Origin of the sequence: Burkholderia sp. DN3021 (assembly GCF_049805555.1) — a bacterium.
Lineage (GTDB): Bacteria > Pseudomonadota > Gammaproteobacteria > Burkholderiales > Burkholderiaceae > Burkholderia > Burkholderia pyrrocinia_C.
This window is the reverse complement of sequence record NZ_JBNCAB010000051.1, coordinates 1-52,307: the sequence shown is the minus strand read 5'-3', so window position 1 is coordinate 52,307 and position 52,307 is coordinate 1. Positions and strand designations below refer to the sequence as shown.

General features: G+C 68.7%; 49 protein-coding genes, 1 pseudogene and 1 riboswitch. Of the genes and pseudogenes, 27 read left to right on the top strand and 23 right to left on the bottom strand.

Annotated features, from left to right (window positions below; genetic code table 11):
- Together ACPUER_RS23525 and arfB are read left to right on the top strand one after the other, a co-directional pair.
- On the top strand, positions 1-2,134 hold a 2,134-nt coding region (locus ACPUER_RS23525; RefSeq protein WP_425132254.1), incomplete at its 5' end, for an AAA family ATPase.
- Positions 2,131-2,535 carry an alternative ribosome rescue aminoacyl-tRNA hydrolase ArfB gene (gene arfB, locus ACPUER_RS23520; protein ID WP_072435927.1) on the top strand — a complete coding sequence of 135 codons (405 nt, stop codon included), beginning with the start codon at positions 2,131-2,133 and terminating at the stop codon, positions 2,533-2,535. The genes ACPUER_RS23525 and arfB, both read left to right, overlap by 4 nt.
- Before the next feature lie 70 nt (positions 2,536-2,605).
- On the opposite strand, the gene ACPUER_RS23515 is transcribed toward arfB, so the two are convergent.
- The 5 genes from ACPUER_RS23515 to thiC all read right to left on the bottom strand — a co-directional run bounded on the left by ACPUER_RS23515 (position 2,606) and on the right by thiC (position 8,317).
- Positions 2,606-3,886, bottom strand: a complete 1,281-nt coding sequence (locus tag ACPUER_RS23515; RefSeq protein ID WP_175962380.1) for a sensor domain-containing phosphodiesterase — start codon at positions 3,884-3,886, stop codon at positions 2,606-2,608.
- Between the two features lie 481 nt (positions 3,887-4,367).
- Positions 4,368-5,294, bottom strand: coding sequence for a DMT family transporter (locus ACPUER_RS23510; protein WP_034183177.1), 927 nt, complete (start codon positions 5,292-5,294; stop codon positions 4,368-4,370).
- A 149-nt stretch (positions 5,295-5,443) separates the two neighbouring features.
- Complete coding sequence (locus ACPUER_RS23505; RefSeq protein ID WP_175962381.1) at positions 5,444-5,707, bottom strand: hypothetical protein; 264 nt, start codon at positions 5,705-5,707, stop codon at positions 5,444-5,446.
- 206 nt (positions 5,708-5,913) lie between these two features.
- The gene (locus tag ACPUER_RS23500; protein ID WP_034183179.1) at positions 5,914-6,126 is read right to left on the bottom strand and encodes a glycine zipper 2TM domain-containing protein; all 213 of its coding nucleotides are present in this window, start codon (positions 6,124-6,126) and stop codon (positions 5,914-5,916) included.
- A gap of 259 nt (positions 6,127-6,385) precedes the next feature.
- On the bottom strand, positions 6,386-8,317 hold the full coding sequence (gene thiC, locus ACPUER_RS23495; protein ID WP_072435924.1) for a phosphomethylpyrimidine synthase ThiC: 1,932 nt from the start codon (positions 8,315-8,317) through the stop codon (positions 6,386-6,388).
- A gap of 124 nt (positions 8,318-8,441) precedes the next feature.
- Positions 8,442-8,558, bottom strand: a riboswitch (TPP riboswitch).
- A gap of 270 nt (positions 8,559-8,828) precedes the next feature.
- Here thiC and ACPUER_RS23490 point away from each other — a divergent pair.
- The 3 genes from ACPUER_RS23490 (at position 8,829) to ACPUER_RS23480 (ending at position 10,703) form a co-directional block, all read left to right on the top strand.
- Entirely contained in the window at positions 8,829-9,098 is a 270-nt protein-coding gene (locus ACPUER_RS23490; protein WP_072435923.1) for a pentapeptide MXKDX repeat protein, read from the top strand.
- A gap of 154 nt (positions 9,099-9,252) precedes the next feature.
- Entirely contained in the window at positions 9,253-9,885 is a 633-nt protein-coding gene (locus tag ACPUER_RS23485) for a cytochrome b/b6 domain-containing protein (protein ID WP_034183182.1), read from the top strand.
- Positions 9,886-9,914: 29 nt separating this feature from the next.
- Entirely contained in the window at positions 9,915-10,703 is a 789-nt protein-coding gene (locus tag ACPUER_RS23480; protein WP_425132253.1) for a molybdopterin-dependent oxidoreductase, read from the top strand.
- 72 nt (positions 10,704-10,775) lie between these two features.
- Here ACPUER_RS23480 and ACPUER_RS23475 read toward each other — a convergent pair whose 3' ends face one another.
- On the bottom strand, positions 10,776-11,057 hold the full coding sequence (locus tag ACPUER_RS23475; RefSeq protein WP_310135058.1) for an XRE family transcriptional regulator: 282 nt from the start codon (positions 11,055-11,057) through the stop codon (positions 10,776-10,778).
- The gene (locus ACPUER_RS23470) at positions 11,054-11,407 is read right to left on the bottom strand and encodes a type II toxin-antitoxin system RelE/ParE family toxin (RefSeq protein WP_310135183.1); all 354 of its coding nucleotides are present in this window, start codon (positions 11,405-11,407) and stop codon (positions 11,054-11,056) included. Before ACPUER_RS23470 ends, ACPUER_RS23475 begins: the two co-directional genes overlap by 4 nt.
- A gap of 481 nt (positions 11,408-11,888) precedes the next feature.
- Here ACPUER_RS23470 and ACPUER_RS23465 point away from each other — a divergent pair, with 481 nt between their 5' ends.
- A complete protein-coding gene (locus ACPUER_RS23465; protein WP_425132252.1) occupies positions 11,889-13,061 on the top strand; it encodes an EamA family transporter in 1,173 nt (390 codons plus the stop codon).
- 21 nt (positions 13,062-13,082) lie between these two features.
- Here the strand turns inward: ACPUER_RS23465 and ACPUER_RS23460 are convergent, their stop codons facing one another.
- From ACPUER_RS23460 to ACPUER_RS23430, 7 genes are all read right to left on the bottom strand, one after another.
- The gene (locus ACPUER_RS23460) at positions 13,083-14,282 is read right to left on the bottom strand and encodes an MFS transporter (RefSeq protein WP_425132251.1); all 1,200 of its coding nucleotides are present in this window, start codon (positions 14,280-14,282) and stop codon (positions 13,083-13,085) included.
- Positions 14,283-14,466: 184 nt separating this feature from the next.
- Positions 14,467-15,291: a phosphodiesterase gene (locus tag ACPUER_RS23455; RefSeq protein WP_175962385.1), complete on the bottom strand. Its 825-nt coding sequence runs from the start codon at positions 15,289-15,291 to the stop codon at positions 14,467-14,469.
- Between the two features lie 86 nt (positions 15,292-15,377).
- Positions 15,378-16,409: an ABC transporter ATP-binding protein gene (locus tag ACPUER_RS23450; RefSeq protein WP_204426079.1), complete on the bottom strand. Its 1,032-nt coding sequence runs from the start codon at positions 16,407-16,409 to the stop codon at positions 15,378-15,380.
- Positions 16,410-16,438: 29 nt separating this feature from the next.
- On the bottom strand, positions 16,439-17,341 hold the full coding sequence (locus tag ACPUER_RS23445; protein ID WP_425132250.1) for an ABC transporter permease: 903 nt from the start codon (positions 17,339-17,341) through the stop codon (positions 16,439-16,441).
- Positions 17,342-17,351: 10 nt separating this feature from the next.
- Positions 17,352-18,176 carry an ABC transporter permease gene (locus ACPUER_RS23440; RefSeq protein ID WP_072435915.1) on the bottom strand — a complete coding sequence of 275 codons (825 nt, stop codon included), beginning with the start codon at positions 18,174-18,176 and terminating at the stop codon, positions 17,352-17,354.
- A 17-nt stretch (positions 18,177-18,193) separates the two neighbouring features.
- Complete coding sequence (locus ACPUER_RS23435; RefSeq protein ID WP_310135040.1) at positions 18,194-19,222, bottom strand: ABC transporter substrate-binding protein; 1,029 nt, start codon at positions 19,220-19,222, stop codon at positions 18,194-18,196.
- Between the two features lie 73 nt (positions 19,223-19,295).
- Complete coding sequence (locus tag ACPUER_RS23430; RefSeq protein WP_072435913.1) at positions 19,296-20,321, bottom strand: substrate-binding domain-containing protein; 1,026 nt, start codon at positions 20,319-20,321, stop codon at positions 19,296-19,298.
- A 1,013-nt stretch (positions 20,322-21,334) separates the two neighbouring features.
- Between ACPUER_RS23430 and ACPUER_RS23425 the strand changes: the two genes are divergently transcribed.
- The 7 genes from ACPUER_RS23425 to ACPUER_RS23395 all read left to right on the top strand — a co-directional run bounded on the left by ACPUER_RS23425 (position 21,335) and on the right by ACPUER_RS23395 (position 30,638).
- A complete protein-coding gene (locus ACPUER_RS23425; protein ID WP_425132249.1) occupies positions 21,335-22,567 on the top strand; it encodes a 3-methyl-2-oxobutanoate dehydrogenase (2-methylpropanoyl-transferring) subunit alpha in 1,233 nt (410 codons plus the stop codon).
- Entirely contained in the window at positions 22,564-23,610 is a 1,047-nt protein-coding gene (locus ACPUER_RS23420; protein WP_371286988.1) for an alpha-ketoacid dehydrogenase subunit beta, read from the top strand. Before ACPUER_RS23425 ends, ACPUER_RS23420 begins: the two co-directional genes overlap by 4 nt.
- A 1-nt stretch (position 23,611) precedes the next feature.
- Positions 23,612-24,982 carry a dihydrolipoamide acetyltransferase family protein gene (locus ACPUER_RS23415; protein ID WP_425132248.1) on the top strand — a complete coding sequence of 457 codons (1,371 nt, stop codon included), beginning with the start codon at positions 23,612-23,614 and terminating at the stop codon, positions 24,980-24,982.
- A gap of 5 nt (positions 24,983-24,987) precedes the next feature.
- A complete protein-coding gene (lpdA, locus tag ACPUER_RS23410) occupies positions 24,988-26,379 on the top strand; it encodes a dihydrolipoyl dehydrogenase (protein WP_310135031.1) in 1,392 nt (463 codons plus the stop codon).
- Between the two features lie 343 nt (positions 26,380-26,722).
- Positions 26,723-27,352 carry an NAD(P)H-binding protein gene (locus tag ACPUER_RS23405; protein ID WP_425132247.1) on the top strand — a complete coding sequence of 210 codons (630 nt, stop codon included), beginning with the start codon at positions 26,723-26,725 and terminating at the stop codon, positions 27,350-27,352.
- 623 nt (positions 27,353-27,975) lie between these two features.
- A complete protein-coding gene (locus tag ACPUER_RS23400; RefSeq protein WP_175962394.1) occupies positions 27,976-29,406 on the top strand; it encodes a purine-cytosine permease family protein in 1,431 nt (476 codons plus the stop codon).
- Between the two features lie 173 nt (positions 29,407-29,579).
- Positions 29,580-30,638, top strand: a complete 1,059-nt coding sequence (locus tag ACPUER_RS23395; RefSeq protein WP_425132246.1) for a porin — start codon at positions 29,580-29,582, stop codon at positions 30,636-30,638.
- Between the two features lie 58 nt (positions 30,639-30,696).
- Here ACPUER_RS23395 and ACPUER_RS23390 read toward each other — a convergent pair whose 3' ends face one another.
- Positions 30,697-31,653: a LysR family transcriptional regulator gene (locus tag ACPUER_RS23390; RefSeq protein WP_204426087.1), complete on the bottom strand. Its 957-nt coding sequence runs from the start codon at positions 31,651-31,653 to the stop codon at positions 30,697-30,699.
- 192 nt (positions 31,654-31,845) lie between these two features.
- On the opposite strand from ACPUER_RS23390, the gene ACPUER_RS23385 reads away from it, so the two are divergent.
- Genes ACPUER_RS23385 through ACPUER_RS23375 form a run of 3 tightly spaced genes read left to right on the top strand, consistent with a single transcriptional unit; the run spans position 31,846 to position 35,531 of the window.
- Positions 31,846-33,180 (top strand): MFS transporter, encoded by a 1,335-nt coding sequence (locus tag ACPUER_RS23385; RefSeq protein WP_425132245.1) that lies wholly within the window; start codon positions 31,846-31,848, stop codon positions 33,178-33,180.
- A gap of 31 nt (positions 33,181-33,211) precedes the next feature.
- Positions 33,212-34,483, top strand: coding sequence for a Zn-dependent hydrolase (locus ACPUER_RS23380; protein ID WP_425132244.1), 1,272 nt, complete (start codon positions 33,212-33,214; stop codon positions 34,481-34,483).
- Between the two features lie 25 nt (positions 34,484-34,508).
- Positions 34,509-35,531, top strand: coding sequence for a histone deacetylase family protein (locus tag ACPUER_RS23375; protein WP_425132243.1), 1,023 nt, complete (start codon positions 34,509-34,511; stop codon positions 35,529-35,531).
- A gap of 48 nt (positions 35,532-35,579) precedes the next feature.
- Here the strand turns inward: ACPUER_RS23375 and ACPUER_RS23370 are convergent, their stop codons facing one another.
- Both ACPUER_RS23370 and ACPUER_RS23365 read right to left on the bottom strand, forming a co-directional pair.
- The gene (locus ACPUER_RS23370; RefSeq protein WP_425132242.1) at positions 35,580-36,785 is read right to left on the bottom strand and encodes an MFS transporter; all 1,206 of its coding nucleotides are present in this window, start codon (positions 36,783-36,785) and stop codon (positions 35,580-35,582) included.
- Positions 36,786-37,542: 757 nt separating this feature from the next.
- Positions 37,543-38,454 (bottom strand): LysR family transcriptional regulator, encoded by a 912-nt coding sequence (locus ACPUER_RS23365; RefSeq protein ID WP_425132241.1) that lies wholly within the window; start codon positions 38,452-38,454, stop codon positions 37,543-37,545.
- A 157-nt stretch (positions 38,455-38,611) separates the two neighbouring features.
- Here ACPUER_RS23365 and ACPUER_RS23360 point away from each other — a divergent pair, with 157 nt between their 5' ends.
- Positions 38,612-39,532, top strand: coding sequence for a pyridoxal-phosphate dependent enzyme (locus ACPUER_RS23360; protein ID WP_425132240.1), 921 nt, complete (start codon positions 38,612-38,614; stop codon positions 39,530-39,532).
- A gap of 251 nt (positions 39,533-39,783) precedes the next feature.
- On the opposite strand, the gene ACPUER_RS23355 is transcribed toward ACPUER_RS23360, so the two are convergent.
- Together ACPUER_RS23355 and ACPUER_RS23350 are read right to left on the bottom strand one after the other, a co-directional pair.
- Complete coding sequence (locus ACPUER_RS23355; protein WP_425132239.1) at positions 39,784-40,881, bottom strand: DUF2242 domain-containing protein; 1,098 nt, start codon at positions 40,879-40,881, stop codon at positions 39,784-39,786.
- A 227-nt stretch (positions 40,882-41,108) separates the two neighbouring features.
- Complete coding sequence (locus ACPUER_RS23350) at positions 41,109-42,002, bottom strand: LysR family transcriptional regulator (RefSeq protein ID WP_175962403.1); 894 nt, start codon at positions 42,000-42,002, stop codon at positions 41,109-41,111.
- A gap of 108 nt (positions 42,003-42,110) precedes the next feature.
- Here ACPUER_RS23350 and ACPUER_RS23345 point away from each other — a divergent pair, with 108 nt between their 5' ends.
- Positions 42,111-42,866, top strand: a complete 756-nt coding sequence (locus ACPUER_RS23345) for a TerC family protein (RefSeq protein ID WP_425132238.1) — start codon at positions 42,111-42,113, stop codon at positions 42,864-42,866.
- Positions 42,867-42,957: 91 nt separating this feature from the next.
- On the top strand, positions 42,958-43,269 hold the full coding sequence (locus tag ACPUER_RS23340; RefSeq protein ID WP_425132237.1) for a zf-TFIIB domain-containing protein: 312 nt from the start codon (positions 42,958-42,960) through the stop codon (positions 43,267-43,269).
- Between the two features lie 117 nt (positions 43,270-43,386).
- Here the strand turns inward: ACPUER_RS23340 and ACPUER_RS23335 are convergent, their stop codons facing one another.
- Together ACPUER_RS23335 and ACPUER_RS23330 are read right to left on the bottom strand one after the other, a co-directional pair.
- Entirely contained in the window at positions 43,387-43,797 is a 411-nt protein-coding gene (locus tag ACPUER_RS23335; RefSeq protein WP_425132236.1) for an Hsp20/alpha crystallin family protein, read from the bottom strand.
- Positions 43,798-43,813: 16 nt separating this feature from the next.
- Positions 43,814-44,254 carry an Hsp20/alpha crystallin family protein gene (locus tag ACPUER_RS23330; RefSeq protein ID WP_175962406.1) on the bottom strand — a complete coding sequence of 147 codons (441 nt, stop codon included), beginning with the start codon at positions 44,252-44,254 and terminating at the stop codon, positions 43,814-43,816.
- Between the two features lie 245 nt (positions 44,255-44,499).
- Between ACPUER_RS23330 and ACPUER_RS23325 the strand changes: the two genes are divergently transcribed.
- On the top strand, positions 44,500-45,417 hold the full coding sequence (locus ACPUER_RS23325) for a 3-hydroxyacyl-CoA dehydrogenase NAD-binding domain-containing protein (protein WP_425132235.1): 918 nt from the start codon (positions 44,500-44,502) through the stop codon (positions 45,415-45,417).
- 38 nt (positions 45,418-45,455) lie between these two features.
- Here the strand turns inward: ACPUER_RS23325 and ACPUER_RS23320 are convergent, their stop codons facing one another.
- Both ACPUER_RS23320 and ACPUER_RS23315 read right to left on the bottom strand, forming a co-directional pair.
- Positions 45,456-45,734, bottom strand: coding sequence for a DUF4148 domain-containing protein (locus ACPUER_RS23320; protein ID WP_425132234.1), 279 nt, complete (start codon positions 45,732-45,734; stop codon positions 45,456-45,458).
- 175 nt (positions 45,735-45,909) lie between these two features.
- On the bottom strand, positions 45,910-46,758 hold the full coding sequence (locus ACPUER_RS23315; protein ID WP_072435890.1) for a LysR substrate-binding domain-containing protein: 849 nt from the start codon (positions 46,756-46,758) through the stop codon (positions 45,910-45,912).
- 329 nt (positions 46,759-47,087) lie between these two features.
- Between ACPUER_RS23315 and madL the strand changes: the two genes are divergently transcribed.
- The 7 genes and pseudogenes from madL to ACPUER_RS23280 all read left to right on the top strand — a co-directional run.
- A complete protein-coding gene (gene madL / locus ACPUER_RS23310) occupies positions 47,088-47,483 on the top strand; it encodes a malonate transporter subunit MadL (RefSeq protein WP_034183253.1) in 396 nt (131 codons plus the stop codon).
- 11 nt (positions 47,484-47,494) lie between these two features.
- Positions 47,495-48,262, top strand: coding sequence for a malonate transporter subunit MadM (gene madM, locus ACPUER_RS23305; RefSeq protein ID WP_096472941.1), 768 nt, complete (start codon positions 47,495-47,497; stop codon positions 48,260-48,262).
- Positions 48,263-48,393: 131 nt separating this feature from the next.
- On the top strand, positions 48,394-50,040 hold the full coding sequence (mdcA, locus tag ACPUER_RS23300) for a malonate decarboxylase subunit alpha (RefSeq protein WP_425132233.1): 1,647 nt from the start codon (positions 48,394-48,396) through the stop codon (positions 50,038-50,040).
- A 10-nt stretch (positions 50,041-50,050) separates the two neighbouring features.
- The gene (gene mdcC, locus ACPUER_RS23295; RefSeq protein WP_006485317.1) at positions 50,051-50,365 is read left to right on the top strand and encodes a malonate decarboxylase acyl carrier protein; all 315 of its coding nucleotides are present in this window, start codon (positions 50,051-50,053) and stop codon (positions 50,363-50,365) included.
- Complete coding sequence (locus tag ACPUER_RS23290) at positions 50,362-51,285, top strand: biotin-independent malonate decarboxylase subunit beta (RefSeq protein ID WP_425132232.1); 924 nt, start codon at positions 50,362-50,364, stop codon at positions 51,283-51,285. The genes mdcC and ACPUER_RS23290 overlap by 4 nt, the downstream gene beginning before the upstream one ends.
- Positions 51,286-51,393: 108 nt before the next feature.
- Positions 51,394-52,101 (top strand): biotin-independent malonate decarboxylase subunit gamma, encoded by a 708-nt coding sequence (gene mdcE, locus ACPUER_RS23285; RefSeq protein ID WP_425132231.1) that lies wholly within the window; start codon positions 51,394-51,396, stop codon positions 52,099-52,101.
- Positions 52,088-52,307: pseudogene (locus ACPUER_RS23280) on the top strand (malonate decarboxylase holo-[acyl-carrier-protein] synthase); the annotation flags it as partial. The gene mdcE and the pseudogene ACPUER_RS23280, both read left to right, overlap by 14 nt.

Sequence of the window (52,307 nt, the reverse complement as noted above, 5' to 3'; positions counted from 1 at the left end):
GTTCGCGACGAGCCGCGCGACCGCGGGCGGCCACGTATGCGTCGCGCTCGGCGCGCTCGCGCAGCGCTACGAAGAGCCGCTCGACGACATCCGCGCGGCGCTCGCCGCGAGCGGCGTGGTCGCGTTCGGCACGCTCGCGCGCGGCGACGAGCGGCCGCTGATCGTCGATCGGCACGACCACCTGTACCTGTCGCGCTATTTCGATTACGAACGGCGGCTGGCCGATGCGCTGGTTGCGCAGGCCGGCGTCGCGGTGCCGGACGACGGGCTGTCGCCCGAACGGTTGCGCGACAACCTCGCGCGTTACTTCGGGCCCGCGACCGGCGAAGTCGACTGGCAGCGCGTCGCGGCGATCGTCGCGCTGACGGGCCGCGTAACGATCGTCAGCGGCGGCCCCGGCACCGGCAAGACGACGACCGTCGTCGGCGTGCTGGCCTGTCTGCTCGATGCGCACCCGGGGCTGCGCATCGCGCTGGCCGCACCGACCGGCAAGGCCGCGCAGCGGATGCAGGAAGCGCTGCATGCGCGGGCCGGCGACCTGCCGCCCGAGCTCGCGGCGCGCCTGCCCGACACGTCGTACACGCTGCATCGCCTGCTGGGCGGCGGCGGGGCGGCCGGCTTCCGGCACCATCGCGACAATCCGCTGCCGTACGACCTGATCGTCGTCGACGAGGCGTCGATGATCGACGTCGCGCTTGCCGCGCACCTGCTCGACGCGCTCGCGCCGGGCGCGCGGCTCGTGCTGCTCGGCGACAAGGATCAACTGGCCGCGGTCGAGGCGGGCGCCGTGTTCGCGGAGCTGAGCGCGCGGCCGGCGTTTACCGCCGCGGCGCGCACGCGCATCGCGCAGGCGCTCGGTATCGACGAGGCGGCGTTCGTCGCGGCGTTGCCGGTGCCGGACGAAGCGGCGGCGACTGTGCCTGCTGCGAATCCGGTTTCCGCTGCTACACAGGCCCCGGCCCAGGCTTCCGCTTCGGTATCCGCCGCTGCTTCACGAAAACGCGCGTCGCGTCCGCGCGCCGATGCGCGACAGGCGTCGCTGTTCGACGACGAACCGCAGGACGACGCGGCTGCCGCGGCCGACGTCGCGCCATCTCCGTCCGCCGGTCCGGCATTGACCGATGCCGGCGATATCGGCGATGCGGGCAACGCCCCCGCATGGATCGAGGTCGACGAACTCGCGTGGCTCGATGCCGTCGAGCTGCCGCCGTTCGACGCAGGCGACGCGGCGCTTGCGTCGGTCACGTCGACATTGCCCGGCGTAGCCGCTGCGTCGCCCGCCACGTCCGCACCGGCGCCGCTCGCCGACTGCGTCGTGTGGCTCGAACGCAATTACCGCTTCGGCCTCGATTCGCCGATCGGGCGGCTGTCGCTCGCGATCCGCCGCGGCGACGTGCAGGCCGCGCTTGATGCGCTGCCCGCGGACGACGCGGCCGCCGCGTCGTTCCACGACGATGCGGGCGAGTCGCTCGCGTCGTCGACGGTCGAGCGGCTCGCACGGCGATTCGGCGCCTACCTCGATGCATTGCGCGACGCGCTGGCCGCGCCGGTGCCCGATCCGCTGCCGCTGTTCGACGCGCTCAACCGGTTCCGGATCCTGTGCGCAACCCGCAGCGGCTTGCGCGGCGCGGAGCACGTCAACGCGCTCGTGGCCGCGCACGTGCGGCATGCGGCGCGCGTGCCGCTCGCGGTCGGTGCGCACTGGTTCACCGGGCGGCCGATCATGGTGACGCGCAACGACTATGCGCTCGGGCTGTTCAACGGCGACATCGGCATCGCGCTGCCCGATGCGCACGGTGTGCTGCGCGTGTGGTTCAGGCGCGCGGACGGCACCGCGCGCGCGGTGTCGCCGGCCGCGCTGCCGCCGCACGAAACCGCGTTCGCGCTGACGGTCCACAAATCGCAGGGCTCGGAATTCGACGAAGCCGCGCTCGTGCTGCCGGCATCGTTCGGCCGCGTGCTCACGCGCGAGCTCGTTTATACCGCCGTCACGCGGGCACGCACGCGCGTGCAGGTGATCGGGCCGCGGCGCGTGCTGGCGCAGGCGGTCGCGACGCGCACGCAGCGCGATTCGGGGCTCGCGGCCCGCGTCGACGAGGCACTCGCACGGCGCCGCATGGAGGCTTCGCGATGATGATCCGCTATACGCTCGATCCGGCCGAAGTCGAGTGGACGGCCGTGCGCGCGCAGGGCGCGGGCGGGCAGAACGTGAACAAGGTATCGAGCGCGATCCACCTGCGTTTCGACATCCGCGCATCGTCGCTGCCGCCCGTCATCAAGGAGCGGCTGCTCGCGCTGTCCGACCAGCGCATCACGCGCGACGGCATCGTCGTGATCAAGTCGCAGGAATACCGCACGCAGGAGAAGAACCGCGAAGCCGCGCTCGCGCGGCTCGATACGCTGATCGCCGGCGTCGCGTTCACGCCGCGTGCGCGGGTCGCGACCCGGCCGACGCGCGCGTCGAAGGAGCGGCGGCTCGAGCACAAGTCGCGCCGCAGCGCGGTGAAGTCGGGCAGGGGGAAGGTGGTCGACTGACGAATGGATGGCCGGAGGGCCGCACGCTCGACGGGCATCGCGGGCGAACGCCCGCCGCCGCGCCGGCTGGCTAGCGCATCACGGTTCCCGCGCTGTCGAGCACGAAGTCGACGCAGAACACGACGAGCCGGCTCTGCGCGCGGATCGCGACGGCGGCCGTATAGCAGTCGCGGCCTTCCGTCAGCGAGAAGTGCGGGCCCATCAGTGCGACGCGCCCGGGCGCGGCGATCGCGCGCTGGAAGTACGGGCGCCGCGACCAGTTGCTGTGGGTTTCCGGGAACAGCGGCGACAGGCGGGTGGCGCTCGCGTGGCCGTCGTCGGGGGGCGCGCCGATCGACGGCAGGAACTGCTCGCCGATCTCGTCGGTGACGAACACGCGGCGCGCGGCGGGCACCGCGAACACGCGTTGCGCGGCATCCTGCAGGTTGCCGCTCGCGGAAAACGCGGCCGCGCCGGTGAGCACGAGCCGCTCGATCGCGTCGAAGCCCGGCTGCTCGGCGACGGCCGGCGTGTGCCGGCGCGCGATGAAGCGCTGCCACGCGGCGTCGAGCATCGCGGGCGCCGCTGCGCTCGCGTGCGCGATCGATGTGTCGGGCTGGCCGAACTGGAAGCCCTGCACGAAATCGATGTCGGCCTCCATCAGCGCCTGCAGCGCGTCGTCGCTTTCGACGCCCTCGGCAAGCACCATCGCGCCGGCCTGGTGCAGCATCGACACGAGGTGATGCATGATGCGGCGGTCGTCGGCCGACCCGGTCGAGCGCTCGACGAGCGAGCGATCGAGCTTGACGATGTCGGGCCGCGCGCGCCACACGCGGTCGAAATTCGAGAATCCCGTGCCAAAATCGTCGATCGCGATCAGGAAGTCGCGATGCTGGATCATGTCGATCGTGCGGGCGAGCGCGGCTTCGTCGCGCGACGGCTGTTCGACGACTTCCAGCACGACGCGGTTCGGCGGCAACCCGAAATGCCGGCACAGCGCCTCGACGAACTCGCGCTGTACGAGGCCCGAATCGAGCACGCGCGGCGTCACGTTCAGGAACAGCCAGCCGTCGCCGATGCCCTGCGCGACGAAATTGGCCGTGTGCAGGCAGCGCGCGAGCCGGTCGAGCAGCAGCGCATCGGCATCTGTGCGCGTCTTGTCGAGGAGGGCGGTGGGCGAGACCAGCGCGCCGTTCGCGTCGACGACGCGCAGCAGCGCCTCGTAGCCGACGACGCGCTTGTGCGTGATCGACAGCACGGGCTGGAATACGCTGCGCAGCGTCGTGGTGCGATAGGTGGCGAGCCAGCCGCCGGGCGTCAGCGTGAGGCGTTCGAGCAAGGAGTCGAGCGATAGGTCGTGGGCGGACTTCATGTCAACGGTGCCCAGGGGCAAGCGGCGGGGCGGCAGCGCGTTGCCACACTGGAGCAGTCGCACGCGCAGGCGGACGCGAAAGAACGTGGGGCATCGTGACCGCCTTCTGCGGATGAGTGTTCCGAGTGTAACGGGAATGCGGCGCCGCGCGTATCAGGGAAACTCCACACGCACGCGGTACGCGGCCGCGGCCATGGCGGCGCGCAGCGATGACCGGCGCCGCCCGAGTGAGCGCAGTGCATCACCGCCACGAAGCGAAGGGCGCCGCGCAAGCACATGACAATCCGGTGGCATGGGGCGATGGCATGACCGTGCGTCGTGGCCGCATGGCGTGCGTGGCGGCGCGGGAAAACCCGCGGCGGACAGCCCCGCGCGCGGGCGGGCGTCGCCGTCGGATGAATGCCGGCGCGCCGGGGGAACCGGTTGCGCTCGGCCGTCGGCGGTCACCGCACGACGGTCGGCAGCGCGTGCGCGTTGATTCTCAGGTCGCTTCGCCGCTACGCGGCCCCAGACCGGGAATCCGCTTGATCACGCCGGTCGCGAGCGCGGTGCCGACGAGCACGATCGCGCAGCCTTCGATCATCACGGCCGACACGTGTTCGTCGAGGAACAGCGCGCCCCACAGCAGGCCGAATACCGGGATCACGAACGTCACGGTAATCGCGCGGGCGGGGCCGACATGCGCGATCAGGTAGAAGAAGATGAAATACGCGATGCCCGTGCATGCGATGCCGAGGCCGAGCACGGCGCCCCATGCGTGCGCGCCGACCGACGCGGCCGGCCAGGTGGCGATCGCGAACGGCAGCAGCAGGACGGTCGAGCCGATCATGCTGCCGGTCGCGTTGACGAGCGGGTCGACGCCGCTGAGCTTGCGCTTCGTGTAATTGGCCGCGATGCCGTACAGCAGCGTCGCGCCGAGCGCCGCGGCGGCGGCAAGCGCCGTTGTGCCGGCGCCCGTGTCGCCGTGCGCATTCGCGATCTGGTTCCACACGAGCGTGATCACGCCGGCAAAACCGATCACGAGGCCGAGCGCGCGCGGCAGCGACAGTTTGTCCTTCAGCCACAGGTAGGCCACGAGCGCGCCCCACAGCGGCGTCGTCGCGTTGATCACCGACGTCAGGCCGGCCGACAGCGTCAGTTCGGCGAACGCGAACAGGCAGAACGGTATGCCCGAGTTCAGCGCGCCGACGACGAACAATGGCCATGCATGACGGCGCAGCCGCGCGCCGAGATCGGCGGGTTTGAAGCGCGTCAGCGCAAAGCCGGTGAGAAACAGCGCACCGATGCCCACGCGCAGTGCCATCAGCGGCGCGACGCCGAAATCGATCACGCCGATCCGGATGAACAGGAACGACGCGCCCCACAGGGCAGCGAGCACGGTCAGCAGAATGGCGTTCTTGGGCGACATCGATCGGGAGGGAGAGGGACGGAATGCGGAGGATCTTACACCGCGTTACCACGCCGTCGTTTCACGATTCGATGAAACGACAAGAAACGGCAAGAAACGGGAATGCCGCCGGTTGCGGGCGGAGGGTCGGCTGCCGGCGGTATTGCCGATCAGTGATGGCGCCAGCCGCCGCCGCGTCCGCCGAAACCGAAATTGAGCGACAGCGCCGGTCCCCAATAGCCGCCCCACGCCGGGCCGTAAGCGGGCGCGTACGCAGGCGCCGGATAGTAGTAGGCGGGGCCCGGCTCGACGTACACGGGCGCCGGCTGCACCGGTGCCGCCGTGTAATAGCCGCCAGGATAATAGCCGTACGGGTAGTAGCAGCCGGCGAGCGTCGTGCAGGCGAGCGCCGCGGCGACGAGGGTCCTGTTCATGATGTCTCTCCGGCGGAGCCGGCAATCGGCAGATGCTTAAGCTTAGGCCGCGCGCCGATGACACGGTGTGCAAAACGGTAACGGATCATTTCCGGATCGCTGCTGCCCGTGTTGCGGCGCCACATGCGAAAACGGCGCTTCCGCACTGCGGAAACGCCGTCTGATTGAAATGTTGCGCCGCGTCTGGCAGACCGCGTCTAGCCGTTTTACTTGCCGATCTGGTTGCCGATGATGCCGCCAGCCGCCGCGCCGCCCAGCGTCGACAGCGCGTTGCCGCCGATCGCCGCGCCGGCGACGCCGCCGACACCCGCACCGATTGCCGTGTCGCGCTGGCGTCTCGTCATCGAATCGCAGGCCGACAGGCTTGTCACCGTCGCGACGAGGAGCGCGCATACCCCAATACGCCGAATCGATTTCATGATCGTTGTCCTGTGGTTGTGAACGGAGGACGCGCGACCGGCGGGCGGCCACGCATGTTTCCAATCTACGCGCCGTCCCGCGCCGCTGCTGTAAGGACTTGTTAAGCCTCGCGCGGTTTCGTAATCATTTGTTTCTCCGTGCGCCGGCAGGCACGCGACATGCGCAGAGCACGCGACATGCGTAAAAAAGCCCGCTCGAAAGCGGGCTTCGTGCATCGCGATGCGTTTCCGGTTCGGATCGCCGCGTTCGCTCGTTCGCTTATTGACGGTGATAGATCTCGGCGCCGGTCTTGACGAACTCGACCGCCTTCACTTCCATCCCCTTCTTCAGCGCTTCGGTTTCCGACACGCCCTGCTGCGCGGCAAATTCGCGCACGTCCTGCGTGATCTTCATCGAGCAGAAGTGCGGGCCGCACATCGAGCAGAAGTGCGCGACCTTCGCCGAATCCTTCGGCAGCGTTTCGTCGTGGAATTCGCGCGCCTTGTCCGGATCGAGACCGATGTTGAACTGGTCTTCCCAGCGGAATTCGAAGCGCGCCTTCGACAGCGCGTTGTCGCGCACCTGTGCGCCCGGGTGACCCTTGGCGAGGTCGGCGGCGTGCGCGGCGAGCTTGTACGTGATGATGCCTTCCTTCACGTCGTCCTTGTTCGGCAGGCCGAGGTGCTCCTTCGGCGTCACGTAGCACAGCATCGCGGTGCCGAACCAGCCGATCATCGCGGCGCCGATGCCCGATGTGATGTGGTCGTAGCCCGGTGCGATGTCGGTGGTGAGCGGCCCGAGCGTGTAGAACGGCGCTTCCTTGCACCAGTCGAGCTGGAGATCCATGTTCTCCTTGATCAGCTGCATCGGCACGTGGCCGGGGCCTTCGATCATCACCTGCACGTCGTGCTTCCACGCGATCTGCGTGAGTTCGCCGAGCGTCTTCAGCTCGCCGAGCTGCGCTTCGTCGTTCGCGTCGTAAATCGAGCCGGGACGCAGGCCGTCGCCGAGCGAGAAGCTCACGTCGTACGCCTTCATGATCTCGCAGATCTCTTCGAAGTGTTCGTACAGGAAGCTTTCCTTGTGATGCGCGAGGCACCACTTCGCCATGATCGAGCCGCCGCGCGACACGATGCCGGTCATCCGGTTCGCGGTGAGCGGCACGTACTGCAGGCGCACGCCCGCGTGGATCGTGAAGTAGTCGACGCCTTGCTCGGCCTGTTCGATCAGCGTGTCGCGGAAGATTTCCCAGGTCAGGTCCTCGGCCTTGCCGTTGACCTTTTCGAGCGCCTGGTAGATCGGCACCGTGCCGATCGGCACCGGGCTGTTGCGGATGATCCACTCGCGCGTTTCATGGATGTGCTTGCCGGTCGACAGGTCCATCACCGTGTCGCCGCCCCAGCGGATCGCCCACGTCATCTTGTCGACTTCCTCGCCGATCGACGACGTGACGGCCGAGTTGCCGATGTTCGCGTTGATCTTCACGAGGAAGTTGCGGCCGATGATCATCGGCTCCGATTCCGGATGGTTGATGTTCGCGGGGATGATCGCGCGGCCGCGCGCGATTTCGTCGCGCACGAATTCGGGCGTGATCTCGGCCAGCGCATTCGCGCCGAATGCGGCAGCGCCGAACGCCTGGCCCGGATGCTGGCGCCCCATCATCGCGGCGAGCTTCGCGCCGTTCGGGCCGCTCGACTTCAGGCTCTCGATGTACTCGGCGCGACGCTGGTTCTCGCGGATCGCGATGTATTCCATTTCCGGCGTGATGATGCCCTGACGCGCGTAGTGCATCTGCGTGACGTTCTTGCCGGCCTGCGCGCGGCGCGGGTTGCGGTGCAGGCCCGGGAAACGCAGGTCGGCGGTGGCCGGATCGGCCGCGCGCTCGAGGCCGTATCGGCTCGACAGGCCGGGGAGCACTTCGGTGTCGCCGCGCGCTTCGATCCAGCGCTGGCGCAGCGCGGGCAGGCCCGCGCGGATGTCGATCTTGGCTTCCGGATCGGTGTAGGGGCCCGACGTGTCGTACACGTAGATCGGCGGATTCTTTTCGCCGCCGAAACCGGTCGGCGTGTCGGCCTGCGTGATTTCGCGCATCGGTACGCGGATGTCGGGCTGCGAGCCGGTCACATAGACTTTCCGCGAATTCGGCAGCGGCGCGACGGCAGCGGCATCGACGTGGGCGTCGGCGGACAGAAACTTCGGATTGGCGTTCATGCGATCTCCTGTGTGAGCGCCGGACAGGCGCTTCGGCGCTTGCCCGGAGCCCTTGGCGAATGTGGGGCTCGAGCTAAGCAGGAGACGAGGCTTGGTGAGGCGGCGGATTTCGTCAGAAGGATGGCGGCGGAATCCGTACGCTTCCCTGCGCTGGCATTATCCAGATCAGGTTCAAAGGGTATTTCTCACCCGCAATGCCGGTTTGTTGACCGGGCGCATTGCAGGACCCCCGCGTTAGCAGCGCACACGATACACTGGCTTTGCGGCGGTTTCAACCGGTGGCAGATCGGTTGCCGCGGTGCAGTTGCAGCATTGCGGGCGGCGCGCCTGCCGCGCAAGCCGCGATGCATGACACCGCCGCACGGCCCTGCAGCCCGGCTGACAACGACGGCGCGGTGCAGCATTGCGGCACTTTTGGCAGCCCCTGAAAAAATATTTTCGAAACGACTGTCATTTCCCGCGACGTCCTCCGTCTATTCGGCTCCTCAAACCCATGTTTCGGAGAGATGTCATGAAAAAAGTACTGATCGCAGCCTGTGTCGCCGGTTTCGCCATGGTCGCAACGGGCGCGTATGCGCAGAACGACGCGATGTCGAAGGAAGGTTCGTCGATGTCGAAGGACGCGATGGGCCACGACGCGATGGCGAAGGACGACGCGATGGCCAAGGACGGCGCGATGAAGAAGGGCGCCATGAAGAAGCACGCGATGAAGAAGGACGCGATGTCGCACGACTCGATGGGCAAGCCGAAGTCGGACGACAAGATGGCCCCGTCGAACTGACGGAAACGGACGGAGCGCGGCCGACGCGCGTGTCGCCGCTGCGTGCCGGGACGGCACGCGGGGCACGCGCCACGCCGCGCGTCAGCGCATGCGTTGCGTGGCCGGTCTCCGGCCCCGTCTCGCGCTCCGTCGCCTCATTCCGGGAGTTTTCATCATGCAAACCGTTCCCGCCACCGGGCGCGCGGCCGCCACGCCCCCCGCACGTCCGATCCATCCGCTGTGGGTGCGCGCGAGCCACTGGCTCAACGCGCTCGCGGCGGTGCTGATGGCGCTCTCCGGCTGGCGCATCTACGACGCGTCGCCGATCTATCCGCCGTTCACGTTTCCTCACGGCATCACGATCGGCGGTTGGCTCGGTGGTGCGCTGCAATGGCATTTCGCGGCGATGTGGCTGCTGGTCGGCAACGGGCTGTTCTACCTCGCGATGTCGCTTGCGACCGGGCGCCTTGTGCGCAAGATGCTGCCCGTCACGCCGGCGTCCGTGTGGCGCGACGTACGCGCCGCGCTCGGCGGGCGGTTGTCGCACGCCGACCTGAGCGTCTACAACGCGGTGCAGCGCGCGGCGTACCTGACCGCGATCGTCGATCTCGTCGTGCTGGTGCTGTCGGGGCTCGCGATCTGGAAGTCCGTGCAGTTCCCACTGTTGCGCGAGCTGTTCGGCGGTTACGACAACGCGCGCGTCGTGCATTTCTGGGCGATGTCGCTGCTCGTCGCATTTTTTGTCGTACACGTCGCAATGGCGCTGCTGGTGCCGCGCTCGCTGCTCGCGATGCTGCGCGGCCGCTGACCCGCGAGCCGCGGGCGAAGGAAATCATCATGTCGGAATCCGAAAACAGGCGCGGCCAGCCGCGCTGGACCCTCGACCGGAAGTCGCTCGAACTCGACGTGCGCCGCGAGCTCGAGATGCCGTCGCGGCGGCTTTTCAACCGGCGCGTGCTGACGCTCGGCGGGCTGACGATGCTGACCGGCTGCACGCTGCAGGACGATGCGTCGGTCAACACGTTCCTCGAGAAAGTGTCGCGCATGAACGATCGCGTGCAGGCCTGGCTGTTCAGCCCCGACCGGCTCGCGCCGACCTACACCGAAGCCGACATCACGCGGCCGTTCCCGTTCAACGCGTACTACGGGATCGACGACGTGCCGCACGTCGATGCGTCGACGTATCGGCTCGTGCTGTCCGGCCGCGTGACGGGCAAGCGCGTGTGGACGCTCGACGAGCTGTATGCGCTGCCGCACGCGGAGCAGATCACGCGGCATATCTGCGTGGAAGGGTGGAGCGCGATCGGCCGCTGGGGCGGCACGCCGTTCGGCGCGTTCCTCGCGCGCGCCGGCGCCGACACGCGCGCGAAATACGTCGGCTTCAAGTGCGCGGACGACTACTACGAGAGCATCGACATGCCGACCGCGCTGCATCCGCAGACGCTGCTCGCGTTCGACTACGATGGCCGCCGGCTGCCGCCGGAATTCGGTTTTCCGATGAAGCTGCGGATGCCGACCAAGCTCGGCTACAAGAACCCGAAGCACATCATGGAAATCTTCGTGACCGATACGTTTCCGGGCGGCTACTGGGTCGATCAGGGGTACAACTGGTTCGGCGGGTCGTAAGCGGCGCATGGCCGGCCATCGCTGTGCATGCGCGTGCCGCGCTGCATCGCGCGTCATGCGCCATGCGTCGCGTCATGCGGATTCGCGCACCTGGAGATCGACGCGCAGGCCGACTGCCGCGGCCATGTTCACGAGCGCATCGAGCCCGAACAGGTTGATCTTGCCGCGCAGCAGGTCGGAGACGCGCGGCTGCGTGACGCCCAGCCGTTGCGCAGCCTGGGTCTGACTGAGCTCGAGCTGCGCGATGCGCTGCTTGAGCGCGATCATCAGTTCGGAGCGCAGCTTCATGTTCTCGGCCTCGGCCGGCTGGCCCTCGATTGCGTCCCAGACGTTCGTGTAACGTTCATTGGTCATCGTTTCAACTCCATCATCAACGTGCGATAACGCCGGGCGGCCAGGTCGATATCGGTTTTGTTCGTGCGTGCCGATTGCTTCCGGAAGCAGTGCAGCACGTAGACGGCATCGGCGAAGGTCGCGACATAGACGATCCGGAACGCGCCGCTCGCATCGCGCAGGCGAATTTCCCGCACGCCGACGCCGACGGTGCGCATCGGCTTCCAGTCGTCGGGCGCCAGGCCTCGCTGCACCTGGTCGATCTGGTGGCCGGCGTCGCGTCGCGCAGGCAGCGGAAAGCCGCGAAGATCGTCGAGCGCGCTGCCGACGAACACGACCGGCTTCGGCGGAAGAATGGTTGAATTATACAAAATTTTATATGGATGGTGCGGGTTTCGAATGGAGGCTGCGCAGGGCATGCCGACCGTCACGATAAGCGCGAAGCGAGGGCCGGCGCGCATGATTAGCCGTTCGGCCGACCTTTGGTTCACCGTTATGGATTGCGATGGATTGCGTGCAGCATCGACGCCGGCAACGCGCATCCGGCCCCGGATTTCACCCGCCCGCCGGCCGGGAAATGTCGCGCCGAAACGTCAGTCCATATCCTTTCAGACAGGTCTGACGATGCTTTCGAATCCTTGATGCCATAATCCCGAGCGTGCGCAGCCGAAACGGTTGCGCGCGTTTTTTTTGCCCCTTTGCCGCCGCTTGCCGGTTCTCTTTCGTCGCCGTTCGCACTGCCATGTCGTTCCGCATGTTTGCTCTGCCTTCCCGGTCCCGCCAGGACCGTTTGCCGGCATTGCCGGCGTCTTTCAGCGGAGCACGCGGTGCGATGTGCGGGCGGGCTGCACGATGACCCCGCTCGACCGTCTCCTCGATTTCTTCTCCCGCCTTTCGTTCCGGATCCGCCTGCCGCAAAGCCGCGGTGGCCGCGTCGCGCTGGCGCTCGTGTTCATCTATTTCGTCTGGGGTTCGACCTACAGCGGCCTGCATTTCGCGCTGCAGTCGTTCCCGCCGCTGCTGCTGTCGGGGTTGCGCAACCTGCTCGGCGGGATCGGCCTGTTCATCTTCGCGCTGCGGCGCAAGCCCGAATGGCCGACGCTGCTGGAGATCCGCAACTCGGCGATCGTCGGCACGATGCTCGTCGCGCTGTCGTCGGGCACGATCGCGCTCGGGATGCGCACGGTCAGCAGCGGCTCGGCCGCGGTGATGGTGGCCACGGTGCCGCTGTTCGCGACCGTGATCGCGGCGGTGGCCGGGCGGCCGGTGACGAAGGGCGAGTGGGCGGCGGTCGCGCTCGGGATGGTCGGCATCGTCGTGCTGAATTCGGGCGGCGCAGCGGCCGCGAACTCGGCGCTCGGCACGATCTGCGTGCTGGCCGGCGCGCTGTTCTGGGCGGGCGGCGCGCATCTCGCGACGCGGCTCAAGCTGCCGTCCGACCTGTTTTTGTCCACGTCGCTGCAGATCGGCCTCGGCGGGCTGATGTCGACGCTCGTCGCCTGGCTGCTCGGCGAACGCGTCGAGCAGCTGGCCGTTGGACCCGTGTTCGCGTTTCTGTACCTGATGGTGTTCTGCACGATGGCCGCGTATGTCGCGTACGGCTACCTGATCCGCCATACGAGCCCGATCATCGCGAGCAGCTGCATGTACGTGAACCCGATCGTTGCGGTCGCGCTCGGTGCGCTGCTGCTTGGCGAACCGGTGACGATGGCGACCGTGGTCGCGACGGTCGCGATCCTCGGCAGCGTCGGGCTGTCGTTCGTGTTCGATCCGGCGCGCCGGCCCGCGGCACGCGCGGCGGCTGTCGGTTCGCCGGTCGTGGCGGCCGCGTCGACGGCGGACGTTGCGTCCGCACCCGATCAGATCACGTTGCCGGATGCGGCGCCCATCCTGGCGCCTTCCGCCGTCCCGCTGGCGGTACCGACGCCGGCTGCCGTGATGGATCCGGCAGTCGTCATGGAGCCGGCGCAGGCGTTTGCGCGGCCGCCCGCCGACGAACCGGCCGCGCCGCGAGCCGACGCGTGACGCCGGCGCTGCCTGGTGCGTTCAGCCGCGCCGGCCGCCGCGATGGTGGGACCAGCCCGCGAGTGCGGTGAACAGCAGCCCGGCCGCGCACATGCCGGTCCAGCCGAACGCGTGCCATGCGGCGACGCCGGCCGACGAGCCGAGCGCGCCGCCGATGAAATAGCACACCATGTACACCGTGTTGACGCGGCTGCGTGCCTCGGGCTTCAACGCATAGATGCGCGACTGGTTCGAGATCTGCGCGGCCTGCACGCCGACATCCAGCACGATCACGCCGATCACGAGCCCGACGAGGCTCGAGCCCGACAGCGCGAAGATCACGAACGACAGCGCGAGCAGCGCGATCGCGAGCGAGATGATCGCGCGCGGGCCGCGCGTGTCCGCAAAACGCCCCGCGTAGGGCGCCGCGAGCGCGCCCGCCGCGCCGACGATCCCGAACAGGCCGGCCGCCTGCGGACCGAGATGGAACGGTGCGCCGGCGAGCAATAGCGTGAGCACGGGCCAGAACGCGCTGAACGCCGCGAACAGCGCGGCGCCCGTCAGCGATGCCTCGCGCAGCCCACGCAGTTCGACCGCCAGATGCCACATCGAGCCGAGCAGCTTGCCGTACGGCAGCGTCGACGTCGGCGAGCTGCGCGGCAGCCGCAGCACGATCACGGCGGCCAGCGCGACGAGCGCCGCGACCGACGCGGCGAACACCGCGCGCCAGCCGAAATATTCGGCGACGAAGCCGGCGGCCGTGCGCGCGAGCAGGATGCCGAGCAGCAGGCCGCTCATCACGGTGCCGACCGCGTGCCCGCGTTCGGCGGGCGGCGCGATCTCGGCCGCGAACGGCACGGCCTGTTGCGCGATGGTCGCGAGCACGCCGATCGCGAGGCTCGCGACGGCGAGCACGGCCAGCGACGGCGCGGCGGCCGCCACGATCAGCGCGACCGACAGGCCGGCGATCTGCATCAGGATCAGCCCGCGGCGATCGAAACGGTCGCCGAGCGGCGCGAGCAGGAACATGCCGGCCGCATAGCCGAGCTGGGTCGCGGTCGGCACCGCGCCGATCCACGACGCGCCGTCGGGAAAGGCCGAGCGGAAGCTGTCGAGCAGCGGCTGGTTGTAGTAGATGTTCGCGACGGACACGCCCGCGATCGTCGCGAGCAGCAACAGCAGGCTGCGCGAGTAGTGGGGCGAGGCGGCGTCGGTCGGACGGTCGGTGGAGGCGGTGGACATGGCTGCGCGGGCGAAGTTGGGCGGCGCGGCGCGCGGCGCACGCGTCGGGTGCGCAGGCGGGCCGGGCGCCGGCCGAGGCTGCCGATCATACCGGAGCACCGTGAATCCTGCCGGGCGCGGCGAACCGGCACGACCAATACCAGTGGCATGACCGGCCGCCCGTCATCGCACGTTCTTCACGCGTTCAGTCGACCAGCTCCCCCGTCGGTTCATAGAACGGGTAAGGCCCGGCGCCTTCGTCCACATACACGTGGTGCGACGTCATTCCCGTATCCGGCGCATAACGATGCACCGCGAACGCCGGCGGTTCGAGCCGGAACGCGGACGGCGCATCGGCCCGCAGGTCGAACGCGACCTGGTGCGCGGGCGCCGGCACGGCCGACGCGAGCGTGCCGCCGAAACGCGTAAACATCGTGCGGTGCACGTGGCCGCACAGCACGCGCTCGACGTTCGGATAAGCACGCAGCAGCGCATCGAGTTTCGCGGCGGCGGCGGGCGCGAGGCGCAGCGCGTCCATATGGCCGATCCCCGACACGAACGGCGGGTGATGCAGCGCGACGATCACCGGGCGATCGCGTGCGGCGTCGAGCTGCGCGGCGAGCCATGCGAGCCGCGCGTCGCACAGGTCGCCGTGGCTCGCGCCCGGCACCTGCGAATCGAGCGCGAGCACGCGCACCGCGCCGACGTCGAGCGCGTACTGCACGAATTCGCCGTCCTGCAGTTCGGCGCGATCGGCGAACGCGCGGCGCAGCCCGGCGCGGTCGTCGTGATTGCCGATCATCAGGTAGTACGGAATCTCGAGCGGCGCGAGCAGGTCGCGCAGGTTGGCGTATTCGTCGTCGTGGCCGAAATCGGTCAGGTCGCCGGTGACGAGCACGGCGTCGGGGCGCGGCACGAGCGCGTTCAGCCTCGCGATGCAGCGCGCGAGCGCGGCCGCCGTGTCGACGCGCCGGTACGCGAGCTGGCCCGGCCGCTTGATGTGGAGATCGCTGATTTGAGCTAGCAGCATCGTCGGTTCTCGGAATCGTCTGGTTATTGTGGGTGCGGCGTCATGCGCCGCGGTGGGGCGGGCATGCGTGGTGCATTCGAGGCGCATTACGCGCCCAGCGCGATCAGTCCTTCCGGTGCAATCGTAATGCCGACCGCCGTGCCGTGCGCGAGCGCGATGCGGCCCGGCACGTCGATCACGAGCGCGTCGGGCGCCGCGTGCTCGATCGTGAGCCGCGTGCGCTCGCCGAGAAACGCGCACGCACCGACCGTGCCGCGCAACGGCGCATGCGCGGGATCGGCGAGCTGCGCATCCTCGGGGCGGAAGAACCACTCGTCGGACGCATGCGGCGTGACGATCGCGCCGCCCGTCGTCACGAGCGCGCCATCGCGCCATTGTCCGCCAAGCCGGTTCAGCGTACCGATGAACTGCGCGACCGTGCGGTTGGCCGGCCGGTAGTAGATGTCGCGCGGCGTGCCGATCTGTTCGATGCGACCTGCGCCCATCACGACGATCCGGTCGCCGAGCTCCATCGCTTCGGCCTGGTCGTGCGTCACGTAGACCGTCGTCACGCCGAGCTCGCGCAGCAGCGCATTCATCTCGCGACGCAGCACGTCGCGCAGTTTCGCGTCGAGTGCCGTCAGCGGTTCGTCGAGCAGCAGCACGCGCGGCCGCACCGCGAGCGCGCGCGCCAGCGCGACGCGCTGGCGCTGGCCGCCCGAGAGCTGATCGATCGGCTTGTCCGCATGCGCGTCGAGCCGCATCATCGCGAGCAGTTCGTCGACGCGCTCGCGCAGCGCGCGCGGTTCGGTCTTGCGGATCTTGAGCCCGTAGCCGACGTTGCCGCGCACCGTCAGGTTCGGAAACAGCGCGTAGTTCTGGAACACCATGCCGACCTGCCGGCGCTCGATCGGCAGTGCGGTCACGTCGTCGTTGCCGAACGCGATCGTGCCGCCGGCGTCCGGCGTGTCGAGGCCCGCGATCAGGCGCAGCGTCGTCGTCTTGCCGCAGCCGGACGGCCCGAGCAGCACGAGCGTTTCGCCCGCGCCGATCGACAGGTCGAGCGGTTCGAGCACGCGCGTGCCGCGGAACGTCTTCGCGCAGCCGGTCAGGGTGATGGGAGTGGAATCGAGTTTCATGTCAGCGAAAAGGTCGGCGGGTCAGCGGGTCAGCGCGGGCGGCGCTTGAGTGCACGCGTGCCGGACGGATCGACGCCGAGCCATTGCATCGCGACGAGGAGCGGCAGCGTCATCAGCAGGAACAGGATCGTGTATGCGCTGCCGACTTCGAGGCGCAGCGACGCATAGGTATCGGCGAGCCCGACGGGCAGCGTCTTGGTGTCGGGCGTATGCAGCATCCACGTGAGGTTGAATTCGCCGATCGACAGCGTGAGCACCGCGAGCGCGCCCGCGACGATGCCGGGGCGCAGGTTCGGCAGCACGATCGTGACGAAGCGCGTGACGAACGACGCACCGAGGCTGGCCGCGCCTTCCTCGAGCGTGCGCAGGTCGGCGCCTGCCGCGACGGCCGCGACCGCGCGCACCATGAACGGCAGCGTGAACACGACGTGGCCGACGACGATGAACCACAGGCTCATCCGGAACGCGGTGAAGCCGCCGTACACGACCAGCAGCGCGAGCGCCGACGCGAGGCCCGGCAGCGCGACCGGCAGCACGAGCGCCTCCTCGATCGCACGCGCGACGCGGCTCTTGCTGCGCGCGAGCGCATAGCCGGCCGGCACGCCGACCGCGAGCACGATCGCGAGCGTCGCGAACGCGACGTATAGAGACAGCGCGACCGAGCCGTGATACTGCTGCCACACCTGTTCGAGCCAGCGCAGCGTGAGGCCGCTCGACAGTCCGCGGAAATAGTTGACGGTCAGCCCCGCGAGCACCGACATCACGACGGGCACGATCAGGAACGCGCACAGCAGCAGCGTGACACCCCATTGCAGCGCGGCGATCGCACGCGCGCCCGTGACGCGCGGTGCGCGCCGCGCAACACCGTTCGCCTGCGCGGAAGCGGGCGTCGGCGCCGGCGACGGCGCGGAAGAGCCGGAAAGCGATTGCATGCAGGAATCCTCAGGCCGCGGCGGCGGCGGTATGGCCGGTGAAGCGGCGCGCGAGCGCGAGCACGGCCCAGGTGACGATGCCGAGCACGATCGACAGGCCGGCCGCCGTCGCGATGTTCGCGTTCAGCGTGAACTCGGTATAGATCGTCATCGGCAGCACGTTCAGGTCGGTGGCCAGCGTGAACGCGGTACCGAATGCACCCATCGCGGTCGCGAAGCAGATCGCGCCGGCCGCGATCAGGCCCGGCGCGAGCGCGGGCAGCACGATGTCGACGAAGATGCGCCACGGCGACGCGCCGAGCGAGCGCGCGGCTTCCTCGAGCGACGCATCGAGCTTCGACGCGGCCGCGATCACGGTGACGATCACGCGCGGAATCGAGAAGTACAGGTAGCCGACGAACAGGCCCGCGACCGAATACGCAAACACCCACTTGTCGCCCGTGAGCTTCGCGGACAGCATGCCGATCAGCCCCTGGCGCCCGGCGAGCATGATCACCATGAAGCCGACGACGACGCCCGGGAACGCGAGCGGGAACGTGAGCAGCGCGAGCAGCACGCGCTTGCCGGCGAATTCGCGGCGCGCGAGCAGCAGGCCGGAGATCGTCGACAGCGCGAGCGTCGCGAGCGTGACGCCCGCGGACAGCGCGACGGTCTCGCCGAGGCTCTTCATGTAGCGTGCATTGCCGAGCAGCGCCGCGTACTGCGAGAAGAACGCGCCGTCGGCGGACACCTGCACGAGCGCCGCCATCGGCAGCAGCCAGAACGCGGCGAACATCGCGAGTGCCGGCGCGACGAGCGCGACGCGCCAGCGCAGCGGGAAAGTCAGATCGAGCATCGGTTGCGTCCTGCCGTTTACTGCATCACCTGCAGGTACTGCTGGCCGAACGCCTGCTGACCGGCCGCCATCTTGCCGAAGTCGACCGGCTTCGCACGTGCGTACTCGCTCGCCGGCAGGAACTTCGCGGCGACATCGGCGCCGAGCGCCTGCGCGCGCACCGGGCGCAGGTACGCGTTGGCCCACAGCTTCTGGCCTTCGTCCGACAGCACGAAGTCGAGCACCTTCCTGCCGTTCGCGTCGTGCGGCGCGCCCTTCACGAGGCTCATCACATACGGCACCGCGATCGTGCCTTCCTTCGGAATCACGAACTCGACGTTCGCGTTGTCCTTGTATTTCGCGCGATATGCGTCGAAGTCGTAGTCGAGCAGGATCGGAATCTCGCCGGACAACACGCGCGCATACGCGGTCTGCTTCGGCACGATCGGCGCGTTCGCCTTCAGCTTGCGAAACCAGTCGAGCGCCGGCTTGAAGTTGTCGACGCTGCCGCCGAGCGCCTGGTTGACGGCCACCGCGCCCGCGTAGCCGACGAATGCGCTGGACGGATCGAGATAACCGACCATGCCCTTGTATTCGGGCTTCAGCAGATCGGCCCACGAGCGCGGCACCGGCTTGCCGTCGAGCGCGTCCTTGTTCACGAAGAAGCCGAGCGTGCCCGAGTGGATCGCGAACCAGTAGCCTTGCGGATCCTTCAGGTTCGCGGGAATGTCGTTCCAGTGTGCGGGCTTGTACGGCGCGATCACGCCTTTGTCCTTCGCCTGGAATGCCGACGACACGCCGAGGTAGACGACGTCGGCGACCGGGCTCTTCTGTTCGGCGATCAGCTGCGCGATCGACTGGCCCGAGTTCTTGTTGTCGAACGGCACGCGAATGCCGGTCTTCTGCTTGATCGCCGCGATCTGCGCGGCCCAGTCGGCCCATTCGGGCGGGCAGTTGTAGCAGATCGCCGTTTCGTCGGCGTGGGCGGCGGGTGCGCCGGCGACGAGCGCGGCGCAGGCGAGCGGCGCGGCGAGCGCGCGCAGCAGCGAGGTCAGGCGAAAGGACACGGTGGGTCTCCGGGCGAGTGTGTGGCGCTGGGGTGGTGTGGTGGTCGGCGTGCGCGGTGGCACGCCGGTGCGTTCAGGCCTTGCGCAATTGCAGGTCGGTGGCAGGCGGCGCGACCGTCGCGCCGTCGCGTACCGCGTGCGGCAGGATCAGCGACGTGCGTTCGATCGTCGCGCCGCCGATGCATTCGACGAGACGCCGCCATGCGTGGCGGCCGATGTCGCGGTTCGGCGTCGCGACGCTCGCGAGCGGCGGCGCGAGCAGTTCGCCGATCGCGATCCCGTCGAAGCCGAGCACCGACAGATCGTCCGGGATCGAGAAGCCCGCGCGGCGCAGGCCGCGCATTACGACCATCGCGAGCAGGTCGTTGCTGCAGAAGAGGGCGGTCGGACGCGTGGCGCGCGAGGTCAGATGCGCGAGCACCGCGTCGGGCAGCTCGGGCGCGTTGAAGTCGACTTCGACCGGCGGCAGCGTGGCGACGCCGCTTTCCTCGAGTGCCTGCGCATAACCGAGATGGCGCTGGCGCGCGCGATCCGACGCGGCGAGCGAACCGGCCAGCATCAGCACGCGGCGGTGACCGCGCGCGGTCAGCAGCCGCACGCCGTCATAGGCGGCGCTGCGGTTGTCGACCGACACCGACGGGCGGCGCTGCGTGTCGTTGTGCATCAGCACGTAATGCGGGCCGTCGCGATCGAGCATGTCGAGCAGCGGGTGCGTGTCCGCGTCGGCGACGGTGAGGATCAGCCCTTCGACGCGCTGCTCGCGCAGCGTCTCGATTGCGTGACGCTCGCGCGCCGCGTCGTACTCGGTCGTCATCAGGATCAGCTTGAAGCCGGCCGCCGTCGCGAGCTCGTCGATGCCTTGCAGGCAATCGGCGAACACCGGGTTCGACAGCGTCGGCACGACGACGCCGACGAGCCGCGTGCGTTCGCCGCGCAGTTGCCGGCCGAGCGGGCTCGGGCGGAACTGCAGCGTGTCGATCGCGGTGCGGATTGTCTGCAGCGTGGCGGGGCTGACGGTATGCGGTGCGTTGATCGCGCGCGAGACGGTGGCGATCGAGAAGCCCGCGAGGGCAGCAACGTCCTTGATGGTCGAGGTCATGAAGTAGCGCGATGTAAACGTTTTCGGCAGGGGGATTATCGAAAACGTTTGTGACTTCGCGATGACGTACGCGACGCTTGTTTCGCAACAGGCGCGATACAAACGTCAGACAGTTTGTGACCGTCGGACAAGGCGGACTCGATTGTATCGGCGGATGTTGCGGCGCGGGACGAAATCGCGGGCAGTGTCGTATCGGCGCTGATTACACTGGACGAATGCGTGCGATGCGATGGTGCGTCGAGCGGCGATGGCGCGCGCACGTACGACGCGTCCCAACGCATGTCGCCCGAATAAGGGAACGTATGCGCAAGCAATGGTAGAATCGCGTCCGCCCTCTTGCCGGGGTGATGAAATTGGTAAACATAGCGGACTTAAACGATTGAGTGCCCGGCCGGAAACGGTCGGTGCAGAACCCTTCAAATTCGGCGAAACCCCTGATGCGCGCATCGAGGCAACGCCGAGCCAAGCCTCGCGGCACCCGCGAGGAAGGTGTAGAGACTAGACGGGGGGCGCCTAAGGCGCACGGGCAGCGGTTACGCCCGCGCGCGACGGCGAAGGCATAGTCCAGCGCACGAACGGCATCGCGCTCGCGACGCCGGCTTCGAAAGAAGCAGTGTGACGAAAATCCGCCGCCTTAACAGGCTTGCCGGTTCAAGTCCGGTCCCCGGCACCACGATCGCTTCCACGCGATTCCATGAAGGCCCGAAAACCCGCGAGAGATCGAACGCTCGCGGGTTTTTTGTTTTTGCGGCATCGCGTCGGATGCGATGACCACGCAACTGACACAAGCGCGCGCGACCGCCAGCCGCGACGGGCATAACATTCCGCCGTCCCGCGCCTATCATGGCAAATATGCTCACCGCGATCGAGCGGGTTGGTCATCGACGGCCGGCGCGGCATTGCATAGATTTCCAAGGTTGGCGTGCTTACCCGCGCGCCAGCCCGCGCGCAGGTCGGCAACCGGCCGCGCGCGCCTATCAGCGTGAGACACAATCGAGCGTGGAGACGACACGATGAGCCTGTCAGAGCCATTGCGTCTGCATGTGCCGGAGCCCACCGGGCGCCCGGGCTGCAAGACGGATTTTTCCTATCTGCATCTATCGCCGGCCGGTGCGGTCCGCCGCCCGCCGATCGACGTTGCCCCGGCGGACACCGCCAATCTCGCCCGCAGCCTCGTGCGCGTGCTCGACGACCACGGCAACGCCCTCGGCCCGTGGGTGCCGGACCTCGACGATGCGCGCCTGATCGCCGGGCTGCGCGCGATGCTCAAGACCCGCATTTTCGACGCGCGCATGATGATCGCGCAGCGCCAGAAGAAAATCTCGTTCTACATGGTGAGCCTCGGCGAGGAGGCGATCGGCACCGCGCACGCGATGGCGCTGCGCGACGGCGACATGTGCTTTCCCACCTACCGGCAGCAGAGCATCCTGATCGCGCGCGACGTGCCGCTCGAGCGGATGATCTGCCAACTGATGTCGAACGAAGGCGACCCGCTGAAAGGGCGCCAGCTCCCCGTGATGTACTCGGATCGCGACGCGGGCTTTTTCTCGATTTCCGGCAATCTCGCGACGCAGTTCATCCAGGCGGTCGGCTGGGGGATGGCGTCGGCGATCAAGGGCGACACGAAGATCGCGTCCGCGTGGATCGGCGACGGCGCGACGGCCGAAGCCGACTTCCACACCGCGCTCACGTTCGCGCACGTGTACCGCGCGCCGGTCGTGCTGAACGTCGTCAACAACCAGTGGGCGATCTCGACGTTCCAGGCGATCGCGGGCGGCGAAGGCACGACGTTCGCGGGGCGCGGCGTCGGCTGCGGGATCGCGTCGCTGCGCGTCGACGGCAACGACTTCCTCGCGATCTACGCGGCGTCGAGCTGGGCGGCCGAACGCGCGCGCCGCAATCTCGGCCCGACGCTGATCGAGTGGGTGACCTACCGCGCCGGTGCGCATTCGACATCGGACGATCCGACCAAGTACCGGCCGAGCGACGACTGGTCCCATTTCCCGCTCGGCGATCCGATCGCCCGCTTCAAGCGCCACCTGATCGTCAAGGGCATCTGGTCGGACAGCGCGCAGGACGCGCTGACGGCCGAGCTCGAGGCCGAGGTGATCGCCGCGCAGAAGGAAGCGGAGCAATACGGGTCGCTGGCCGACGACCGGATTCCGTCGCCGGCCTCGATGTTCGACGACGTATACAAGGAGCTGCCCGCGCATCTGCGCCGTCAGCGCCAGGAACTGGGAGCATGACCATGGCGCAACTCGAGACAGGCACGGCGACGCAGCCGATGACGATGATCCAGGCGCTGCGCTCCGCGATGGACGTGATGCTCGGGCGCGACGGCGACGTGGTCGTGTTCGGGCAGGACGTCGGTTATTTCGGCGGCGTGTTCCGCTGTACCGAAGGACTGCAGAACAAATACGGCAAGTCGCGCGTGTTCGATGCGCCGATCTCGGAAGGCGGGATCGTCGGCGTGGCGGTGGGGATGGGCGCATACGGGCTGCGCCCGGTGTGCGAGATCCAGTTCGCCGACTATTTCTACCCGGCATCCGACCAGATCGTGTCGGAAGGCGCGCGGCTGCGCTATCGCTCGGCCGGCCAGTTCACCGCGCCGATGACGATCCGGATGCCGTGCGGCGGCGGCATCTACGGCGGCCAGACGCACAGCCAGAGCCCGGAGGCGATGTTCACGCAGGTGTGCGGGCTGCGCACAGTGATGCCGTCGAATCCGTACGACGCGAAAGGGCTGCTGATCGCGTCGATCGAGAACGACGACCCGGTGATCTTCCTCGAGCCGAAACGGCTGTACAACGGGCCGTTCGACGGCCATCACGAACGGCCCGTCACGTCGTGGCTCAAGCATCCGGCGAGCGCCGTGCCCGAGGGCTACTACACGGTGCCGCTCGATACGGCCGCCGTGGTGCGGCCCGGCAACGACGTGACGGTGCTGACGTACGGCACGACGGTGCACGTGTCGCTCGCCGCGGCCGAGGAGACGGGCATCGACGCGGAGGTGATCGACCTGCGCACGCTGTGGCCGCTCGACCTCGACACGGTCGTCGCGTCGGTGCGCAAGACCGGGCGCTGCGTCGTGGTGCACGAGGCGACGCGCACCTGCGGCTACGGCGCGGAACTGGTGTCGCTGGTTCAGGAACATTGCTTCTACCACCTCGAGGCGCCGGTCGAGCGCACGACGGGCTGGGACACGCCGTATCCGCATGCGCAGGAATGGGCGTACTTTCCGGGCCCGGCCCGGGTCGGCGAAGCGTTGCGACGCGTGATGGAGGCGTGAAATGGGGATTCATGTCATCAAGATGCCGGACATCGGCGAAGGGATCGCCGAGGTCGAGCTGGTGGCCTGGCATGTGGAAGTCGGACAGACGATCGCGGAAGACCAGCCGCTCGCCGACGTGATGACCGACAAGGCGGCGGTCGAGATTCCGTCGCCGGTGTCGGGCAAGGTGCTGGAACTCGGCGGCCGGATCGGCGAGATGATGGCGGTCGGCAGCGAGCTGATTCGCCTCGAGGTCGAAGGCGACGGCAACCTGAAGCAGGGTGCGCCGGTGCGGGATGCGAAGGCGAAGGCGGAAGCGGCGCCGGTTCAAACGACAGCGGCAGCGGCGGCAAGGTCGGTGCCCGTGGCCGACGTGCCGGTGGCCGACGTGCCGGCGGCAGCGCCTGCGGCCACTGCGGTGCCGGGTCGTGCGGCGAATCGCGCCCCCGCGGAGCCGCGTCGTGCGGAACGTGCCGAACCTGCTGCGCAGCCGCGCGCGGCGCTCGCGCCGGGCGAACGGCCGCTCGCGTCGCCGGCCGTGCGTCAGCGCGCATGGGACATGGGCATCGAGTTGCGCTATGTGCGCGGCACGGGTGAAGCAGGGCGGATCCTGCACACGGACCTCGATGCGTATGCGAAGACTGGCAGCGGCACGGCGCGCGCGTCGCAAGCGCACGGCTACGAAGAACGCAACGACGAAACCGAAGTGCCGGTGATCGGCCTGCGGCGTGCGATCGCGCGCAAGATGCAGGAAGCGAAGCGCCGCATTCCGCACTTCAGCTACGTCGAGGAAATCGACGTCACCGAGCTCGAATCGTTGCGCGCGGACCTGAACCGCCGCTACGGCGATACGCGCGGCCGGCTCACGCCGCTGCCGCTGCTGATCCGCGCGATGGTGATCGCGCTGCGCGACTTCCCGCAGATCAACGCGCGCTTCGACGACGAAGCGGGCGTCGTCACGCGCTACGGCGCGGTGCACATGGGTGTCGCGACGCAGACGGATGCGGGCCTCACGGTGCCCGTGCTGCGTCATGCGGAAGCGCGTGACGTGTGGTCGATCTCCGCCGAAATCGCGCGGCTCGCCGATGCGGTGCGCGCGAACCGCGCGCAGCGCGACGAGTTGAGCGGCTCGACGATCACGATCTCGAGCCTCGGCGCGCTCGGCGGCATCGTGTCGACGCCGGTCATCAATCATCCCGAAGTCGGCATCGTCGGCGTGAACCGGATCGTCGAGCGGCCGATGATCCGCGACGGCGCGGTCGTCGCGCGCAAGATGATGAACCTGTCGTCGTCGTTCGACCATCGCGTCGTCGACGGCGCGGACGCGGCCGAATTCATCCAGGCCGTGCGCGGGGTGCTCGAACGCCCGGCACTGCTGTTCGTGGAGTGAGGCCGATGAAAAACGAACACACCACGCTGCTCGTGATCGGCGGCGGCCCGGGGGGCTACGTCGCCGCGATCCGCGCCGGCCAGCTCGGCATTCCGACCGTGCTGGTCGAGCGCGACCGGCTCGGCGGCACCTGCCTGAACATCGGCTGCATTCCGTCGAAGGCGCTGATCCACGTGGCCGACGCATTCGAACAGGCCTGCGGCCAGGCCGGCGAAGGGGCGCTCGGGATCCGCGTGCGCACGCCCGAGATCGATATCGCGCAAAGCGTCGCGTGGAAGGACGGCATCGTCGACCGGCTGACGCGCGGCGTCGACGCGCTGCTCAAGAAGAACGGCGTGCGCGTGCTGCACGGCGACGCGCACGTGATCGACGGCAAGACTGTCGACGTCGTCGCCGGCGGCCACACGGCGCGGATCGGTTGCGAGCACCTGTTGCTCGCGACCGGTTCCGAACCGGTCGAACTGCCGTCGATGCCGTTCGGCGGGCATGTCGTGTCGTCCACCGAGGCGCTGTCGCCCACGACGTTGCCGAAGCGGCTGGTCGTCGTCGGGGCCGGGTATATCGGGCTCGAACTCGGGATCGTCTATCGCAAGCTCGGGGTCGACGTGAGCGTCGTCGAAGCGGCGGAGCGCGTATTGCCTGCGTACGATGCCGAACTCGCGAGGCCGGTTGCCGATTCGCTCGCGCGGCTCGGTGTCGGGCTGTGGCTCGGCCACAAGGTGCTCGGGCTCGCGGAGCACGGCGCGGTGCGCGTGCAGGCGGCCGACGGCGCCGAACGGACGCTGCCGGCCGATCGCGTGCTGGTCGCGGTCGGCCGCCGGCCGCGCGTCGACGGCTTCGGGCTCGAGGCGCTGCCGCTCGATCGCAACGGCCGGGCGCTGTGGATCGACGACGAATGCCGGACGTCAATGCGCAACGTGTGGGCGATCGGCGACGTCGCCGGCGAGCCGATGCTCGCGCATCGCGCGATGGCGCAGGGTGAGGTGGTCGCCGAGCTGATCGCCGGCCGGCGCCGCAAGTTCATGCCGGCATCGATCCCGGCCGTGTGCTTCACGGATCCCGAGATCGTGACGGCCGGCTGGTCGCCGGACGACGCCCGCGCGACCGGCGTCGATTGTCTGAGCGCGTCGTTTCCGTTCGCGGCGAACGGGCGCGCGATGACGCTGCAGGCAACCGAAGGTTTCGTTCGCGTCGTCGCGCGGCGCGACAACCACCTGATCGTCGGCTGGCAGGCCGTCGGGCGCGGGGTGTCGGAGCTGGCTGCGGCGTTCTCGCAGTCGCTGGAGATGGGCGCGCGGCTGGAAGACATCGGCGGCACGATCCATGCGCATCCAACGCTGGGCGAAGCGCTGCAGGAGGCGGCATTGCGTGCGCTGGGGCATGCGTTGCATGTTTGACGCGTCGTTCTGAAACGGAGGCGCCGGTGCGCAATGTGCGCATCGGCGGCTTTCAGGTTACTGCGCCGGTGTCTGCACCGAAGCCGATCCGAAACGGCTGCGCCCGCGCGGGGTTCGACGCGTCGCGCCTTCACTTCACGATAAAACGCGAAGACTTGATGCATGGAGTGGCCCGAAGCCGGCAGCATGACGCGGCCGATTCGAGATATGCAGCGAGCGCGGTCTGTAATTTCTAGAGATGCGGGAAGGTTGCCGGCGCAGGGTTGACCGACCATCATGTCGATAGCCGGAAACCGGGCCGCTCCCGGCCCGCCAACGCAGGCTCCACACGGAAGAACCGGACATGAAACTGCTGCTCGTCGGCGCGACCGGGCTCGTCGGGCGCCACGTCCTCGAAGTCGCGCTTGCCGATGCGCGGGTCGATCAGGTGGTCGTCCTCGCGCGCCGGCCGTTGTCGCCGCATCCGAAGATGCGCGCGCTGGAGGTCGATTTCGATCATCTGCCCGACGAGGCCGACTGGTGGCAGGCCGATGCCGTGATCTGCACGCTCGGCACCACGATGCGGGCCGCCGGCTCGCCGGCCGCATTCCGGCGCGTCGATCACGACTATCCGCTCGCGGTCGCGCGGCTCGCGCACCGGCACGGCACGCCGGCCTACGTGCTGAACTCGGCACTTGGCGCGGATTCCGCGTCGCGCATCTTCTACAACCGCGTCAAGGGCGAGGTCGAACACGCGCTGGCCGGCGTCGGGTTCGCGTCGCTCACTTATGTGCGGCCGGGCCTGATCGGCGGCAGCCGCGACGAGTTCAGGCTCGGCGAGCGGCTGCTGGCGTTCGCGTTGAACGTCGCCCGCCCCGTGTTGCCTGCGAAGTGGCGCGTGAATCCCGCGTCGCGGATTGCGCGCGCGCTGGTCGACGTCGCGATCGATGCGCGGCCGGGTGTGCAGGTCGTCGCATCGGATCGGCTCGTCTGAACCCGAACGGGCGGTGAGCCGCGGGCACCGCCGCGCGGCACGCGTCGGCTATTTGCCCGCGAAACCGTCGAGCCCGCCGAACTGTTCGGCGAGCGCTGCGGTGAATGCATCCAGCGCTTCGCTGCCGTCGCGGTTCCTCGGTGTCGCGAGCTGGAATTCGACCGGCAAGCTCGATGACGCCGGCGACGAAATCCTGACGCTTCAGACCGGGTAGGGCGTGCGCGAGCCGAATGCGTGATGTGCGCATCGGCCGACGCCCGACACATCGCGCGTTCTCAAAACTGCTTCGCCATGCAAACAGGCCTCGCGCGCAAGCGCGAAGCCTTTCATTCTTCAAACTCAAAACTTACGAAAAACCGGTCGGACACGTCCCGATCGTTCGAACAATTTCGAAAATAGACGGATATCGGGTAATCACCGATATCTCGCAAGTTGTATATACAAGATCATCCGCTGGCAATGTCGGCACACGTCGTGCCGCTTGCGCGCCAGCGTGCAAACCGTGCGTGCGTGGCGCATGCCGGCGATCCACGGCGCCCCGCACCCGAAGAGCCGAAAGGGCGGCTCGCAGATTCCTGTCTTTTCAAACCATTTGCGGTCCTGAGTATTGTGGAGATTTCCCCGTGTCAACGAATCCCAGTGGAAAAGCCGGCGGCCTGATCGAGGTTCGCTCGATCGACTTCATTCCCGACACCGAGCGCCACGGCGGGCTGCTGAGCCAGTTCACGCTGTGGCTGTCGGCCAACATGCAGATCACGGCCATCGTCACGGGTGCGCTCGCCGTCGTGCTCGGCGGCGACGTGTTCTGGTCGCTGGTCGCGCTGCTGCTCGGCCAGCTCGTCGGCGGCGCCGTGATGGCGCTGCACGGCGCGCAAGGGCCGCAGCTCGGGCTGCCGCAGATGATCTCGAGCCGCGTGCAGTTCGGCGTGTACGGCGCGATGATCCCGATCGTGCTCGTATGCCTGATGTATATCGGCTTTTCCGCCAGCGGCTCGGTGCTGGCCGGGCAGGCCGTCGCGCAGCTGCTGCATGTCGACGACGCGGCCGGCATCCTGCTGTTCGCGGCCGTGATCGTCGTGCTGACCGTGTTCGGTTATCGCGCGATCCACTTCGTCGGACGGATCGCGAGCGTGGTCGGCATCGTCGCGTTCGTCTACATGTTCTCGCAGCTGTTCGCGAACCACGACGTCGGCGCGCTGCTCGCGAACAGGCATTTCTCGCTCGCGAGCTTCCTGCTGTCGATGTCGCTGTCGGCGTCGTGGCAGATCGCGTTCGGCCCGTACGTCGCCGACTATTCGCGCTACCTGCCGCGCTCGACGTCGTCGGTCGCGACGTTTCTCGCGGTCGGCCTGGGCTCGGTGATCGGCGCGCAGGCGGCGATGGTGTTCGGCGTGTTCGCGGCCGCGCTGGCCGGCAGCCAGTTCGCGCACCATGAAGTGGCGTATATCGTCGGCCTCGGCTCGACGGGCGCCGTGGCCGCACTGCTGTACTTCAGCATCGCGTTCGGCAAGGTGACGGTGACGGCGCTCAACGCGTACGGCAGCTTCATGTCGATGGCGACGATCGTCAGCGGCTTTCGCGGCAAGGGTGCCGTGTCGTCGAAGAGCCGCCTCGTGTACATCTTCGGGATGATCTGCGTGTCGACGCTGATCGCGCTCGCGGGCCGCCATTCGTTCCTGAAGGAATTCACCGCGTTCATCCTGTTCCTGCTCGCGTTCTTCACGCCGTGGAGCGCGATCAACCTGGTCGACTACTACTGCTTCACGCGCTCGCGCTACGACGTGCCGGCGCTGTCCGATCCGGATGGCCGCTACGGCCGCTGGAACGCGATGGCGATCACGATCTACGTGGTCGGCATCCTCGTGCAGTTGCCGTTCATGTCGACGCACATCTACACGGGGCCGCTCGTCGACGCGCTCGGCGGCACCGACATCTCGTGGATCCTCGGCCTGATCGTGCCGGCCGTGCTGTATTACATCGGCGCGCGCGCGTCGCAACGCAGCATCCCCGAACGCCTGATCCTGCCGCTCGAACGCGGCGAAGTTCACCACTGACGACGCGTCTCGCGCATCGGGCCGGCCGGCAACTGGCCTGAGCGTCGCGTCGAGCCGGGCGTTCCCTGCGCCGGGCTCTCCTGCACATTCCCTTTCCCGCGATGACGGTGCGGCGCTACCGCCGCGCCCGGCATCGTTTCATTCTCGTTCAATAAAATAGTATGACTAAGCAAATGAAATGCCGCGGGAACGCTTCCCCGGTACGGCCGCCGCATGCCGTTCTTCGGATGACGGTCGCAGCCGCGTGTCTTGGCGGCTCGGGAGCCGCGTTCGCGCAGGACGGCGTCACGCTGTACGGCGTGATCGACGAATTCGCGCAGTACGTGAATACCGGCAACGGCTATACGGCGGCGATCGGCTCCGGCGGCCAGTGGGGCAGCCGGTTCGGGCTGAAGGGCGGTGAGGATATCGGCGGCGGGCAGAAAATCGAGTTCGCGCTGGAAAACGGCTTCAACCCGAACGACGGCTCGCTGGCGAGTTCGGGCAGCATGTTCAACCGTCAGGCGTGGGTCGGCATCGCGGGGCAGTGGGGCAAGGTGCGCGCGGGCCGGCAGAATTCGCCGCTGTTCAACGACCAGGGCGGGCAGGATGCGTTCGGCGGCGTCACGCAGGCGTCGGGCATGGACAACCTGACCGTGTTCGCGTTCCGCACGAGCAATACGCTGTCGTACCGGAGCCCGGAGATCGCCGGCTTCCAGGGCGGGCTGTATTTCGGGTTCGGCGATGCGGGCGGCGCGCGCTCGGCAGGCTCCAGCCAGCAGTTCGACCTGACCTACGAACACGGGCCGTTCGCGGCGTTCGTCGCGGGCCAGTGGCTGAAGAACGCGACGGCGACCACGACCGATCGCACGATCATGGCCGGCGCGTCGTATGCGATCGGCAAGGCGACGGTCTACGGTGGTTTCTCCGCGGTGAAGTGGGCCGACCTCGGAATCGATTCGCGCGTGTACGGGCTGTCGGTCAAGTACCAGTTCAGCCCGGCCAACTATGTCGCGCTCGGTTACGCGTATCTGCACGACCAGTCGTCGCAGGGCAACGACGCGGACCAGCTCGGGCTGATGTACGAGTACGACCTGTCGAAGCGCACGAGCTTCTACGGCGCACTGTCATACCTGCGCAACCGGAACCAGGCTGGCTACACGCTCGCGGGCGCGGCGAACCCCGGCCTGCCGCTCGCGTATCCGGGCGCGAATGCGCGCGGCGTGCAGCTCGGCATCGTGCATCGCTTCTGACGTCGTCGACGCGCCGGGCCGTGTGCGCCCGGCGCTTTCCCCGGGCGCGTTCGCGCCGTTACTTCCCCAGCCGCTCCGCGAGCGAATAGCGCTGCATGCAGCGCTCCATCGCGTCGAGAAACGCGTGCTCGGCCGCGTTCATCTTGCGGTCGCGATGCCACAGCAGGAACACGTCGACATCGACGAGCCCGTCGTCGGGCGGCAGCCGCCACAGCCGCTGCTGCGCGATATCGTCGCGCACGATGTGCTCGGGCAGGCAGCCGATCCCGTAGCCCGCGAAGATCAGCCGCCGCACTTCATCGAGGCTCGGCGACGACGCGACGATGCGTCCCGTGAAACCCTTCTGGTCGCGGAACACGGTGAGCGGCGACAGGCTGTCGCCGATCTGGTCGCTCGTGAACGACACGAAATTCTCCGCGAGCAGATCGTCCATCCGCAGTTGCGTCTGCCCGAACAGCCGGTGATGGCGGCCGCAGTAGATCGCATAACGCTGGCGCAGGAAGCAGCGCATCTCCAGCTTGTCGTGCGGCGTGCGGCACAGGCCGAGCCCGGCCGTGGCCGTCTTCTGCAGCAGCGACGACAGGATGTCCGACGAGCGCATCACTTCGATCTGCAGGTCGATGCGCGGATACGCGCGATGGAAGTCCGCGAGGAATTCGTCGTAGACGGGCGATTCGATGCGGCTCACCGTCAGCAGCCGGATCGAACCGGTCAGGTCGGCCGTGCTGTCGTCGATTTCCGTTTCGAGGCGCGAGATGCCGCCGTAAATGTCGCTCGCGATCCGGTACACGGCTTCGCCGGCCGGCGTCGGCGCGAAGTGCGCGCCGCGCCGCTCGATCAGCCGGCGCTCGAGCGCGTCCTCGAGCCGCCGCAATGCCTGGCTCACGGCCGGCTGCGTCACATGCAGGCGCGCGGCCGCGCGGCTCACGCTGCGCTCCTGCATGATCACCAGGTAGGTGCGCAGCAGGTTCCAGTCGAGACGGTCGTTCAGGAACGGGGCGAGGTCGGGGCGCATCGGGTCTCCGGGCGAGGCGTCGGGGTGAACATTAGTTAAATTTATACGGCGAATAATAACTTGAAATTTGACTAATGATTTGCGGTCGCCGATAAAGGAGGGGTGCCGCAGCGTGCGGCGCGAGGCCGCGACAGACGGCCGTCACCACGATATTGCGTGTCGCCCGCAACGCGGCGCGCATCAGGAGCCCGCATGACCCAGTCCCTTCCTTCCGCCCGCCAGCCGGGACGCGCCGCGACGGCCGCGTTCATCGGCACGATGATCGAGTGGTACGACTTCTACATCTACGCGACCGCCGCCGCGCTCGTGTTCGGCGAACTCTATTTCCCGTCGCACGACCCGTTCGTCAGCACGATGGCGTCGTTCGCGACGTTCGCGGTCGGCTTCTTCGCGCGGCCGCTCGGCGGTGTCATCTTCGGCCATCTCGGCGACCGTATCGGCCGCAAGAAGGCGCTGATGACGACGCTGATGATGATGGGCGTGGCGACCGTCTGCGTCGGCTTGTTGCCCGACTATTCGAAGGTCGGCATGCTCGCGCCGGTGCTGCTCGTCGTGCTGCTCGTCGTGCTGCTCGTCGTGCTGCGCGTCGTGCAGGGGATCGCGGTCGGCGGCGAATGGGGCGGCGCGGTGCTGATGGCGGGCGAGCATGCGCCGCAGGGGCGCCGCACGTTCTTCGCGTCGTTCGCGCAGCTCGGCAGCCCGGCCGGGCTGATCCTGTCGCTGATCGCGTTCCGCGCGGTCACGTCGATGGACAAGGCCGACTTCCTCGCATGGGGCTGGCGCCTGCCGTTTCTCGCGAGCGCGGTGCTGCTCGTGGTCGGCATCCTGATCCGGCTCGGCGTGAACGAGTCGCCGGAATTCGCACGCGTGAAGGAAGCGAACCGCACGGTGAAGCTGCCGGTCGCCGAAGTGTTCCGTTCCGCGTCGGGGCTCGTGGCCCTGTGCATCGGCGCGAACACGATCGGGATCGCGGGCGTCTATTTCACGAACACGTTCATGATCGCGTACACGACGCAGTACGTCGGCGTATCGCGCTCGCTGATCCTCGACAGCCTGTTCGCGGTCGCGATCATCCAGTTCGTCGCGCAGCCGATCGCCGCATGGATCGCCGAGCGGATCGGCGGCGCGCGCTTCCTGAAGCTCGCGGCGCTGCTCGCGATGCTGTCGCCGTATCCGATGTTCATGCTCGTGCAGGGCGGCACGTCCGCGTCGCTCGTCGCGGGCATCGCGCTCGCGGTCGTATGCATGGCCGGTTTCTATTCGGTGATCGCGGGTTTCGTCAGCGACGTGTTTCCCGCGCATGTGCGCTATTCGGCGATCTCGCTCGCTTATCAAATCTGCGGCGCGCTCGCGGGCGGCCTGACGCCGCTCGTCGGCACGTGGCTCGCGCATCGCTTCACGGGTCAGTGGTGGCCGCTCGCGGTGTTCTACTCATGTCTCGCCGGCATCTCGCTGCTCTGCATCGTCGCGCTCGATGCGCGCCGGGCCGCGCAGCCGGCCGCCGCCGAAGCGCTCGGCTCGCATTGAACCTGCAAGAACGAATTCATCCGGAGTGCACATGAAAGACCTGTTGGAAATCGACGGCGCACGTCTGTGGCAGAGCCTGGCCGACATGGCGTGCGTCGGCGCGACGCCGCGCGGCGGCGTGCGGCGCCTCGCGCTCACCGACGACGACCGCCGCGGGCGCGACCTGTTCGCGCAATGGTGCCGCGACGCGGGGATGACGGTGAGCGTCGACGCAGCCGGCAACCTGTTTGCACGGCGCGACGGCACCGATGCGCAGGCCGCGCCGGTGCTGATCGGCAGCCATCTCGATACGCAGCCCGAAGGCGGCCGATTCGACGGCGTGTACGGCGTGCTTGCCGCGCTCGAACTCGTGCGCACGCTGAACGATGCCGGCATCGCGACCGACAAGCCGCTGGAAATCGTGTCGTGGACCAACGAGGAAGGCGCGCGCTTCGCGCCGGCGATGCTCGGGTCGGCCGTGTTCACGGGCGCGTTGCCGCTCGCCGACGCACTGGCGAAGCAGGACGCCGACGGCGTCACGCTCGGCGCGGCACTCGACGCATGCGGCTATCGCGGTACGCGCGCGACGGGTGGCGCCGTCGATGCGTATTTCGAAGCGCATATCGAGCAGGGGCCCGTGCTCGAGGCGAACGGCACGACGATCGGCATCGTCACGGGCGGGCAGGCGATCCGCTGGCTCGACGTGACGGTAACGGGCATCGCCGCGCACGCGGGCACGACGCCGATGCCGTATCGCAAGGACGCATATTTCGCGAGCGCGCAGATCGCGCTCGAACTCGAACGGATCGTCGCCGGCTACGCGCCGCGCGGGCTCGCGACGATCGGGCAGGTCGGCATCCGCAACGCGTCGCGCAACACCATTGCCGGCGACGTGACGTTCACGGTCGACCTGCGCCATCACGACGATGCCGAAGTCGATGCGATGGAGCGCGACCTGCGCGATGCGTGCATGCGCGTCGCCGCCGCGCGCGGCGTGCAGGTCGCGATCGATACCTGCTGGCGCAGCCCGGCGACGCCGTTCGATCGCGACTGCGTCGAACTGGTCGCGCACGCGGCGGCCGCGTTCGGCTACACGAACGAGCGGATCGTCAGCGGCGCCGGTCACGACGCGATCCTGCTCGCGCGCCGCTTTCCGACCGCGATGGTGTTCATCCCGTGCGTCGACGGCCTGTCGCACAACGAAGCCGAGGATGCATTGCCCGACGACGTGACGCGCGGCGCGAACGTGCTGCTCCATGCGGTGCTGGCGCGCGCCGGCGTCGCCGCGCGCGCCGAAGCGGCGACCACCGCGCACGATGCATGACGCGGCGAACCGACGAGGACGAACGATGAAAACCTATTTCCATCCCGAACAACTGCTGCACCATCCGCGCAGCTACCTGTCGCGCGGGCAGATGCGCGAACCGCAGGAAGTGCCCGAGCGCGCGGCGCGGCTCGTCACGGCCGTGCGGTTGCTCGACTTCGACGTGCGCGAGCCGGCCGACCGCGGCACCGCGCCGATCGCGGCCGTGCACGACATGAACTACCTGCGCTTTCTCGAGGACGCGCACCGCGACTGGAAGCAGATGCCCGACGACTGGGGCGACGAAGTGATGTCGAACGTGTTCGTGCGCGATCCGAACCCGCTGCGCGGCATACTCGCGAAAGCCGCGCGCTACCTCGCCGACGGCAGCTGCCCGGTCGGCGCGAACACGTGGCGTGCCGCGTACTGGTCCGCGCAGGGTGCGCTCGCGGCCGCGGCCGACGTCAACGACGGCGTGCGCGAGGCCTACGCGCTGTGCCGGCCGCCCGGCCATCATGCGCGTCGCGACGCGGCCGGCGGCTTCTGCTACTTGAACAATGCGGCGATTGCCGCACAATTGCTGCTCGGCCGCCATCGCCGGGTCGCGATCCTCGACACCGACATGCATCACGGGCAGGGCGTGCAGGAGATCTTCTACGGTCGCGACGACGTGTTGTACGTATCGATTCATGGCGATCCGACCAACTTCTATCCGGTCGTCGCCGGCTACGAGGAAGAGACGGGCGTGGGGGCGGGCGACGGCTTCAACCTCAACCTGCCGATGCCGCACGGCGCGCCGGAGTCGGTGTTCTTCGAGCGGCTCGACGACGCGCTGCGCGCGCTCGCGCGGTTCCAGCCCGATGCGCTCGTGCTCGCGCTCGGCTTCGACATCTACAAGGACGATCCGCAATCGCAGGTCGCCGTCACGACCGACGGTTTCGGGCGGCTCGGCGGCGCGGTCGGCGCGCTCGGCCTGCCGACGGTGATCGTGCAGGAGGGCGGTTATCACCTCGACAGCCTCGACGCGAACGCGCGCGCGTTCTTCGGCGGGTTCGCCGGCGCGCGCTGACGCAGCAGCGCCGGATTGCGTGCGCCGCCGGCGCGGGACGCATCGCGATTACGAATTCGCGGTGGCCGGTGCGTGGCGACGCTGCGCCATCTGCAGCATGACGAGCGCGAGTCCGGCCGCAGCGATCAGCCCGCCGACGAGGGGCACGGCCGCATAGCCGAAGCCGGCCGAGATTGCCGCGCCGCCGGCTGCCGCGCCGACCGCGTTGCCGAGGTTGAACGCGCCGATGTTGACGGCCGACGCGAGGCCAGGTGCCTCGTGAGCCGCACGCATCACGCGCATCTGCAGCGGCGGCACGACCGCGAACGTCGCGATACCCCACACGAGCAGCGTGACGGCGGCGCCGGCATGCGTGCTCGCGAGCAGCGGGAACGCGGCCATCGTCGCGATCAGCAGCAGCAGGAAACCGACCAGCGTGCCGTCGAGCGAGCGGTCGGCCAGGCGGCCGCCCGCGATGTTGCCGATCGAGAAGCCGACGCCGATCAGCACGAGCATCGCGGTCACGAAGCCGGGCGTCGCGCCGGTCAGGTGTTCGAGCGTCGGCGCGACATACGTGTAAAGCGTGAACATCGCACCGGCGCCGAGCACCGTCGTCCCGAGCGCACCGAGCACGACCGGGCGCGTCAGCACCGACAGTTCGGCGCGCAGGTCGGGCATCTTGCCGGCTTCGCCCTTCGGCAGCGCGGCGAACAGGCCGGCGATCGCGATCAGGCCGAGGCTCGCGGTCGCCGCGAACGACATGCGCCAGCCGATGATCTGGCCGAGCCAGGTCGCGGCCGGCACGCCGCCGACGTTCGCGATCGTGAGACCCATGAACATCGTCGCGACCGCGCTGGCCTGCTTGTCGCGCGGCACGAGGCTGGCCGCGACCACCGAGCCGAGCCCGAAGAACGCGCCGTGGTTGAGGCTGGTCACGAGGCGGGCGAGCAGCAGCGTCGTGTAGCCCGGCGCGAGCGCCGACAGCAGGTTGCCGATCGTGAAGATCGACATCAGCGCGATCAGTGCCGAGCGGCGCGACCAGCGCGCGAGCAGCAGCGTCATCAGCGGGGCGCCGACCATCACGCCGATCGCATAGGCGCTGATCAGCATGCCGGCCTGCGGGATCGACACGTGCACGCCGTCTGCGATCACGGGCAGCAGGCCCATCGGCGAGAACTCGGTCGTGCCGATGCCGAACGCGCCGGCGGCGAGCGCCAGCAGCGGCAGCGCGGCGCTGCCGCCCGGGCGGGAAGGAGAGGAAGTCGTGGTGTTCACGCGGTGGGCTCCTGTAATCGAGGGACAACGGCACGGGCCGTTGACGATAGCGCGAAGTGTGCCTGCATTACTTTTGCGGAAAAAGCCGCATGCGGACGAAATTATCTTGATTCCATGTCAACAATGCGGAGCGCGTCCCGCGTGCGCGCGAGGCCCGCGGGCGGCGATCCGGCGGGGCGTGCGAACGGAGGAGTCTGTTTTCGAAAGATTGTCGTAACGAGAAGGGCGCGGCATCCGGTTGGGGGATCGTGATCCGGCGGTGGTTCGCGGCGGATCGACGCACGTTCCGCGCGGCGATCCGGGAGCCGGCCGGCGACTGCGCAGCGGCGTGTGCCCGGGGAGATCGAACGGGGCGTTCATGCGTTGGCTGCAACCCGGCGCGGGCATCGCGTCGCGGCCCAAAAACCCTTTGCCGGCACGGCGCACAGGCAAAAAAGCCCCGGTCACAGGGGGCCGTGACCGGGGCGGAAACGCATCCTCTCTTTGGCACGAGGGGTGGATGCGCGCGAAGTATATTTCGGCACATGACAATTCGAAATGGCGTTAAACGGCCGTTTTTGGTGTCAATTTAAAAATACGGGCGCAGGGATGTCCGTCGTCATCGTTTAAAAAGATTTTTCGCGGGCGCGATGCCGCTGTTTAGCGCGTTGCAACGGCTGAACGTCGATTTGACGGAGGGTGGAATCCGTTTGCTGGCCGGCGGCGCGAATCGCATCGCTCGAGCGCTTGCCGCGCCTGACCGGTATCCGGTACCGGGTCAATCCGGTGCGCCGGCCGCCTCGCGCACGGCCGCGAGAAACCGTGCGACGACGGGCGACGGTACCGCCGCCGCGCCGTCGAACACGAACTCGATATCGAAACGGCTCGCTAGTTCGTCGAGCGCGACGAGCCGAACCGTGCGCGGGCAGGTCGGCGACGCGCTTTCCGGCACGAACGCACAGCCCATTCCGGCCGCGACGAGGCCGATCAGCGTCGGGATGTCGCTGCCGACCTGCGCGATGCGCGGCGTGAAGCCGGCCTGCCGGCACTGCGCCATCAGGAACCGGTGGTGCGCGGCGGAGCGCTGTGCGTCGAACCAGACGAACGGCTCGTTCGCGACGTCGGCCAGCGTGCGCGGCGTGTTGAAGCGTCCGCCGGGCGGCGCGGGCATCGCGAGCACGAAACGGTCGCTCAGCAGCCGCACGCCGGACAGGTGCGGCGCCTCGTCGCGACGCCACGCCATGATCCCGCCATCGAGCTGGCCGCGCACCAGCGCGCTCGCCTGTTCGGCCGACAGCATCGGCGCGATCGACAGCTTCACGTCCGGGCACGCGTCGCGAAACGCCTTGAGCACGTTCGCGACGACGGGCAGCGGCAGGCAGTTCGGCAGCGCGCCGAGCCGCAGTTCGCCGAGCTGGCCGGCCGCGCTGCGCAGCGCGCGTTCGCGGCTGTCCTGCAGCGTCGCGAGCAGGCCGGTCGCATCCCGCAGGAAGCTCGCGCCGGCCGCGGTGAGCGTGACGCCGGTGGTGCGGCGGATCAGCAGCGGCGTGCCGATCGCGTCCTCGAGTTCGCGGATCTGCCGCGACAGCGCGGGCTGGACGATGCCGGCCGCGCGGGCGCCGGCCATCACGCTGCCGGCTTGCGCGACGGCCACGAAGTAACGCAGGTGACGCAGTTCGATCTGGCGCATGCGAAGCCCGTTCCGGTTCGTTGATATGCCTGTGAAGCATAGCAAATGCCATTCGATGGTATTGGAAAGCATGGTGTGCGTGCCGTACGATGACCGTCGTTGCCGCACTCGTTCGCGAGTCGCGTGCGTTCCCTCCGTTCCGATCGTGTCCCGCCCCATGCCGCTTCATATCCCGACCCCTTATATCCGCTCGCAAATCGCATCCCGCCGGCTCGGCAGGACCATCCGGCTGAAGCTCGATGCGCTGCAGCCGTCGGGCTCGTTCAAGCTGCGCGGCATCGGCGCCGTCTGCGAAGCGCGGCACGCGGCCGGCGCGCGGCGGTTCGTGTCGTCGTCGGGCGGCAACGCGGGTATCGCGGTTGCGTATTGCGGGCGCGAACTCGGCGTGCCGGTGCTGGTCGTCGTGCCGGAAAGCGCGTCGGCCCGCGCGCGCGAGCTGATTCGCGTCGAGGGGGCGGAGCTGGTCGTGCACGGTGCGAGCTGGGCCGAGGCGAACGCGTTCGCGCAGTCGGCGCTCGGCGAGCACGACGCGTTCGTGCATCCGTTCGACGACCGCGTGCTGTGGCAGGGCCACGCGACGATGATCGACGAGATGGCGGCCGTCGGCCCGAAGCCCGACGCGGTCGTGCTCGCGGTCGGCGGCGGCGGGCTGCTGTGCGGCGTGCTGGAAGGGCTGGCGCGTAACGGCTGGCACGACGTGCCGGTCGTCGCGGCCGAAACGGAAGGCGCCGACTGCTATGCGCGCTCGGTCGCGCAGGGGCGTCCGGTCGAATTGCCGGCGATCGCGAGCATCGCGACGACGCTCGGCGCGAAGCGGCCGTGCGATGCGGCGGTCGAATGGGCGACGCGGCACGAGATCCATCCCGTCGTCGTGTCCGATGCGGACGCGGTGGCCGCGTCGCTGCGGTTCCTGGACGAACACCGGATCGTCGTCGAGCCCGCGTGCGGCGCCGCGCTGGCCGCGCTCGAACGGCCGGTGCCGGTGCTGACGTCGGCATCGGACATCGCCGTGATCGTCTGCGGCGGCGTGACGGCGACCGTCGAGCATCTGCAGACGCTGCGCGCGACGTTGCGGTAAGCGGGGAAGCCGCCACGCGGGTTGGTCGGGCGACGGAAGGACGGTCGTCGATTTCGGTGACCGCGGGCATCGGCTATGCAGCGCTTGCCGCGACGCGTCGACGTCGCGTTCCGGTTATCGCAATGGCGAAAACGCGGCCGGCAGGCAGCCGGGCGCGCGGAAATTCCTGGGGGATGAAGGGGATGCGTATCGTCGCGCTGCGCTGGATGCGGCCGGGCGCGACGATACGGAGGGCCGGTCAGGACGGCCGGTCAGTGCGCAGCCGGTGCGCTCGCGCCGGACGGCGCGGATGACGCGACGGGGTTCGCAGCGGCGGGGGCGGGCGTTTTGTTCGCCGGCGCAGTCGAGACGCTCGACGGCGTGGATGCCGATGCGGGTGCGGACGTGGCGGACGCAGGCGCCGGCACGACGGCCGATGCCTGCGTTGCGGCGGCCGGTGCCGAAACGGCGGGCGTCGATGCCGCACCGGCAGGCGGCGACGCCGTGCCGGAAGCAGGTGCAGGCGCGGAAACCGGTGCGGGAGCCGAAGCCGGAGCAGGCGCCGATACTGCCGCCGAACCGGACGCCGCCACTGGCGCGGCCGCGCGCATCGCCGCCGGCGCGACAACGGTCGACGCCGCGGCCGGCACGGCGTTCGCGCCCGACCCCGGCGCGACACCCGGCACCGAAAGCGGCACCGGCGCCGCGGGCGGCGTCGGCACGACCGGCGTCGTCATCTTCAGCGGTTCGCCCTGCGGCGTCGGCGCGGGTTCGGGCAGCGGCGTGACGGCTTCCTTCTCGGCGGCCTTCACGGTGGCGCGGTCGCGGCGGGCCGGGTCGATCTTCAGGAAATGGTCGACAAGATTGAAGAAGCGCTCGTAGAACACGCCGGCGGGAATCGTCTCGCTCGCGGTCTTGACGAGCGCATCGTCGCTCGACCCGATCGGCAGCGACAGCGAGCCGAACACGCTGAGGCCGACGCTGGCCGACGTATTCGACTTCTTCAGCGTGTAGCGGTCCTGCACTGCGTTCACGTACGCAATGCTCGACGAGCCGTCCGCGGTCGCGTCCGCGCACACCACGTGAAACTCGATCACGACGTGCATGTCGTTGTTCGGCTGGAAATTCTTGCTGCCGTCGACCGCGTCGTTGCGCGACGACGACACCACATAACCCTGGCTCAACAGCGCGCGCCGCGCGGCCTCGCAGGCCGCGTCGGATTTCGAGTGGAACGTATGCGCATACGGGCTGGTCGTCGCGTCGAACTGTTCCTGCTGGTAGATCGGCTTGGGCGGCGACGAGCACGCCGCCAGCACGGTCGCGGCCGCGAGCGCGCACGAAACGGAAAACAGGCGAAATCGGTTGTGCATGGCGTCTTTCAGAAGGCTCGGCGAGATGCCGCGCGGGGTTGCGCGCGTCGCGCGGCAACCGGATGGCGGCCGTCGCGCAAGGGCGGGGCCGGCAATGGGCGCGTGGCAATCTCGGATGGCCGGGGCGTCATTATAGTTTCGTTTGATGTCGCGTTCGCTTCCGGAGCTGTTTCCGCCCATGACAGTTTCGGCGAACCGTTACCGGCGAGAACGATCGCGAACCGGCGCTAGCCGGCCGGCGACGGCCGCGCGGAAGCCAGCAATCGCGACGTCAGCGGATGATGTTCGCCGCGCCGCGAACGGATCGCGTGGATCTCCTCGGTCACGCCGCCCGCGCGCCCGAGCCGCCTGAGGCCGCGCAGCAGCGACGCGTCGTTCGCGCCGAGCTCGCTCAGCGGGAACACGCCGAGGCCGCGCGCCGCGAACACGGCCATCAGCGCGCTGTCCTCGAATTCCCCGGCCACGCGCGGCACGATCCGTTCGCCTTCCAGCCACAGGTCGAGGCGCGCGCGCAGCGCCGAATGCGCGGTCGGCAGCAGCACGGGCAGGTCGGCCAGGCATTGCGGAAAGCGTTGCCGCGCGGCCGGCGTGACGAGTGCCGCGGGGCCATACCAGTCGACCGGCGACGCGACGAGCCGCTCGCTCGTCACGCGCAGGTTCGAACCGGACGGCGCGCCCTGGCCGGCCAGCACGAGATCGAGATGATGCAGCGCGAGTTCCGCGAGCAGCGCATCGTGCTCGCCCTCGTGGCACAGCAGCCGCAGCGTGGGCGTGTCGAGCACGGGCGCGAGGATCGCATGCGCGGCGAGCTTGGAGATGCCGTCCGCGAGGCCGACCGCGAGCCGCACCGTCGGCTGGCTGGCCGCCGCGCGCACTTCGTCCGGAATCAGGCGCCCCATCTCGAAAATGACCTCCGCGCGCGCATACGCGGCCTGGCCCGCGTCGGTCATCGCGACGCCGCGCCCGGCTGGCCGCAGCAACTGGTGCCCGAGCGATTTTTCGAGTTCGCGCACCTGCGCGCTGATCGTCTGCACGGCCATGTCGAGCCGCCCGGCCGCGCGCGCGAAGCCGCCTTCCTTCACGACGACCCAGAAATAGTACAGATGTCGGAAATTGAGCATCGGATCGAAACTTCGGAAAAACCGAACTTAAAATCAGATTCTCTCTGATTTTTTCGAAGCCTGGGTCGGAATATCATCGGGCTTTCCACTTTCGTATCGGCCCATTTCATGGACTACCTGCTGACGCTTGCCGTCGATCCCGCCGTCTGGGCCGCGCTCCTGACGCTCGTCGTGATGGAAGTCGTGCTCGGCATCGACAACCTGATCTTCATCTCGATCCTCAGCAACAAGCTGCCCGAAGCGCAGCGTGCCCGCACGCAGCGCCTCGGCATCGCGCTCGCGCTGGTGATGCGCCTCGCGCTGCTCGGCAGCGTCGCGTGGATCGCGAGCCTCACCGAACCCGTGTTCACGCTCTTCGACCACGCGTTCTCGTGGCGCGACATGATCCTGCTGTCGGGCGGCCTGTTCCTCGTGTGGAAGGCGACCACCGAGATCCATCACCACGTGTCGCACGACGGTGACGGCGACGGCGGTTCCGGCGGCGCGGCCGGCCTGACGATGTGGGCCGCGATCGGCCAGATCGTGATGCTCGACATCGTGTTCTCGATCGACAGCATCGTGACCGCGATCGGCATGACCGAGCACGTCCCGATCATGTTCGTCGCGGTGATCGTCGCCGTGTCCGTGATGCTGTTCGCTGCGCAGCCGCTTGCACGCTTCATCGACCGCAACCCGACCATCGTGATGCTTGCGCTGTCGTTCCTGGTCGTGATCGGCATGACGCTGATCGCCGAAGGCTTCGGTTCGCACGTGCCGAAGGGTTACATCTACGCGGCGATGGCGTTCTCGGCTTTCGTCGAAGGCATGAACATGCTGGCGCGGCGCGCGAAGGCGAAGCGCGCGGCACGGGTGGAAGGCCACTGAGCCGGCGCGCGGGATGCAGGCTGCCGCAACGGCCGGCTCGCGCGCCTTGATACGGAATTCGTCTGGAATTCGCACGGAAAGGAGAAACGCGATGAAATGTCCTGTCTGCAAGACGCCCGACCTGCTGATGGCCGAGCGCCAGTCGATCGAGATCGACTACTGTCCGACGTGCCGCGGCGTGTGGCTCGATCGCGGCGAACTCGACAAGCTGATCGCACGCGAGGGCGGCGATGCGCCGGCGCGGCGCGACGATCCGCCTGCTTCGCGCGACGCCCACGCCCACACCCACGCGTCGCGCGATCGCGATGGCTGGGGGCGCGACGGCCGCTCGCACGACGATCGTCACCGGCACGACGGCCAGCGCCGCCGCAAATCGATGTTCGACCTGTTCGATTTCGATTGAATCCGCATACGGCGCGCGCGCACGCGTCGCCGGTTGCAAAAAGGCCCCGCCGGGTATCGCGCCCGGCGGGGCTTTTTCATGCGTGTCGCAACATGTCGCGCGTCGGCGCGCCGACGCTTACGCGTTGCTTGCCGTCACGTCGATGCGGCGCGGGCGCGTTTCTTCGCGGCGCGGAATCGTCAGCGTCAGCACGCCGTCGCGCAGGTTCGCGTCGATCCTCGACGTGTCGAGATCGGGGCTCAGCACGAACGTACGCGCATAGCGCCGCGCGCGGACTTCGGCATGCCGCACGCGCAGGTCGGCCGGCGTGTCGATGTGCGTGTCGGCTTCGATCGTCAGCGTGTTGTCGTGCACCTTCACGTCGAGGTTCTCGCGCGGCACGCCGGGCAGGTCGGCCCGCAGCGTGACGCCGAGATTGTTCTCGACGATGTCGACGGCCGGCGTGATCGCGGGCCGTCGCGCGGCTTCCGCGGCAGCCGGGTGGGCAGTGGCGGTGTGGCGTTCGGCCAGGGTCGGGTTCGTGTTCATGTCGGTATCCTGAAGATTACTGAACGGTGATCGCACGCGGCTTCGATGCTTCGCGCCGGCCGACGCGAATCAGCAGGCAGCCGTTTTCGTAACGCGCGCTGACGTTGTCGGCGTCCGCATTCTGCGGCAGCTCGACGACGCGGCGGAACGTGCCGTGAAAGCGCTCCTGCGCATACGTGCGCACGTCGTCGCTTTCGCCGCGCGGCGCCGGTTTGCGCTCGCCGCTGATCGTCAGCAGGTCCTTGTCGATCGACACGTCGAAATCGGCCGCGGCCATGCCGGGCGCGAACGCGACGATCTCGATCGCATCGTCGGTGGCGCCGACGTTGAGCGCGGGAAATGCGCCCGGGCGCACCGCACGGATGCCGGACGGGAGCTCGCCGAACAGGTTCGCCACCTGCCGCTGCACGCGGGCGAATTCGTCGAACAGGTCCTGGCCGTTATGGATACCGCTCATGATGGTCCTCCGGAACAGTGAACGCGGGAGACGCGACGGCGCGACGCCTGCGGCGGGCGCGACGGGTGACTCCACTGGGTCGAAACGGGGGCAGTGCGTTTGCGTGGAGCACTGCCCGGCAACGCGTAATTAGTGGCCGCTGCAGCGCATTTCAAGAGGGAATCTGCAACTTGCGTCAACGCGTGCCTGTGCGATTCGATGCGACAATCGCCGCGATATCAGCAGACCAACGAGACGGGACAACCATGGACATTCGACGCATCGCGATCGTCGGCGCCGGCGTGATCGGCGCGAGCTGGGCCGCTTTCTATCTGACGCAGGGCTTCGACGTCGTCGCGACCGATCCGGCGCCGCAAGCCGACGCGCGGCTGCGCGACGCGCTGGCCGCGTTTCTCGGCGACCGGGCCGCCGAACTTTGCGCGCGGCTGTCGTTCGACGCCGATCTCGTGCGCGCGCTCGACGGCGTCGACTTCGTGCAGGAGAACGGCCCGGAACGGCTCGACCTGAAGCGCGCGCTGTACCGGCAGATGGACGCCGTGCTGCCCGCGCACGTGCCGATCGCGTCGAGTTCGTCGGGCCTGAAGATGTCGGACATCCAGACCGCGTGCGCAAAGCATCCGGAACGCTGCCTGATCGCGCATCCGTTCAACCCGCCGCACCTGATTCCGCTCGTCGAGCTGGTCGGCGGCGATGCGACCGGCCAGGACGTGATCGCGCGCGTGAAGGATTTCTACGATGCGCTCGGCAAACAGACGATCGTCCTCAACAAGGAGATGACCGGCCACGTCGCGAACCGGCTCGCGGCCGCGCTGTTCCGCGAGGTGTATCGCCTCGTCGGCGAAGGCGTCGTGAGCGTGGCCGATGCGGACAAGGCGGTCGCATGGGGCCCCGGCTTGCGCTGGGGGCTGATGGGGCAGTGCCTGACCTATCACCTCGGCGGCGGCGCGGGCGGGATCGCGCACTTCCTCGAACATCTGTCGGGGCCGATCACGAGCTGGTGGGACGACCTCGGCACGCCTTCGTTCGATCCGGACGTCGACCGCAAGCTGACCGACGAATTGCGCGCGATCCAGGGCGAGCATTCGATGCAGGAGCTGGCGGCCGAGCGCGACCGGCTGCTCGTCGAGCTGATCGACGCGCGGCGTCGCAGCTTTCTGCCCTGACCGCGTCGCAGAGCCGGGTATCGGTCGGGCGCGCTCGGCTACTGCTGCGCTGCCGTTTGCGGTGCCTGCGGCGTCTGGGCAAGCCACGAGGGGCTCGCGGCCTGCACGAGTTCGCGGTTGCGCGCGCGCGTCGCGGCGCTCGGCGGATAGTTGCCGTCGTTCGTCGGCAGTTCGCCGTCGAGATAGGCTTGCTTCAACTGGGCGATGACTTCCGCGCGTGTCAGGCCCTGTCCGGGCGCGGCGGCATCGGTCTGGGCGAAGGCGGGGGAAAGCAGGGCGGCGGCTGTGGTCGCGACGGCGAATCGCAAGACGTTCATGGTGCGCTCCGATCAAGGGGACGGGACACCGGATGCGCGCGGCGGCTTGCCGTGCGTTCCGACGAGTCCCATTGTCGCGAGCGGGTGCTGCGCGGACGATGACGTGTTCCGGGCAAAGCTGTCAGTTGCGGGCACGGCCGCGCATGCGTGTCGCCCGCCGTCGCTGCTGTTGCCGCTACAACTCCGCCGCTGCCGCGATCAGCGTGGCTTCGAGCGCGAGCGTCGAGCGCGACGCGGCCGCCGGCCGGTCGATCACGTATTCGAGTTCGCCGAGTTCGGGCAGGCCCGCGTCGAGCCGCGCGAGCCCGGCCGGGATCACGTAGCCGGCGAACGCGCTGACGCCGAGCCCCGCGCTTGCGGCCGCGCGCAGTACCGCGATGCTGCTGCTCACCACCGCGATCCGGTAAGGCCGGCCGATCGCGTCGAGCGTTTCGAGCACGCGGCGCCGCGACACGCTCGGCTCCGGATGCAATGCGAGCGGCAGCACGGCCTCGTGGCCGGTGATCCGCGAATCGGGGCCGGTGCACCAGTACAGCGGCTCGCTGCGGATTACGCGGCCGCGTCGGCTGCCCGCGATGCGCTTCGCGAACACGAGATCGTGCCTGCCTTCGTCGAGTGCGTCGAACAGATCGCCCGACAGCCCGGTCGAGATCGCGAGCTCGACTTCCGGATTGCGCTGCACGAAGCTCGCGAGCGCGGACGTCAGGTGCGTCGATGCGAAATCCTCCGACATCGCAAGCCGCACCTTGCCCGACAGCGGCGGCCCGCACACCGACGTGACGGCTTCGTCCATCAGTTCGAGGATGCGCACCGCGTAGCGGAACAGCGCGTCGCCGTGCTGCGACAGGTGAACGTTGCGCGTGTCGCGCTCGAACAGCGGCCGGTCGAGCAGCTCCTCGAGGCGGCGGATGTGCTGGCTGACGGTCGACTGCGACAGGTTCACGCGCTCGGACGCGGCGGTGAAGCTGCCGGACTGGGCGACGGCGACGAAGCTGCGCAGCAGCTCGGGCGGTAACGGACGCATTGCTAAATCCACTGAATCGGTTTCGACAACTTCATAAATGGCCGGATATTGCGGCGCTAGTATCGGATCACGCCCCGGTGCGGCCCGTGTAACGGGACGAACCGGACGCGTGGTCCGCGTCGTGCCGGCGGCTGCATCGGTCAGTCTACGGCATCCGGCGTCCGGCCCGAAACCGCATCATCCCATCGACCGCCCGAGAACGCGCCCGCACGACGGGCCGCCGGGCCGCGGCGCACCGCCGCAGGAGACAAGTCCGCGCACGGGATCGGCGTGCGGGCCCGCCTCCCGCACGCGTCAGGCGCCCGTCACGAAGAGACTGGAGACGACTCATGATCATCTACGGAACCGCGCTGCTGGCGTTCTGCCACCTGGCCGGACTGTTCCTCGGCGACCTGCTGGGCACGGCCATCGGCGTGAAGACCAACGTCGGCGGGGTCGGCATCGCGATGCTGCTGCTGATCTGCCTGCGCCTGTGGCTGCACCGGCGCGGCTGGCTGCCGAAGGAGACCGAGGCCGGCGTCGGCTTCTGGGGCGCGATGTACATCCCGGTCGTCGTCGCGATGGCCGCGAACCAGAACGTCGTCGCCGCGCTGAAGGGCGGCCCGGTCGCGCTGCTGGCCGCCGTCGGCGCGGTCGCGATCTGCGCATGCTGCATCGCGGTACTCGTGCGCATGGGGCGCGACGACACGGCCTTCGCGGGCGTGCCGCAATTCGAAGAACAGTAACGGAGGCCGCCATGCTGCAGATGCTCGAAAAAGTCGTCGCCCACAACGGGCTCGTCGCGTCGTTCGCGCTGGTCGGCCTGATCATGTGGCTGTCGTCGATCGCGTCGCGCAAGCTCACGTTCGGCCGCGTGCACGGCTCCGCGATCGCGATCGTGATCGGTCTCGCGCTCGCGTATGTCGGCGGCGCGTTCACCGGCGGCGAGAAGGGGATCGCCGACGTGCCGCTGTTCGCGGGCGTCGGCCTGATGGGCGGCGCGATGCTGCGCGATTTCGCGATCGTCGCGACCGCGTTCGAAGTGCAGCCGACCGAGGCGCGCAAGGCCGGGCTCGTCGGCGTCGTGTCGCTGCTGCTCGGCACCGTGCTGCCGTTCATCGTCGGCGCGTGCATCGCGCGCGCGTTCGGCTATACCGACGCGGTCAGCATGACGACCATCGGCGCGGGCGCCGTCACGTACATCGTCGGGCCCGTCACGGGCGCGGCGATCGGTGCGAGCTCCGACGTGATCGCGCTCAGCATCGCGACGGGGCTCGTGAAGGCGATCATCGTGATGGTCGGCACGCCGGTCGCTGCCAACTTCATGGGCCTGAAGACGCCGCGTTCCGCGATGATCTTCGGCGGCCTCGCGGGCACCGTCAGCGGCGTGAGCGCGGGGCTCGCCGCGACCGACCGCCGGCTCGTCCCGTACGGCGCGCTGGTCGCGACGTTCCATACGGGCGTCGGCTGCCTGCTCGGCCCGTCGGTGCTGTTCTTCACGACGCGCGCGCTGGTCGGCGGCTAGGCCGATGGATGCTGCCCGCACGCGGGCCGCATCCATCGCGGCGTCCTCTGAGTCGCATTCGTCAACATCATCAATCGGCGGCGGCGCCAGGCTTAGAATGCCGCTGAACCATCGAAGCGGGAGAACTGTTCATGACGGGATGGAATCACGCGCGGCAGGCGCGCGATGCACGCCTCGCGGCCGGCGCGGTTTACGCGCAAGGCAAGCGGGTCGATGCGCGCGACACCGTGGCGTTGCTCGAAGCGGTGCTGCGGCCGGGTGACCGCGTGTGCCTCGAAGGCGACAACCAGAAGCAGGCCGACCTGCTCGCGACGGCGCTCGCCGACGTCGACAGCGCGAAGGTGCACGACCTGCACATGGTGCAGTCGGGCGTCGTGCTGCCCGAGCATCTCGACGTGTTCGAGCGTGGCATCGCGAAGCGTCTCGACTTCGCGTATTCGGGCCCGCAGTCACAGCGGATCGCGAAGCTGCTGTTCGGCGGCAAGATCGCGCTCGGCGCGGTGCACACCTATCTCGAGCTGTTCGCGCGCTACTTCATCGACCTCACGCCGCACGTCGCGCTGATCGCCGCGGTCAGCGCCGACCGCGACGGCAACCTGTACACGGGCCCGAACACCGAGGACACGCCGACCGTCGTCGAGGCCACCGCATTCAAGGACGGCATCGTGATCGCGCAGGTCGACCGTATCGTCGACAAGGTGCCGCGCGTCGACATCCCCGGCGACCGCGTGCATTTCGTCGTCGAGGCCGGCCGGCCGTTCTACGTCGAGCCGCTGTTCACGCGCGATCCGGCCGCGATCACCGAAACGCAGATCCTCACCGCGATGCTCGCGATCAAGGGCATCTACGAGCCGTACGGCATCAAGCGCCTGAACCACGGGATCGGCTTCAACACCGCCGCGATCGAGCTGCTGCTGCCGACCTACGGCGAGAAGCTCGGGCTGAAGGGCAAGGTCTGCACGCACTGGGCGCTCAATCCGCACCCGACGCTGATTCCGGCGATCGAATCGGGCTGGGTCGAGCAGGTCCACTGCTTCGGCTCCGAGGTCGGGATGGACGACTACATTCGCGCGCGTTCCGACGTGTGGTTCACGGGCCCGGACGGGTCGCTGCGCTCGAACCGCGCGTTCTGCCAGACGGCCGGCCTCTATGCGTGCGACATGTTCATCGGCTCGACGCTGCAGATCGATTTGTCCGGCCATTCGTCGACGGTCACGGCCGAGCGGATCGCCGGCTTCGGCGGCGCGCCGAACATGGGCAGCGACGCGCGCGGGCGGCGCCATCCGAGCGAGCCGTGGCTGAAGGCCGGCGCGCAAGCCGATCCCGACACGCCGGCGGCGCTGCGGCGCGGCCGCAAGCTCGTCGTGCAGATCGGCGAGACGTTCGGCGACAAGAACGTGCCGATGTTCGTCGAGAAGCTCGATGCGCTGAAGCTCGCCGACAAACTGCAGCTCGATCTCGCGCCGATCATGGTCTATGGCGACGACGTCACGCACATCGTCACCGAGGAAGGGATCGCGAACCTGCTGATGTGCCGCGACAAGGACGAGCGCGAGCACGCGATCCGCGGCGTCGCCGGCTATACGGACATCGGCCGCGGCCGCGACCGGAAGATGGTCGAGCGGCTGCGCGAGCGCGGCGTGATCCGCCGCCCGGAGGATCTCGGCATCGATCCGCTCGACGCCGACCGCCGCTGGCTCGCCGCGCGCTCGATCAAGGATCTCGTGCACTGGTCGGGCGGGCTCTATGCGCCGCCGGCCCGGTTCCGCAACTGGTGAGGAAGAGGGCATGGAACAGTTGAACTATCGCTTCACCGCGCGCGAGCGCGCGAAGGGCGAGCAGGCCGCGGCGCTCGTCGGCGTGGTCGCGTCCGGCAATCTCGAAGTGCTCGTCGAGCGCGTGCTGCCGGGCAACGAATGCGAGATCGACATCCGCACCGCGGCGGTCGGCTTCGGCGCGGTGTGGCAGGCCGTCGTATCGGATTTCGTCGAGCGGCGCACGCCGGGCGGCCTGAAGCTGTCGATCAACGACGGCGGCGCGCGGCCCGACATGGTGTCGCTGCGGCTCGCGCAGGCCGTGCGCGCGATCGAGGGAGACGCATGATGACCGACGTGATCCACGACGCGCCCGCGTTCGTCGCGAACCGCGCGAGCTGGTACGAAGCGTCGGCGCGGCAGCGCATCGACGGGCTGCTCGACGCGGGCAGTTTCAGCGAATTCCTCGGGCCGGCCGAACGCGTGACGAGCCCGCACCTGCCGCTGTTCGACCTGCCGCAGCAGTTCGACGACGGGATGGTGGTCGGCCACGGCCGGCTCGACGGCCGGCCGGTGTTTATCGCCGCGCAGGAAGGCCGTTTCATGGGCGGTGCGTTCGGCGAAGTGCACGGCGCGAAGCTCACCGGCTTGCTGCGCGCCGCGCGCGAAGTCGGCAAGCCGGTGCTGATCCTGTTCGATACGGGCGGCGTGCGGCTGCAGGAAGCGAACGCGGGCGAGCTGGCGATCGCCGAGATCATGCGTGCGCTCGTCGATGCGCGCGCGGCCGGCGTGCCGGTGATCGGGTTGATCGGCGGGCGCGCGGGCTGCTACGGCGGCGGCGGGTTGCTCGCCGCGTGCTGTTCGGCGCTCGCGGTGTCGGAGCAGGGGCGCATCAGCGTATCGGGCCCCGAAGTGATCGAGACCAATCGCGGCGTCGACGAATTCGACGCGAAGGACCGCGCGCTGATCTGGCGCACGATGGGCGGCAAGCACCGGCGGCTGATCGGCGGTGCGGACCGCTATGTCGCCGATACGCCGGACGCGTTCCGCGCGGCGGCGCTCGACTTGATCGGCTGCGCGCCGAAGTTCGATGCGGCGATGCTGCATGAGGAACAGGCGCGCCTCGAAGCGCGTGTCGAACGGTTCGGTGCATGCAAGGATGCGCTCGACGTATGGCGTGCGCTCGGCGCAGACACGCCCGAAGCGATTCCCGGGATGCCCGACGGGGCGTTCGCGAAACTCGCCGACCAGTTACAGGAGCCGAAATGAAACGACCCCCACGCGCACTTCGTTCGCTGTCGACCGGAGCTGGCGCTTCAGCGCTTACTCCGGTCCCATGCACGGCTCCCTCCTTGGGGCTGCCCGGCGGGAGGCAGCATGACGCTCGATGAAGTCCTGATCTCGCTGTTTCCGAAAGGCCATTCGATCGTGCGCACCGGCGGCCTGCTGACGGGCCACGCAGAACTGGCCGGCACGCGCGTCGACGTGATCGGCGTCGCCGACCGTTTGCCGTTCGGCATCGACGAGGCGCTGACGCTCGCGTCGCGCGTGCTCGATACGATCGCGCGCGGCGGCGGCACGCCGATCCTCGTGCTCGTCGACAGCGACAGCCAGCGGATGAGCAAGCGCGACGAACTGCTCGGCCTGAACGAAGGGCTGTCGCATCTCGCGAAGTGCCTGATGCACGCGGATCTCGCCGGGCATCGGACGATCGGCGTGCTGTACGGCCACACGGCTGCGGGCGCATTCATCGCGACCGCGCTCGCGACGCGCACGCTGCTCGCGGTGCCGGGCGCCGAGCCGGAGGTGATGGACCTGCCGTCGATGTCGCGCGTGACCAAGCTGCCGATCGACGTGCTGAAGGAGATGGCGCGCTCGACGCCCGTGTTCGCGCCCGGGCTCGACAATCTCGTGAAGATGGGCGCCGTCGATGCCGTGCTCGATCCGTCCCGCGCGCTCGACGGGCAGGTCGGCGAATGGCTCGGCAAGCCGGTCGACCGCATCGACCGGCGCGCGGCGCGCGGCCGGCCGGTGGCGGCCGACGTCGCGCGGCGCGTCGAGGAACTCGCGCGTGCCGCACGCTGAGATGCCGCTGCGCCGCCACACGCTCGTCACGCTGACGGCGGCGGGGTGGGGCGCGGCATTCGCGCGCGATCCCGCGCTCGCGGCCGATCCGCTCGTGCGCGCGTGGGCCGAACGCGGCTGGCCGCTGATCGTGCGCCGCGCGTCGCCGGACGAGGCCGATGCCGGCCGCGTGCCGCTCGGCCTGCCGCTGCCGCCTGTCGCGGGCA

What these genes read in the sequence shown, in the direction of transcription:
- arfB (WP_072435927.1), top strand. Translation starts at nt 2,131, where the DNA reads ATGATGATCCGCTATACGCTCGATCCGGCCGAAGTCGAGTGGACGGCC.
- ACPUER_RS23515 (WP_175962380.1), bottom strand. Translation starts at nt 3,886, where the DNA reads ATGAAGTCCGCCCACGACCTATCGCTCGACTCCTTGCTCGAACGCCTC.
- ACPUER_RS23510 (WP_034183177.1), bottom strand. Translation starts at nt 5,294, where the DNA reads ATGTCGCCCAAGAACGCCATTCTGCTGACCGTGCTCGCTGCCCTGTGG.
- ACPUER_RS23505 (WP_175962381.1), bottom strand. Translation starts at nt 5,707, where the DNA reads ATGAACAGGACCCTCGTCGCCGCGGCGCTCGCCTGCACGACGCTCGCC.
- ACPUER_RS23500 (WP_034183179.1), bottom strand. Translation starts at nt 6,126, where the DNA reads ATGAAATCGATTCGGCGTATTGGGGTATGCGCGCTCCTCGTCGCGACG.
- thiC (WP_072435924.1), bottom strand. Translation starts at nt 8,317, where the DNA reads ATGAACGCCAATCCGAAGTTTCTGTCCGCCGACGCCCACGTCGATGCC.
- ACPUER_RS23490 (WP_072435923.1), top strand. Translation starts at nt 8,829, where the DNA reads ATGAAAAAAGTACTGATCGCAGCCTGTGTCGCCGGTTTCGCCATGGTC.
- ACPUER_RS23485 (WP_034183182.1), top strand. Translation starts at nt 9,253, where the DNA reads ATGCAAACCGTTCCCGCCACCGGGCGCGCGGCCGCCACGCCCCCCGCA.
- ACPUER_RS23480 (WP_425132253.1), top strand. Translation starts at nt 9,915, where the DNA reads ATGTCGGAATCCGAAAACAGGCGCGGCCAGCCGCGCTGGACCCTCGAC.
- ACPUER_RS23475 (WP_310135058.1), bottom strand. Translation starts at nt 11,057, where the DNA reads ATGACCAATGAACGTTACACGAACGTCTGGGACGCAATCGAGGGCCAG.
- ACPUER_RS23465 (WP_425132252.1), top strand. Translation starts at nt 11,889, where the DNA reads ATGACCCCGCTCGACCGTCTCCTCGATTTCTTCTCCCGCCTTTCGTTC.
- ACPUER_RS23460 (WP_425132251.1), bottom strand. Translation starts at nt 14,282, where the DNA reads ATGTCCACCGCCTCCACCGACCGTCCGACCGACGCCGCCTCGCCCCAC.
- ACPUER_RS23455 (WP_175962385.1), bottom strand. Translation starts at nt 15,291, where the DNA reads ATGCTGCTAGCTCAAATCAGCGATCTCCACATCAAGCGGCCGGGCCAG.
- ACPUER_RS23450 (WP_204426079.1), bottom strand. Translation starts at nt 16,409, where the DNA reads ATGAAACTCGATTCCACTCCCATCACCCTGACCGGCTGCGCGAAGACG.
- ACPUER_RS23445 (WP_425132250.1), bottom strand. Translation starts at nt 17,341, where the DNA reads ATGCAATCGCTTTCCGGCTCTTCCGCGCCGTCGCCGGCGCCGACGCCC.
- ACPUER_RS23440 (WP_072435915.1), bottom strand. Translation starts at nt 18,176, where the DNA reads ATGCTCGATCTGACTTTCCCGCTGCGCTGGCGCGTCGCGCTCGTCGCG.
- ACPUER_RS23430 (WP_072435913.1), bottom strand. Translation starts at nt 20,321, where the DNA reads ATGACCTCGACCATCAAGGACGTTGCTGCCCTCGCGGGCTTCTCGATC.
- ACPUER_RS23425 (WP_425132249.1), top strand. Translation starts at nt 21,335, where the DNA reads ATGAGCCTGTCAGAGCCATTGCGTCTGCATGTGCCGGAGCCCACCGGG.
- ACPUER_RS23420 (WP_371286988.1), top strand. Translation starts at nt 22,564, where the DNA reads ATGACCATGGCGCAACTCGAGACAGGCACGGCGACGCAGCCGATGACG.
- ACPUER_RS23415 (WP_425132248.1), top strand. Translation starts at nt 23,612, where the DNA reads ATGGGGATTCATGTCATCAAGATGCCGGACATCGGCGAAGGGATCGCC.
- lpdA (WP_310135031.1), top strand. Translation starts at nt 24,988, where the DNA reads ATGAAAAACGAACACACCACGCTGCTCGTGATCGGCGGCGGCCCGGGG.
- ACPUER_RS23405 (WP_425132247.1), top strand. Translation starts at nt 26,723, where the DNA reads ATGAAACTGCTGCTCGTCGGCGCGACCGGGCTCGTCGGGCGCCACGTC.
- ACPUER_RS23395 (WP_425132246.1), top strand. Translation starts at nt 29,580, where the DNA reads ATGAAATGCCGCGGGAACGCTTCCCCGGTACGGCCGCCGCATGCCGTT.
- ACPUER_RS23390 (WP_204426087.1), bottom strand. Translation starts at nt 31,653, where the DNA reads ATGCGCCCCGACCTCGCCCCGTTCCTGAACGACCGTCTCGACTGGAAC.
- ACPUER_RS23385 (WP_425132245.1), top strand. Translation starts at nt 31,846, where the DNA reads ATGACCCAGTCCCTTCCTTCCGCCCGCCAGCCGGGACGCGCCGCGACG.
- ACPUER_RS23380 (WP_425132244.1), top strand. Translation starts at nt 33,212, where the DNA reads ATGAAAGACCTGTTGGAAATCGACGGCGCACGTCTGTGGCAGAGCCTG.
- ACPUER_RS23375 (WP_425132243.1), top strand. Translation starts at nt 34,509, where the DNA reads ATGAAAACCTATTTCCATCCCGAACAACTGCTGCACCATCCGCGCAGC.
- ACPUER_RS23365 (WP_425132241.1), bottom strand. Translation starts at nt 38,454, where the DNA reads ATGCGCCAGATCGAACTGCGTCACCTGCGTTACTTCGTGGCCGTCGCG.
- ACPUER_RS23360 (WP_425132240.1), top strand. Translation starts at nt 38,612, where the DNA reads ATGCCGCTTCATATCCCGACCCCTTATATCCGCTCGCAAATCGCATCC.
- ACPUER_RS23355 (WP_425132239.1), bottom strand. Translation starts at nt 40,881, where the DNA reads ATGCACAACCGATTTCGCCTGTTTTCCGTTTCGTGCGCGCTCGCGGCC.
- ACPUER_RS23350 (WP_175962403.1), bottom strand. Translation starts at nt 42,002, where the DNA reads ATGCTCAATTTCCGACATCTGTACTATTTCTGGGTCGTCGTGAAGGAA.
- ACPUER_RS23345 (WP_425132238.1), top strand. Translation starts at nt 42,111, where the DNA reads ATGGACTACCTGCTGACGCTTGCCGTCGATCCCGCCGTCTGGGCCGCG.
- ACPUER_RS23340 (WP_425132237.1), top strand. Translation starts at nt 42,958, where the DNA reads ATGAAATGTCCTGTCTGCAAGACGCCCGACCTGCTGATGGCCGAGCGC.
- ACPUER_RS23335 (WP_425132236.1), bottom strand. Translation starts at nt 43,797, where the DNA reads ATGAACACGAACCCGACCCTGGCCGAACGCCACACCGCCACTGCCCAC.
- ACPUER_RS23330 (WP_175962406.1), bottom strand. Translation starts at nt 44,254, where the DNA reads ATGAGCGGTATCCATAACGGCCAGGACCTGTTCGACGAATTCGCCCGC.
- ACPUER_RS23325 (WP_425132235.1), top strand. Translation starts at nt 44,500, where the DNA reads ATGGACATTCGACGCATCGCGATCGTCGGCGCCGGCGTGATCGGCGCG.
- ACPUER_RS23320 (WP_425132234.1), bottom strand. Translation starts at nt 45,734, where the DNA reads ATGAACGTCTTGCGATTCGCCGTCGCGACCACAGCCGCCGCCCTGCTT.
- ACPUER_RS23315 (WP_072435890.1), bottom strand. Translation starts at nt 46,758, where the DNA reads ATGCGTCCGTTACCGCCCGAGCTGCTGCGCAGCTTCGTCGCCGTCGCC.
- madL (WP_034183253.1), top strand. Translation starts at nt 47,088, where the DNA reads ATGATCATCTACGGAACCGCGCTGCTGGCGTTCTGCCACCTGGCCGGA.
- madM (WP_096472941.1), top strand. Translation starts at nt 47,495, where the DNA reads ATGCTGCAGATGCTCGAAAAAGTCGTCGCCCACAACGGGCTCGTCGCG.
- mdcA (WP_425132233.1), top strand. Translation starts at nt 48,394, where the DNA reads ATGACGGGATGGAATCACGCGCGGCAGGCGCGCGATGCACGCCTCGCG.
- mdcC (WP_006485317.1), top strand. Translation starts at nt 50,051, where the DNA reads ATGGAACAGTTGAACTATCGCTTCACCGCGCGCGAGCGCGCGAAGGGC.
- ACPUER_RS23290 (WP_425132232.1), top strand. Translation starts at nt 50,362, where the DNA reads ATGATGACCGACGTGATCCACGACGCGCCCGCGTTCGTCGCGAACCGC.
- mdcE (WP_425132231.1), top strand. Translation starts at nt 51,394, where the DNA reads ATGACGCTCGATGAAGTCCTGATCTCGCTGTTTCCGAAAGGCCATTCG.